Annotated in this window: 41 protein-coding genes (1 of these 41 only partly in view); 6 read left to right on the top strand and 35 right to left on the bottom strand. The window is 42.3% G+C overall.

Features of this window, described 5'->3' with window-relative positions:
- From MUB35_RS09200 to MUB35_RS09180, 5 genes are all read right to left on the bottom strand, one after another.
- Positions 1-635, bottom strand: the 5' portion of a protein-coding gene (locus MUB35_RS09200) for a LicD family protein (RefSeq protein ID WP_033143064.1). 151 nt of this gene lie to the left of the window's left edge; 635 of the gene's 786 nt are visible here — the first part of the coding sequence; its start codon is at positions 633-635; its stop codon lies off the left edge, out of view.
- Complete coding sequence (locus MUB35_RS09195; protein ID WP_033143063.1) at positions 628-1,446, bottom strand: glycosyltransferase; 819 nt, start codon at positions 1,444-1,446, stop codon at positions 628-630. The genes MUB35_RS09200 and MUB35_RS09195 overlap by 8 nt, the downstream gene beginning before the upstream one ends.
- A gap of 23 nt (positions 1,447-1,469) precedes the next feature.
- The gene (locus tag MUB35_RS09190; protein WP_033143062.1) at positions 1,470-2,831 is read right to left on the bottom strand and encodes a sugar transferase; all 1,362 of its coding nucleotides are present in this window, start codon (positions 2,829-2,831) and stop codon (positions 1,470-1,472) included.
- A 141-nt stretch (positions 2,832-2,972) separates the two neighbouring features.
- The gene (locus MUB35_RS09185; protein ID WP_244806098.1) at positions 2,973-3,935 is read right to left on the bottom strand and encodes a glycosyltransferase family 2 protein; all 963 of its coding nucleotides are present in this window, start codon (positions 3,933-3,935) and stop codon (positions 2,973-2,975) included.
- Between the two features lie 55 nt (positions 3,936-3,990).
- Positions 3,991-5,817 carry a glycosyltransferase family 2 protein gene (locus tag MUB35_RS09180; RefSeq protein ID WP_244806097.1) on the bottom strand — a complete coding sequence of 609 codons (1,827 nt, stop codon included), beginning with the start codon at positions 5,815-5,817 and terminating at the stop codon, positions 3,991-3,993.
- A 186-nt stretch (positions 5,818-6,003) separates the two neighbouring features.
- Between MUB35_RS09180 and MUB35_RS09175 the strand changes: the two genes are divergently transcribed.
- The gene (locus tag MUB35_RS09175; protein WP_033143059.1) at positions 6,004-6,960 is read left to right on the top strand and encodes a glycosyltransferase family 2 protein; all 957 of its coding nucleotides are present in this window, start codon (positions 6,004-6,006) and stop codon (positions 6,958-6,960) included.
- Between the two features lie 41 nt (positions 6,961-7,001).
- On the opposite strand, the gene MUB35_RS09170 is transcribed toward MUB35_RS09175, so the two are convergent.
- From MUB35_RS09170 to MUB35_RS09100, 15 genes are all read right to left on the bottom strand, one after another.
- Positions 7,002-8,414 carry an ArnT family glycosyltransferase gene (locus MUB35_RS09170; protein ID WP_054352265.1) on the bottom strand — a complete coding sequence of 471 codons (1,413 nt, stop codon included), beginning with the start codon at positions 8,412-8,414 and terminating at the stop codon, positions 7,002-7,004.
- A gap of 17 nt (positions 8,415-8,431) precedes the next feature.
- The gene (locus MUB35_RS09165; RefSeq protein WP_244806096.1) at positions 8,432-10,885 is read right to left on the bottom strand and encodes a glycosyltransferase family 2 protein; all 2,454 of its coding nucleotides are present in this window, start codon (positions 10,883-10,885) and stop codon (positions 8,432-8,434) included.
- Between the two features lie 15 nt (positions 10,886-10,900).
- The gene (locus MUB35_RS09160) at positions 10,901-16,480 is read right to left on the bottom strand and encodes a glycosyltransferase (protein WP_244806095.1); all 5,580 of its coding nucleotides are present in this window, start codon (positions 16,478-16,480) and stop codon (positions 10,901-10,903) included.
- Between the two features lie 22 nt (positions 16,481-16,502).
- Entirely contained in the window at positions 16,503-17,771 is a 1,269-nt protein-coding gene (locus MUB35_RS09155) for an ABC transporter ATP-binding protein (RefSeq protein ID WP_033143055.1), read from the bottom strand.
- 13 nt (positions 17,772-17,784) lie between these two features.
- Positions 17,785-18,594, bottom strand: coding sequence for an ABC transporter permease (locus tag MUB35_RS09150; RefSeq protein WP_033143054.1), 810 nt, complete (start codon positions 18,592-18,594; stop codon positions 17,785-17,787).
- A gap of 13 nt (positions 18,595-18,607) precedes the next feature.
- A complete protein-coding gene (rfbC, locus tag MUB35_RS09145; protein WP_033143053.1) occupies positions 18,608-19,174 on the bottom strand; it encodes a dTDP-4-dehydrorhamnose 3,5-epimerase in 567 nt (188 codons plus the stop codon).
- Between the two features lie 49 nt (positions 19,175-19,223).
- On the bottom strand, positions 19,224-20,528 hold the full coding sequence (locus MUB35_RS09140) for a D-alanyl-D-alanine carboxypeptidase family protein (RefSeq protein ID WP_227211677.1): 1,305 nt from the start codon (positions 20,526-20,528) through the stop codon (positions 19,224-19,226).
- 122 nt (positions 20,529-20,650) lie between these two features.
- A complete protein-coding gene (gene glf, locus MUB35_RS09135) occupies positions 20,651-21,751 on the bottom strand; it encodes a UDP-galactopyranose mutase (RefSeq protein ID WP_227211676.1) in 1,101 nt (366 codons plus the stop codon).
- 8 nt (positions 21,752-21,759) lie between these two features.
- The gene (locus MUB35_RS09130) at positions 21,760-23,562 is read right to left on the bottom strand and encodes a DUF2142 domain-containing protein (protein ID WP_227211675.1); all 1,803 of its coding nucleotides are present in this window, start codon (positions 23,560-23,562) and stop codon (positions 21,760-21,762) included.
- Positions 23,563-23,725: 163 nt separating this feature from the next.
- The gene (locus MUB35_RS09125) at positions 23,726-24,067 is read right to left on the bottom strand and encodes a DUF2304 domain-containing protein (RefSeq protein WP_244806094.1); all 342 of its coding nucleotides are present in this window, start codon (positions 24,065-24,067) and stop codon (positions 23,726-23,728) included.
- Between the two features lie 32 nt (positions 24,068-24,099).
- Positions 24,100-24,786, bottom strand: coding sequence for a glycosyltransferase family 2 protein (locus MUB35_RS09120; protein WP_033143049.1), 687 nt, complete (start codon positions 24,784-24,786; stop codon positions 24,100-24,102).
- A gap of 16 nt (positions 24,787-24,802) precedes the next feature.
- Complete coding sequence (locus MUB35_RS09115; RefSeq protein WP_244806093.1) at positions 24,803-25,591, bottom strand: glycosyltransferase family 2 protein; 789 nt, start codon at positions 25,589-25,591, stop codon at positions 24,803-24,805.
- A 16-nt stretch (positions 25,592-25,607) separates the two neighbouring features.
- On the bottom strand, positions 25,608-26,834 hold the full coding sequence (locus MUB35_RS09110) for a lipopolysaccharide biosynthesis protein (protein WP_227211673.1): 1,227 nt from the start codon (positions 26,832-26,834) through the stop codon (positions 25,608-25,610).
- An 18-nt stretch (positions 26,835-26,852) separates the two neighbouring features.
- Entirely contained in the window at positions 26,853-27,845 is a 993-nt protein-coding gene (locus MUB35_RS09105; protein ID WP_244806092.1) for a glycosyltransferase family 2 protein, read from the bottom strand.
- 10 nt (positions 27,846-27,855) lie between these two features.
- The gene (locus tag MUB35_RS09100; RefSeq protein WP_033143047.1) at positions 27,856-28,722 is read right to left on the bottom strand and encodes a LicD family protein; all 867 of its coding nucleotides are present in this window, start codon (positions 28,720-28,722) and stop codon (positions 27,856-27,858) included.
- A gap of 299 nt (positions 28,723-29,021) precedes the next feature.
- On the opposite strand from MUB35_RS09100, the gene MUB35_RS09095 reads away from it, so the two are divergent.
- A complete protein-coding gene (locus MUB35_RS09095) occupies positions 29,022-32,630 on the top strand; it encodes a hypothetical protein (RefSeq protein ID WP_244806091.1) in 3,609 nt (1,202 codons plus the stop codon).
- A 49-nt stretch (positions 32,631-32,679) separates the two neighbouring features.
- Here MUB35_RS09095 and MUB35_RS09090 read toward each other — a convergent pair whose 3' ends face one another.
- Complete coding sequence (locus MUB35_RS09090) at positions 32,680-36,219, bottom strand: N-acetylmuramoyl-L-alanine amidase (protein WP_052099656.1); 3,540 nt, start codon at positions 36,217-36,219, stop codon at positions 32,680-32,682.
- Positions 36,220-36,413: 194 nt separating this feature from the next.
- Between MUB35_RS09090 and rffA the strand changes: the two genes are divergently transcribed.
- Positions 36,414-37,550 (top strand): dTDP-4-amino-4,6-dideoxygalactose transaminase, encoded by a 1,137-nt coding sequence (gene rffA, locus MUB35_RS09085; RefSeq protein WP_033143046.1) that lies wholly within the window; start codon positions 36,414-36,416, stop codon positions 37,548-37,550.
- A 61-nt stretch (positions 37,551-37,611) separates the two neighbouring features.
- Here rffA and MUB35_RS09080 read toward each other — a convergent pair whose 3' ends face one another.
- Both MUB35_RS09080 and MUB35_RS09075 read right to left on the bottom strand, forming a co-directional pair.
- Complete coding sequence (locus MUB35_RS09080) at positions 37,612-37,950, bottom strand: EamA family transporter (protein ID WP_033143045.1); 339 nt, start codon at positions 37,948-37,950, stop codon at positions 37,612-37,614.
- Positions 37,943-38,308: a transporter gene (locus MUB35_RS09075; RefSeq protein ID WP_033143044.1), complete on the bottom strand. Its 366-nt coding sequence runs from the start codon at positions 38,306-38,308 to the stop codon at positions 37,943-37,945. The genes MUB35_RS09080 and MUB35_RS09075 overlap by 8 nt, the downstream gene beginning before the upstream one ends.
- 187 nt (positions 38,309-38,495) lie before the next feature.
- Here MUB35_RS09075 and MUB35_RS09070 point away from each other — a divergent pair, with 187 nt between their 5' ends.
- From MUB35_RS09070 to MUB35_RS09060, 3 genes are read left to right on the top strand one after another with little or no spacing between them, the layout of a single operon-like run.
- The gene (locus MUB35_RS09070) at positions 38,496-39,425 is read left to right on the top strand and encodes a glycosyltransferase (protein ID WP_033143043.1); all 930 of its coding nucleotides are present in this window, start codon (positions 38,496-38,498) and stop codon (positions 39,423-39,425) included.
- Between the two features lie 27 nt (positions 39,426-39,452).
- Positions 39,453-40,433 carry a hypothetical protein gene (locus tag MUB35_RS09065; RefSeq protein WP_033143042.1) on the top strand — a complete coding sequence of 327 codons (981 nt, stop codon included), beginning with the start codon at positions 39,453-39,455 and terminating at the stop codon, positions 40,431-40,433.
- Positions 40,430-41,692, top strand: a complete 1,263-nt coding sequence (locus tag MUB35_RS09060; protein WP_244806090.1) for an ATP-grasp domain-containing protein — start codon at positions 40,430-40,432, stop codon at positions 41,690-41,692. Before MUB35_RS09065 ends, MUB35_RS09060 begins: the two co-directional genes overlap by 4 nt.
- Before the next feature lie 71 nt (positions 41,693-41,763).
- On the opposite strand, the gene MUB35_RS09055 is transcribed toward MUB35_RS09060, so the two are convergent.
- The 12 genes from MUB35_RS09055 to uvrA form a co-directional block, all read right to left on the bottom strand.
- Positions 41,764-44,712: a L,D-transpeptidase family protein gene (locus MUB35_RS09055; protein WP_244806089.1), complete on the bottom strand. Its 2,949-nt coding sequence runs from the start codon at positions 44,710-44,712 to the stop codon at positions 41,764-41,766.
- A gap of 175 nt (positions 44,713-44,887) precedes the next feature.
- A complete protein-coding gene (locus MUB35_RS09050; protein ID WP_033143040.1) occupies positions 44,888-45,193 on the bottom strand; it encodes an AzlD domain-containing protein in 306 nt (101 codons plus the stop codon).
- Positions 45,190-45,894: an AzlC family ABC transporter permease gene (locus MUB35_RS09045; protein WP_033143039.1), complete on the bottom strand. Its 705-nt coding sequence runs from the start codon at positions 45,892-45,894 to the stop codon at positions 45,190-45,192. Before MUB35_RS09045 ends, MUB35_RS09050 begins: the two co-directional genes overlap by 4 nt.
- 98 nt (positions 45,895-45,992) lie before the next feature.
- Entirely contained in the window at positions 45,993-46,256 is a 264-nt protein-coding gene (locus MUB35_RS09040; RefSeq protein ID WP_033143038.1) for an HPr family phosphocarrier protein, read from the bottom strand.
- Positions 46,257-46,281: 25 nt separating this feature from the next.
- Positions 46,282-47,601, bottom strand: a complete 1,320-nt coding sequence (locus MUB35_RS09035) for a CdaR family protein (protein ID WP_052099654.1) — start codon at positions 47,599-47,601, stop codon at positions 46,282-46,284.
- Complete coding sequence (gene cdaA / locus MUB35_RS09030; protein ID WP_033143078.1) at positions 47,579-48,454, bottom strand: diadenylate cyclase CdaA; 876 nt, start codon at positions 48,452-48,454, stop codon at positions 47,579-47,581. Before cdaA ends, MUB35_RS09035 begins: the two co-directional genes overlap by 23 nt.
- A gap of 54 nt (positions 48,455-48,508) precedes the next feature.
- Positions 48,509-49,564, bottom strand: coding sequence for a hypothetical protein (locus tag MUB35_RS09025; RefSeq protein ID WP_033143037.1), 1,056 nt, complete (start codon positions 49,562-49,564; stop codon positions 48,509-48,511).
- Positions 49,561-49,992 (bottom strand): hypothetical protein, encoded by a 432-nt coding sequence (locus MUB35_RS09020; RefSeq protein ID WP_033143036.1) that lies wholly within the window; start codon positions 49,990-49,992, stop codon positions 49,561-49,563. Before MUB35_RS09020 ends, MUB35_RS09025 begins: the two co-directional genes overlap by 4 nt.
- Before the next feature lie 315 nt (positions 49,993-50,307).
- Positions 50,308-51,090, bottom strand: coding sequence for a ComF family protein (locus MUB35_RS09015; protein WP_244806088.1), 783 nt, complete (start codon positions 51,088-51,090; stop codon positions 50,308-50,310).
- Positions 51,015-53,249 (bottom strand): SF1B family DNA helicase RecD2, encoded by a 2,235-nt coding sequence (recD2, locus tag MUB35_RS09010; RefSeq protein WP_033143035.1) that lies wholly within the window; start codon positions 53,247-53,249, stop codon positions 51,015-51,017. Before recD2 ends, MUB35_RS09015 begins: the two co-directional genes overlap by 76 nt.
- Positions 53,250-53,266: 17 nt before the next feature.
- The gene (locus tag MUB35_RS09005) at positions 53,267-54,259 is read right to left on the bottom strand and encodes a rod shape-determining protein (RefSeq protein WP_018598499.1); all 993 of its coding nucleotides are present in this window, start codon (positions 54,257-54,259) and stop codon (positions 53,267-53,269) included.
- A gap of 109 nt (positions 54,260-54,368) precedes the next feature.
- Positions 54,369-57,209, bottom strand: coding sequence for an excinuclease ABC subunit UvrA (uvrA, locus tag MUB35_RS09000; RefSeq protein WP_244806087.1), 2,841 nt, complete (start codon positions 57,207-57,209; stop codon positions 54,369-54,371).
- Positions 57,210-57,671 lie beyond the last annotated feature (462 nt).

The raw sequence follows: 57,671 nt of genomic DNA, 5'->3' as shown, positions 1-57,671 counted from the left end.
GGTACAAGCCACTCCTTTGGCATAATTTCTTTTGAATAACCTGCTACCCCAAATAAACTGCATATATTAGAACTTTTTTCAATACTCCATCTGATAATATATTTTTTACAAAGCCTGATTATCACTTTCCATACTTTATCCGGTATTATTTTTAATAAAATTTTGGAAATCTCACGTGCAAACCTCCCCTTATTTTTTACAGGTAAATGATAAATACCCAAATAATAAATAAGGGCTAAATATTTTTGTATCATGCGCTGCACTTGATTATTTGGTACTCCATCAATAGGATGTATATCTATCTTAGGAGCATGAGTATACACCTCTGTGATATTGAAATCATAAAGATGCCCAATAGGCGCTTCTGGTATTATTTTATCTTCTACCGGTGAGTAATCTAACCCCTTTAATTTATTATTATTGCCACTCATGAATGCTTCCATTTTTTCAAAATCATCACGAAACATAGCTACATCGATGTCATCATCCCACGGAATAAATCCCTGATGACGAAAAGCACCTAAAGCGCTTCCACCCACCAAAAAAAATTTAATATTATGTTCATCACAAAAACACTGAAATTCAATTAACATTTCCATGAGATGATCTTGATATTTCTTTAATTTATTATCCATTTCTTTTTCTCAACATTTTTATATATACCAATTTACGTATCATATTAGGAACTAAAGTAATCAAAATTGTAACTCCGCATGCTTTTACATACTCCCCAAATCCCAGCAATCCTATTTCTTTCTGCATCTGTCTTAACCTCAAATATCTCCGACAATATACAATCCCCCCACGTCTATTATACATCTCATCAGATACGCGAGCTTTAACCAGAACCTTTTGTACATTATAAAATTTATAGTCTTTCGCGAGCATTCTACACCATAAATCATAATCTTCCAGAAAAGAAAAATCCCTGTAATTACCAGCCTTCAGCACATCAGCTTTTCTAAACATGACAGTCATATGATTTATGGGATTTCTGTACTTAGCATATTCCCATATTTCCTTTTGCGTCTCTGGCATATTTTTTACCTGTGAGATAATACCTCTATCATCAAACTCCCGCATTAACCCACCACAAACAGAAATATGCGGATTTTTCTCCATAAAATCCTTCTGAATCTTAAAACGTTCTGGTTCAGCAATATCATCTGTATCCATACGCGCCACTAATTCATACTTGCTTAATTCCATGCCTTTCCTCAAAGCCAAACCAAGTCCTTGGTTTTCGTCAAACTTATAAACTCTCATATTTGGCAAAATCTTCAGATACTCTTCTATTACCAAATACAATTCTTTCGTAAGCGGCCCATCTTCTATAAGGATTACCTCATCCGGCGCCAAAGTCTGAAATCTAATACTATTCAAAGACATCTTTAAATATTCTGGCTTTTCTTTTTTATAAACAGATAACAAAACAGAAAACTGCATTTAAATAAACCCCTATCTTCTATCTATACATTTTTATCACATAAATTTTCCTTACTATCGACGCCTTCCGTACTCTCCTTCATCAACATTATTTTAGGAGTTAATATCATCAGCTTAAAATCCAACCAAATAGAATAATTCCTAATATAAGTGAGATCAAGTTTCAATTTGTCATATGAAGTAGTATTATACTTACCATATATCTGGGCATAACCTGTCAGTCCTGCCTTTACTTTCAACCTATAACGGAATTCAGGTAAATCTTTTTCAATTTTTTGTGCAAGTTCCGGCCGTTCTGGTCTTGGACCGACAAAAGACATATCCCCTTTCAAAATATTATAAATCTGAGGTAATTCATCCAATCTGGTTCTTCTTAAAACCTTACCAACTCTTAGAATTCTATCATCTTCTTTTCCTGCAAGACGTGGACCACTTTTCTTTTCTGCATTTTGAATCATTGTTCGAAATTTATAAATCTCAAAAACTTTACCGCAATATGTCAAACGCCGCTGTTTATAAAACACCGGCCCCCAATCGTCCAACTTAATACAAACAGCTATAATCAGAAATAAAGGTAACGTTACAATTACTGCAATACATGATAATATAATATCTACTAATCTTTTTATAATCAACTGTTCAATTAATAATCCATCGTTTTTTGATAAAAGTAATGGTGTATCAAAAAGTGTAAGTTGTTCTGAACTCCGAAGCAGTACATCTGATATTTTAGGAATACTATAAGTTCTTATGTCCTTATCAAAACAATATTTTAATATAAGATTTCTTTCATGTGCTGGCATGTCACCTATAATAATTCCATCATATTTATCAATTTCTGAAACTATGTTTTCTATTCCATTCTTATAGCTAGTAGATTTCTCAATTTTAAATTTGTCCATACGGGAATTCATTTTTTCCATCAAATAATAATCCGAACGTCTTCCTGAAATTAAAAGCATATTTCTTGGAGGAAATATATGTATATATATCCTTTGATAAATAAGACTCCACATTATTATTATCACTACTTGTAAAATTGTCATTCCGATTATAGAAAATGGATTGAAAAATCTCTTTGCAAGTACCGATATTTGAAAATACGTAAATGTATTTGTAAAAATAACCGATAAGAGCTGAGAAAATATTAATTTCCCCTTCTCCTGCAATCCAACAGTAAAACCTCCATACATCTTCATCATAAAAAACAGAATGACAATATACAAAAAAATCATCATCCAATTTCCTCTTCGAAAAAAAGGCAGACGTATTATTTTGTTAAAATAATTAATCCAAGTATAACCATAAATTCCTGAAACCACGGTTATTAGTACTGCTGAAAAAAGCAATCTGACTAAACGTTTAAACTTTTCTTGAACCTTCATAAAATTTATCTCCCGTTAACAGATGCTGCCAAATTACTATTTGGCAAATACTTTTGTAATACGATTATAATATTCTTGTAAAGTATATCACTATTTTGATTATGCGACAAGAAAAACCTCTTTCCAATTTATTTGCTATCTCTATCCCTTTAATCTCCGTATTATATTATACAACAATTCAACTTCCATAAATAGAAATTCTGATATTTCTATAGTATTAAATCTTACTTTCTTATTTCTGTTCTTCCCGGAAATCTCAAACCCATTTTTTATCCCCGCAATATACTCTCTTCCAAACCCCTTAACAGCAAAAAAAACTGCCTTCACTCCAAATCCCACTGCAAACAGCGGCAAATTCAGCACGATCTGCCAAAGCGGCATGTTTTTATATATCATGTACACATTGTTCCTGGAAGAATATCTGACTTTAAAAAGATTATACCTGGAGCCGCTGGTACCGCTTCCCACATGGTATACGCGTGCTGTGGGACAAAACCAGTTTTCATATCCATGAAGCCTGGCCCTGTACCCAATGTCCAGGTCTTCCAGATAGGCAAAATGCTCCTCATCAAAGTATCCGATTTCGTTTAAAATACTTTTTCTATAGATAGCAGCTCCCGCACAGGAGGCAAATATCTTCTTTCGCTTATTATAATTTTCCTCCGGCTTACCTTTACCGTCGGCAAAAGCCCATCCAAGGGCACAATAATAATTTCCGGCATCATCTATCCTGCTATGATCATGCATCTGCAGCATTTTTGCCTGACACGAAAAAATATCAGGACTTTTTTTAATGTCCTGAACTAAAGCCTGAATAAATCCCTCCTGGACGATAGTATCATTATTCAAAAGCAGTATATATTTTGCCTGTGAACTGTGTATTCCCACATTGACCGCCCCACAGAAACCTGTATTCTCTTTTAGAGCGATCTGTCTGACCTGCGGATAATTCTGGCTGAGATATGGAATACTGCCGTCTTCTGACCCATTATCCACCACTACGATTTCAAATGAAGGAAAATCCTGCATGAGCAATGCGTCCAAACAGTCTTTTAAATATTTTTTTCCATTAAAATTAGGAATAATTACAGATACTTCATACATGTTTTTCGGAAACCTTTCCGACACAGTCTTAGAATAAGACTGTGTCCTGAGATTTTTATTCTTTTGGCCGCAGGGAATAGTTCCATTTTGTAAGAGAAAGATTTTTATTATAGTAAGGATCCCCTTCTTTTAAAAGTGTTTCCCACCGGCAGCGCATGAACTCAATCTCACTCTGAAATCTGCGCACCTTCTCTTTGCTGTCCTCTGTCCCACGGCTCTTTGATTCATAATGATACAGCTCTGCATAAGGATCATAAACAACCAGATATCCCTTCCGGCGTACACGAAGGCAAAAATCCACGTCATTAAATGCAACTGTCAGTTTTTCCTCAAATCCATTGACTTCAAAAAATACTTCGCGTTTTACCATCATACAGGCAGCCGTGACCGCACTTAAATCCTGCTGCAGGGAAGCCTTATGCAGATAACCGGTACGCTCTCCCGGCATGTTGACAAACATATGTCCGGCGATTCCACCGATACCGATGATTGTACCTGCATGCTGGATGGTTCCATCCGGATAATACAATTTTGCTCCCACAATCCCTGTATCCGGCCTCTGGCAGTGTCCGAGCATCTCTTCCATCCAATTAAGAGAAATCACTTCCATATCATTATTTAAAAACAGAAGATATTCTCCTTTTGCTTTTGATGCCGCATAATTATTGATCGCAGAGTAATTAAATGGCTTCTTCCATTTTAGAAGACGTATTCTGTCCTGTCTGCTCAGCTCGCGATAATACGAAAAAATCTCCTCTGTCTCACTATTATTTTCCACAATAAGGATTTCAAAATTTTCATATGTTGATTTCTCAAAAATGGAGTCTATACACTTTTTCAAAGCTTCCTTCTCGTCTTTATTAGGGATGATAATGGAAACCAGAGGAGACTCCTTCACCTGATACTCCACTCGATAAAAACCATAGTCTTTTGTATGGCTGACCTTTCCGTTAAGACCACTGCGCTTTAAATTGCCTTCGATTGCCCGCTTTCCCGCTTCATAGGCATACATTTTGCTGGCCGGATTATCCGCTGTGGAAGCCTGATGAGTCCGCCAATGATACAAAATTTCCGGTATATGATGTATTTTTTCAGCGCTCTCAACACATCGGAATATAAAATCATAATCCTGGGCACCATCAAATTCACTGCGGAAACCGCCTGTCCGTTCCATGATTCCGCGTCTTACCACAAACAGGTGACAAATATAATTATTCGCCCGAAGCAGATCCGGATTAAAATCCGGCTTCAGATGAGGCTGAAAATGTTCCGACAGATCTGCCCTCACCTTATCTTCATCCGTGTAGATCACATCAATGTCCCGATCTTTTTCCAAAGCTGACGCGATTTCATACAGAGCATTAGGGGCAAGCAGATCATCATGGTCCAGAAGTCCAATGTAATCACCTGTGGCCATGGCGAAGGCCGTATTAGTATTCTCTGCGATTCCAAGATTCTTGTCCAATTTCTTCCACACAATTCTGCTGTCAAAAGAGGAATATTCTTTCAGTGTAAATTCCATGGAGGCATCTTCCGGACTGGCATTGGCTATACACAGTTCCCAGTTGCTGTAGGTCTGCTCTCTCAGAGAATCCATCATTTCCCGCAGAAATTTTTCAGGTGTTTTGTATGCCGGTACCACAATGCTGATCTTAGGAGAATATTTCCATACCCGTTTCCGCTGTTTATCTAAATCTGCTTCTGTGGGACGGTAAGCTTCATACCAGGGACCATACGGAACCTCTTCCGGTTCAAATCTTTCGTGCAGACGAATCCAAAATTCCTTCGGTCCATAATGTTTTAAATAGCGGTACCCCTTCTGTATGGTATACGGAGAAAGCTTTTTCAAAATTCTTCCCCACTCCAGTTTTCCTTTAGACATAACTTTTACCTCTGCAAATTCCATTCTTTTGGGCAGATTTACCCGTCCTTTTACTTATATACCCGTACATTCTACCACATTTTCTGTTTAAAGGGAACCTCGAATGTGCTATACTAAAGAAGATTGAGTTTAAACGGTTACTGTTCACGGAGTGAACCGTAACTAGAAATACAAGGAGGTCATATTTTGAAACTGGATAAAAAACTCTCTTTTGTTATTCCCTGCTATTATTCGGAAAAAACAATTTCTCTTGTTGTAGATGATATTTTCAAAGCATTTCCAAAAGAGGATTATCAATTTGAGATCATATTGGTAAATGACGGCTCCAAGGACAATACCTTCTCCGTGATCAAAGGTCTGGCAGATAAATTCCCGCAGGTCATTGCCGTGAATCTGGCCAAGAATTTCGGTCAGGATGCTGCTCTGATGGCCGGATACACTTATGCCACAGGAGACTATATCATTTCCCTGGATGATGACTGCCAGAATCCTCCGATAGAGGCTCATAAACTGATCGCGAAAATAGAAGAAGGATATGATGCTGTGTTTGGAAAATATCATGTAAAGCAGCACAGTGCCTTTAAAAACTGGGGAAGCCGCCTGAATGATAAGATGGCTACCATGCTTCTGAAAAAGCCAAAGGACCTTACCTTATGCAGTTATTTTATCATGAATTCCTTTGTAAAAGATGAGATGCTGCGTTATGACAGTGCCTTCCCTTATATATGGGGACTTATCCTGCGCACAACAGATCACATTACCAATGTTTTTATTGATCATAAAAAACGTGAAGTTGGTACAACTACTTTCACCCTCGGAAAACTGATCATGCTGTGGCTGAATGGTTTTACCTCTTTTTCTGTAAAACCCTTGAGGATCGCAAGCTTTTTCGGAGGGTTCTTTGCATTCCTTGGTTTTTTGCTCACTATCATTATGGTAATCCGCCAGTTTATCTGTCCGGAACCGATCATCGGCTGGACTTCTCTCATGTGTGCCCTGCTCATTGTCAGCGGTCTGAATATGCTCATGCTGGGGTTGATGGGAGAATATATCGGAAGGATTTTTATCAGTCAGAATAAATCGCCTCAGTTTGTTGTACGTCAGCTGTACCGTCAGGAAAAGCCTGAAAAGGATGAGGATTAAGAAGAAGCCGTACGCGGAATGATATGCGTACGGCTTCTTTTTTAACTGTAATTAGGTTTAAATACAAAATAATATACAGCGACAGCGGAAATGATATATAAAACACTCAGTATAATATAAGTCCATTTTCTGTATATTTCTTTTTTCACAAACCTGTCCATTATGTTTTCATATCCCAGCGTGATAAAATACATAAAAGGTATCAACATTGGCATAAGATAACGCCCCTGGGCCTGGAATTCACTGGAATATGCATATTTTACCAAAAGAATAAAGGGAATCACCATGGCGATGAGCATACAAATGTGAAATAGATTCTTTGTATCCCATCTGCGCTCTTTTCTGATGGTTATAAACAGAGTGGTTCCTGATTTATCCCTTCTGCGTCTTACTTCTTTTTCCTTACCGCTTACAAAAAACTGCTGTCTGATACAGAGCAACATTCCCAAAATTCCAACCGCATATACCAGGCAATAGACTGCTGACCAGATTCTGGGCATAAATATATCCATAAAACCAAATGTTCCGACAAAACTGACCGCAACTGTTGTCAGCCAATTGCATTTCCATTCTCCGGGAATCCAAAAAAACATATCTGTAATACCCATTCCCATCTTTTGCGGCGTCATGCGGTTAGAGGGCTTCAAATCCTCCCTGGCATACAGCTCTGCATATTCCGAAGATGTATTCATCCCCAAAATATCTCCGTGATAGAGAATGCCGTTTCGAATAAACCACCAGCCTGCCAGAAGTATAATGACCACTGTGATCAGTATCCCGAGAGACAGCATTTTCTTATAGTTCCAACGCTTCCCTTCACATAACAGAATGCTGCCGCAGAAAAAGAACACGCTGCACAGAATAAAGCCATAGGCATTATAATAAGACAATGCACAGACTGACAATGCTGCTCCTAATTCTATACAGACTTTCACATTCCAGCCTTTATCCATGGCCTTTATCCAGCACCAAACGATCCATGCCGCAGAAAATACCGCAATGGAATCTGTATTGATATAAGAGTGAATAAACACAGCCCCCGGTAAAAAGCAGACAAGAACGGTAAAAAATACTGCAGCTTCTTTTTTAAACATCCGCTTTCCTATTTTAAGTGTCAAAAATGCAGTAGCAGTACCGAAAAACACATTTACGAGCCTTGCCGCAATTACAGGTGCCATCTCTGCTGCTGATAACAAAGATGCTGCTTTCCCCAGTATTGCTCCCATTATATATGGAAGTATAGGATTAAAAGCATAGGAAATGCCCCAAAATTCATTCCTGATCTCAGGGTCTCCACCGTGAGGCAGGCTGCCATGTTTCATAATATATTCCACAATCTGATAGCGCATTCCTTCATCTGGGGATGCATTCAGAGGCTGTATCACTGCCCAGCAGAGCAAAAATATAAATACTGCCCCCAAAAACAGAATCTCAGGTAACTTCTTTCTTATCATGGGTCTCCTTAACATTTTCATCCATTACGCCTCAGTGAAAAATCCTGGCTGTCCAAAGTCAGGTTCGGATTGTAATACGGATCTCCATCTTTCAGTATCTCCGGCCATCTTTTTTCAAATGTCTCAATTTCTCTGGCAAACCTGGCCACCTTTTCAGGTGTATCATCCAATCCTCTTGACTTTGACTCATAATGATACAACTCCGCATAAGGATTATACACAACCAGAAATCCTGCCTTCTGAAGCTTCAGACAGAAATCAATATCATTGAAAGCCACTTCCAGTTCCTCGCTCAGTCCGCCTGCCATATCATACGCTTTTCTTTTCACCATCATACACGCTGCGGTAACAGCACTGTAATCCTGTGCGCAGATGATCCTGTGGCAATAACCGGATTCTCCTCTCTTCTGCTGTACGAAACAATGGCCTGCTATCCCTCCAAATCCGATAACTACACCTGCATGCTGAATTGTCTCGTCCTCATAGTATAATCTGGCGCCAACTGCACCAACATCACTGCGCATACAATACCCCAGCAGTTCTTCCAGACAGTCTGCATTGATGATTTCTGTATCATTATTGAGAAGGAGCAGATATTCTCCTTTAGCATGGGAAATACCAAAATTGTTAATTGCAGAATAATTAAACTTTCCTTCCCAGTAAACTACATGGGCTTTTGGATTTTCCTGTTCCAGTTTCCGATAATAGGCAAATGTGGTCTTTTCTGTGCTGTTGTTCTCTACTATCACATATTCATAATTTCTGTAACTGCTTTTTTCCTCAATGGCCCTGATGCAGCGTTCCAAATCATCCGTATGATCTTTGTTCGGTATGATAATAGAAATCAGCGGATCATAGTCCCTGATATAATGTGTCCTGTAAAGCCCCAGGTATTCCCCGTTCTCCACGCTGGCCTTCACACCGATTCTGTCATAATGTGCCAGTATAGCTTTCTTTCCTGCTTCAAAGGCGTATTTCTTACTCTCCGGGTTTTCTGCTGTTGAATCTTCATGGCAGCGCCAGTGATACAATACTCTGGGAATATGATAAATGTGCTTTCTGCCTGCGTATTCCACACAACGGAATATGAAATCATAATCCTGCGCTCCGTCATATTCTTTTCTCAGCATCCCCACCTGTTCTATGATCTCTCTTCTGACGACAAACAGATGGCAGATATAATTCACGGTGCACAGCAGATCGATATTAAAATCAGGCTTAAAATGAGGCTGGAAGAATTTATTGCCATCCATGGTCATCTTATCTTCATCTGAATATAAAACGGAAATCTCCTGCTGTTCATTCAGTGCTTTTACACATTCAAAAAGCGCATCCGGCGTAAGCACATCGTCATGATCCGCAAAAGCTATCAGTTCACCTTCTGCCAATCCAATTGCAGCATTTGTATTCTCTGAAATCTGCATAGGCTTATCATGAAAACACACCTTAATGCGGTGATCTTCCCTTTGATATGATTCAAGCAGCGTCTTTATTGGAGATTCACCGCCGCTGCCATCTGACAGACACAATTCCCAATTTTCGTAAGTCTGACTCTGCAGGGAACCAATCATCTGCTTCAGGTATCTCTCAGGAGTCTTGTACAATGGTACCACAACACTGATCAGAGGTGAATATGGAAACTGCGTTCTTCTCTGGTTTTCCAGCTGTCCCGGCGTAGGTACATGCTTGGGAAGCCATTTCTCATATGGAATCGGTCCTGGTTCCTGATTGGTCGCCTTTCTGACTACTTTCTGCAGCAGCGCGCCCGCACCATGCATTTTTAAATATCGTGTCCCTTTGTGATAGTACCGTATGAGTTTTTCTTCCATAAGCTTTGAGGATTTTAAATGTATTTTTCTTATGGTTTTCGCATTTTTCCCGTCAAATACAAGATAAATATATGGATTATTTCCGCAAGGAAATTCCACATAAAAACCGGTATCCTCCTGTAGCCTGGCTTCCCTGTGCTGAGCCTGAACATCAGGCCTTTTTGTTCTCTGCACCTGAACAGCCAGTCGTTTTTTATTCTCATCCTCTAAATAAATACTGAGTGGCTTTTTATAGACAGCCCACCCTCTCAGCCTGCAGGTACCAGCTTTTCTGTCCACTGCAGTTTCTTCCAGATAATACTGTGGCTTTCCCTGCTTTCTCTGAAGCTGTACGACAGAGACAGAAAACCATTTCTGCCTGCTTTGGCCGTCCACTGCATAGATAATCAGTTTTTTGTATTGCTCCAGATGAGAAGGCAGCGTGACCTGTATTTGAATACGCATGCCGCTTGTCAGCTGCATGTCCTGAAACCGGTCCATTGCGCTGACATATTCCTGCGGCTTTGCCTCAACCGATATTTTTTTTCCATCCAGAACAGCTTCCACCTCATAACCTTTTGGCCAGGTACCCTCCAGAAGATACAAATTTCTGTCAGTGAGATGAAACCGCTCTCTTTTCACTTCATATATTTCTCTGGACATGCTAAATCCTTTCTGTTATTTCATCAGGAACTTCACAGCCTCCTGCCCTGTCTTCTGTGTTACATACTGATCAAGTACTTTTTTATTCGCTGCTTTTCCTATTTTATGTCGCAGTTCACTGTCTGTGATCAGTGCTTCCAAAGCTTCTGCCCACTCTTCTTTGGTGCTGCAGAGATATCCCTCCACACCGTTTTGGATCAGCGGCTCCAACTCATCATTTCGGCTCATAACACTTGGCACCTTCACAAGTGCTGCTTCCATCCATTTGTTTTCTGATTTACAGCTGTGGAACACTGTATTTTCAAGAGGCATCAAATTGATATCAACTCCAGCAAGAGCCTCCGGAAGCTTCTGCCACTCCATAAATCCCATCTTTTCAATGCGGTCCTGGAAACGTTTCATCTTATCCTCTGAGAGAACTCCCACCAGTTTTAACATAACCTGTGGATATTTTTCCATCATTTCTATCAGAGCATCCTCGATAACAGCGAAATCCCTGTCATGAGTCTTGGAACCACTGAAATATCCAATATAGATTTTTTCCTTTTCAGGTACTTTCGTCTTTATTGCATCGTGAGAAAGGATCTGCATCTCCATGCTTGCAGTATTTCTGTTGATCACCACAGGTTTATGCGGAAACTCAGCTGAAATCTGCCTTGCCAAGGTTACTGTGGAAGTGATATAGCCACTGCACTGCTCCATACAGGCGTGGATCTTACGAGTTGTACTCCTGAAATCTTTGTATTCCTCACCTTCCAGAAAATGCAGAGAAGCGATTCTATCATAATCAAATATCAGATCATCAATATCGTAATAAGCCGGAATTCCCAGTTCTTCTGCCTTACGGACTATCTTCCGGACTCCCTCCTCATTACTGCAGCGGTAAAATACCACTGCTTTGTAATCCTTAAGCCTGCACTCTTTTGCCTCATCCATCTGGATAAACCTGGAAGCATATCCCTGACATAAGAGCTGTTCCCTCAGATGCTCTACACGATATCTGGATGCAAAAGAAATCTCCTCTCCCAAAAACAGTATCTTTTCTTCCCGCACCGGCATTTCATCAATATGGCAGACTTCCTCCGCGAATTTTGAAATCTCCGCCAAAACGGATGGTGCATCTGTCTTGTCAAGTACAATTCCTCTGTCATAACGCGCCACTCTCTCCACCGGTGCACCAATGTTGAAGACTGCTATAGGCATCTTCATAGACATGATTTCTGAGGTTGTATATGAAAAGGTTTCCGGCCAGATTGACGGTATAAAAAAGATATCTATATCTTCTTCCAAGGTAAGTTTCGGAAGCATTTCCCTTGTATATCTTCCTGTATACGAAAATACCGGACTGTCAATCTCTTCATCACTGACTCCAATCAGATGGATACGTATGTTGAGATTTTTCCTTTCTATCTCACGTACCATTTCCTTCACTACATCCAAGCCCTTTTTATAACACAGAACACCGAGCAGGCCAATATTCAATGTGGGGGTTGTCTTATATTTCTTACTGATCGGCGGAAGATAATGGGGTTCGTGAGGAATGACCCTGATTTTATATATTTCCGGGTAAGCTCTGTTTAAAAGGTCTGCGGAATCATCAGAAAATGCAAATATCTCATCACAGTGCCTTAAAAACTCTTTCCACTTACAACGCCAGACACTCCCGCTTTCATATTCCAGGCAGGCATTGCTTCTGTTATCCGGTATACATTGGTTACAAATCTCATCTGATGCAGCTTTACAGTACGCCCCATTTTTATCCATCAGGTTGACCGCAGGACAGATACAGAAAAAATCGTGAAGCAGCATACGCAGAACAGCGCAGTGCTCTTCTTTCCAGCCAACTATTCTTTCCATAAAATCATAGAGTTTCGGATATGTTACCAGTTCGTTGATCCAGATCTCATCAACACGCCTTACCATATCCAGCAAAAGCTGCAGGTTCTCTGAGAAGAACTTAATCCTATAGTCTTTGTACTGGTATAAGAACAGGTATTTATTCGTATATATATCATACCGTATAACAATAAAACGACGGCCTTTCAGCAGCTCCTCTTTCACTTTTTTATTGAGATATTCCGTTGCACCTCCGCCCAGATTATGATCAAAGGCCACAATTGTTTTTACCTCTGTCTTCTGGTTCAGAAGCTGCATGATGGCATAAAGCCTTACCATTCTTGCCGGATCAATTCTGCAGTATTCTGCCACATCTTTATTATAATCCGGATGCTTTTCCAGTAATTTTTTAGAATGCTTCTCCAGAAGCATCATTTTTTCTTCTGACAGGAAGCTGCCCCCGTGCTTATGATATACATAAAGATTATCCACATGCACGTTCCGATAACCAGCCTGCAAAGCCCGCTGACACCAGTCATTTTCTTCCCCGTACCCCTTGCCAAAGTTTTCTTCATCCAGATACCCAACTTCAGAAAGTGCTTCACGGTTCAAGCCCATACAAAAACCGATTCCAGTAGGCATAGATGGATACTGAGGTTTCATACTTCTGAATACATCATCAATCTGCCATAGCTTCATACCCTCAAAAATGGCATTGTCCTTGCAGAACTCAGGAAAACTACAGAGCGTACCGCAAGTGGTAAACGGTGTGGTTGTAGCCACTTTTGTTCCGCATATAATGGGATACATAAGACGTTCCAGCCAGTTTTCAGGCACCTCCACATCTGTATTCAGGAGCACCGCGTGATTTTGTATCAGTTTAAGTCCTCTGTTCACTGTTTTTAAGAATCCCAGATTCTGTTCATTTCTAAGCAGAATCACTTCCGGTCGGTCTTTTGCATATGTCTCCAGGTATTCCTTTACTTTTTCATCCGGACTGCAGTCATCTATGATGATCAGTCTGTACTTCATCCTGGTTTTCTCTACACCTGCAAAGAGCGCATCAAAATACGAAAGACCGTTATAGACCGGAACAACAATATCTATCTCATGTGTAAGATAATCCTCCGGAAACTGAAGCGGCTTATCCACATAACACTTCTTAAAATACCGGATATCACCGATACTTGTCTCATCTTCTGCCGAAAACACTTGAATATCAGCATCTGCAGGCAGTGTCCTGTCTCCCGGAATCGTTCCCAGTAACCTGCCTCCAGTTCCGTCAATGGTATCAAATTCAAAGTAAACATCCAGGTCAAACGGGGAATAGACACTTGCAGTTACTGAAAATCCGCTGCTTTCCGCCTCCTGATTTCCCATATTTTCCGCAACATCTTTTCTATAGATCACCTGATAACCGGTTTCACTGACCTTGTTCTTACCATGATAAAAAGCAATCCTCGGCTTTCCCATTTCATGGGCCGGATCAAATACCCACCCTATGACAGTGAGCAGCTTATTTTCATATGAAATCTGATCCACGCTGCCCGGACAGATCAATATACGCGGCTTATCCGGATCACCTTCTCTTCTAAGCTTACGCACAACCGGACGGAGCACTTTTTTTGCTCTGCTTTTCATTGTGACTGCCGGCGGCTCCACATTTGTTTCGGTCTGTACAGGAGCCGGCTGTGAAGGCTGTAATTTTTCACACGCCATCTCTCTCAGGAGTTCTGTCTTGTACTGATCGTCCATGTACCAGAATTTTCCCTCGATCACCAGATATTCCACTTTGTCCGGCTCCAGGGTACTGATAATGTAATTAGGGTCCTCTGTTATAAATACGGTACTGTCTTTATCCTGCAGATGCAGTCCGTTTGGCACTAAAACCGCACGACAGTTACAATCCACCTTATCTATCCTGCACTTACAAAAATACCCATTTTCAGGATCCCAGCGCAGACCTTTTATACCGGAAATCCCCCGCAGATCATAGACTGCTTTAAAGCAATTGCGCTCTAAACGAACCTTTGCAGCCACCACCTGATTTTCATTTAAACCGCTTCCCAGGTCATAATAGATTTTACTGTCCAGATACTTTTTAAGTTTTTCCTGCTCTGCAATCTGTTCCAGAGAAATGGGAACAGGAGGCTTTTCATATTTTGACAGCTGATCACATCCTACATAAGTATAAGCAAAATGCAGTGCCCACTGCAGATACACCTCCTGGTCAGACAGGGTTATCCCCAATTTCTTTATTATCTTGTGCCGCGGGCAGACCGCATCTAAGGAGGGCATTTTTGTATATATTTCATTCAGAAGACGCCACATAATGAAATCAACCGGCACAGGGAAGTCAGCAATCCACTCATAATCAATAATGGTTTTCTCTTCCCCTTCAAGGAAAATATTCTGACAGATCAAATCAATATTTGCAGGAGAAATACACCGAAGCGGAACTCTTCCTTTTGTTTCACCAAACATAGCGACGAATTCTTCCGTGTGATAATCTTCAACCATCAGACTGTCTGTAAAATATGTTTCATATAGGTTCTGAAAGAGCTTTTCAATACTTTTACTGTCTCCTTCTTTTAAGTAATCTTTTATTACATTGTAATAAGTTTTACCTGTAAGAAATTCATATGACACGGCACCATCTTTGTATACAGACTTCAGATTTTTAAAGCTGCCCGGCAGTTCTGCCTGTCCATAACGCTCCATCTGATGCAAAAATTCTTTTGCCCTTGCATTCATGGCCTGCTTTTTAACGAAGATCTCCTGTTCCCTTTTCAGGATCAATGTCATTACCCGGAACTCTTCTTTTCTCTCACTGTTGATTTTTGCATATAGTATCTCTGTATCTCTAATGACATCCTCTCTGGAGGCTTCCACCAAGAAGGAGTTAACAAAATTGTCCATCACTTCTTCTCTAAGGAGGCTATGTGCCACATCCGTCTCATTAAACAAACTGAATCTGTTTTCTGTAAATACAGGATATTGTTTCCCGTAACCGATTACTTTTAAAGTCTCATCTGTAAATATTTCTGTTGGGAATTTGTAATCCGGATAAGGATAATAATATTTCATATGACAAAGGCCGCTCTTCTCAAACAGCCTGGTAAGCTCTGACTTGGAAAATGTACGTACAGAATTATTTCCTGCATAGCGGTTAAGCCCAAGAAAGTACATATCTGTATGGTCTTCAGGCGCCCCGGCAAAATATTTCAGTCCCAGACGGTTCTCGATAGCTACCAGCAGTTTTCCGTCATGTTTCAAAAATGATGCCATTTTATTGAGAAAAGATTCATATGGCGTTTCACCATCCGTAAAACTGGCTGCGTACTCCAAAACCCCGTTAAGGACAATATAGTCAAAGTCCTTTTCCAGCACCATATCATTTAAATTTCCAACCATAATCGTCAGGTTATCATAATCTTTGTGACGCTCATAATTAATGGCTGCACGTCTCCCTGACAACTCAACCGCAGTCACTTTTCCTGCTTTTTCACACAGCATTCCCGTCAGAGCACCGCATCCTGCCCCTATCTCCAGAACAGAATCCTGCTTTGTAAAAGGATACCAGTTTAAAATATTTTCCCTGATACCCGCAAAATGATAAACCATGGGAAATTCAACCTGCTCTTTTGGCAGTTCCTCATAGGTGATCCCCTGTCTGGCCATTTCGAGCATACGCTCCTCTATATCACCATCTGAATACTGTCCATTCTGCGTGTCATAATCGTAATTCAACTCTGCCATACAAAACTCCTTCGCAAACTGCTTATTTCAGCGTAACTTTAGAAAACATATCAAAGTAGCCGACAGCTTTCTTATCTGTAATGACCGTCAGGTTGCAGACATCATAAAGCCTGTGGAAAACAGTAAAATCACCGTTTCTGTATCCCGTACATCCCAGACACAGCATATACTCACCGGCCTCCAGGCTCATCATCTGGGTAAATGTTATCTCCTGGATATCTCCGGCTTTTTTTGGTGTGACCGGAGAATTTTCATACATGGTATTTGTACCTGTGATTTCTGTCCCTTTCAGGTCTTTAATGGTAAATGCAAAAATAGGTTCACTGATATCATCATTAAACTTAACTTTCATTTTAACCGAAAACTGCTGCCCTTTGTCTATGGCATTCGTGATCAGTCCCGTATGGTCATAGATACCAAAATCCACGATTTCTGCCAGCTTACTCCCATACTCCAGGACTTCAGGATTCAGATTCAGTTTTTCCTTTTGAAGGCTATCCTCCTCCGGTGCACTTTCCATATTTTCTCCCGGATTTTCCGCCTCATCATCATCCAGTTGATTGACCAGCACTTTGCGATATAGATTCACCATATCTTTTGCGCCGCCTTCAGCCAGCTTATGTCCCTGATTCAACAGCACTACTCTGTCACAGTATTTTCCGATACTGCTTAAGTCATGGCTGACAAATAAAATAGTCTTCCCCATTTCTTTAAATTCTTCAAATTTCCTGTAGCACTTGGCCTGGAAAAACACATCACCTACAGAAAGTGCCTCATCCACAATCAGAATCTCCGGTTCAATGTTAATGGCAACAGCGAACGCCAGACGCACAAACATACCGCTTGAATAAGTCTTTACAGGCTGATGGACGAACTCTCCAATGTCTGCAAAACTTAAAATATCATCCATCTTCGCATCTATTTCTTCCCTGGAAAAACCGATCATGGTTCCGTTCAGATAAACATTCTCTATACCGGAATACTCACCGTTAAATCCAGCTCCCAACTCCAGCAGTGCTGAGATTCGTCCGTTTACACGCACTTCGCCTGCCGTGGGATTCAGTACACCGGTGATAATTTTCAGAATTGTGGACTTTCCTGAGCCGTTTGTTCCAATGATACCCACAGTTTCTCCCTGATGTACCTGAAATGATACATCATCAAGGGCAAAATGCTCTTTATATTTTTTCTGCCTTGATAAGCCCAGAGACTCTTTAAGGCGGTCCATCGGCTTATCATATAATTTATACATTTTACTAACATGATCTACTGCAATTGCAATTTCTGACATATTTTATCCTCTCTTATAACACATCTGCAAAATGCGGCTTTAAGCGCTTAAATATTACAGTTCCCAGAACGAACAGTACAATTGTCACACACCAGAAATATAATCCCCATTTCAGATGATCGGTCAGCCATACCCGTCCCAGAATGGAATCGCGGTACCCGGAAACGATGTAATACATTGGATTCAGCTTAAACGCTTTTACAAACAGCGGATGATCAGCCATACGGCCTAAATCCCACATAATTGGTGTCAGCCAGATACCCACCTGCAGAAATATACTGATAATCTGAGTCAGGTCCCTGAAAAAGATCACAACCGCACTGGTTATATACACAAGCGCCAGTGAAAATACAAAAGTACATCCTGTATAGTAAATAATCTGGATTGTATGTATGGTTGGCGGATAACCATTTGCCGCACATACAACCAAAGCAAACGCAACAAAAAACACATGCACAAACAAAGCTGAAATCACTTTTACCATAGGAAGTATGCTGATTTTGAATACCACTTTTTTGACCAAATAGTTATACTCAATCAGACCGTTTGTTCCTGCATTCAGGGCATCCTGAAAAAAGAACCATGGAACAATACCGGATATCAGATAAAGTACAAAGGGATATTCAGCCATATCTCCTGCCTTCAGCCCGACTGTAAACACAAACCAGTACACCATAATCGTAACGATCGGCTGGATAAATGCCCAGACAATACCCAGATAAGAACCTGCGTATTTTGTTTTGAAATCATTCTTAGCCAGGGTCAAAATCAAACCTCTGTTATGATATAGTTCCAATGGCAATCCAAATATTTTTTCTTTCATATTCTGCTCCTGTTTACCTGTTTTTTGTGTACTCTTTAATGCCGCCCCACTTATGGTCTTTCTCAGAGATAATCAGGTCCTCCTCTGTCATTCCTTCCGGCAGCGGCCATGCAACACCTATCTCCGGATCATTCCATTTGAGTCCGCCCTCATCATTCGGATGATAAAAATCAGTGCATTTATAAGCAAATTCAGCCGAATCTGATAATACTACAAATCCATGCGCAAAGTTCTTTGGTATAAAAAACTGTTTTTTATTTTCAGCTGATAGAAGAACACCATGCCATTTTCCAAATGTTTTTGAACCTGGCCGCAGGTCTACGGCCACATCAAATACTTCTCCGCTCACTACTCTTACCAGCTTATCCTGTGGAAAATTGATTTGAAAATGCAGGCCTCTTAAAACACCTTTTCTTGAACTTGACTGATTGTCCTGTACAAATTCCATATCAATGCCTGCAGCCTTATAATCATTATAATTATATGTTTCCATAAAATAGCCTCTCTCATCCCCGAATACGGCCGGAGTGATGATTTTCAAACCTTCAATCTCACATGTTTCTACAGTAATTTTACCCATTGTTTTGTCCTCTTTTCATTTAAATTATATTTTATACATTTGTGGTACACTATTTTTTCTTCCTACGCCTTTTCTTCTTTCTCTTTCTGTCATGCCGCACAAGAACCCCAAGAAGTACGATCAAAACAATAATTAAAGCGGCCATTATAATAAGAAGAATGCTTGTCAGCGAAATATTCTCTGTGCCGTCTTTTGAGTTCGTGTCTTCTTTGTCTTTTGCAGCAGCCGTATTATCAGATGTCTTATCTTCCTGCTTCTCTTCTGATTTAATTTTTTCCTCTTTTGGAGGTTCTTTTATTTCACTGCCCAAATACTGCCCCGAATAGCTGTATTTGACCAGGGTATTACCATTTTCCTGTTTTTCCTCCGTTGTTTCCAGCTGCTCCATGGTAATCCCCTTTGGAAGCAGAAGAGAACCACCGTTTAATTCCTTTTTCTCAAAGTTTTGAAATCCATAATTAAAAAGATTTGTGGTATCTGCACAATTCGGTGCCATATCAGCACCTTTCATGACAACAGCCAGATATGTCACTCCATTTTGTTCAGCTCCTGTTACCAGAGTCTTGCCTGCGGCTTCTGTACTGCCTGATTTTCCACCGATACACCCTTCATAATGCTCTGCACTCTCCTCTGCCAAAAGCGGATGATGCGTATGGAGTCTGCGCTCTGTGGCTGTCAGATTTGTTGCAGGTATATAATAGGTCTGCGTACCAATTATCTCTTTGAAGGTATCATTTTTCAAAGCTTCGCGAAAAATAAGCGCCATATCATACGCTGTTGTATAATGATTTTCATCCGGAAGCCCGCTGGCATTGACAAAATGTGTATTCTTACAGCCAATCTCTGCTGCTTTCTGATTCATTAATTCTGCAAAAGCGGCTTCAGAGCCCGACACGGTCTCAGCCAGCTGGATCGCCACCTCATTGGCTGACTGGATCATCAGCCCAAACAGGCAGTCTCTGATCGTTATCACTTCTCCCACCTGCATATTGATTGTACTGCTGCCTGCGACCTGTTCTGCCGCAACCGCAGTCTCTGAAAATGTCACCTGGGTATCCAGAGAACAATTCTCAATGGCAAGAAGCGCTGTCATGATCTTTGTAATGCTTGCCGGATAACGAAGTTCATCCATTCCCTTATTATAAAGGATGATTCCACTGTCTGCCTCCATTAAGACCGCCGTCTCACATGCCACTTCAGGTCCTTGGGGCCAGCCGGCCATTTCATTGCTCGTTATGGGATATACCGTCCCGTTATTAACTGCTGCTGCAGCCGGTTCTGCTATCAGACAGGTACACAACATCATTGCCGCGGCAAATGTTTTCAGGTATCTCCATTTCCGTTTTTTCTCCATATCTTAAACATTTCTCCTTATACGCAAACCAGCAGTACCCACTGGATACTGCCGTCTGCCTCCTGATTTTCCGTGCTTGAATCTTATATACTATAGCATTTTCCTGTCAGAATTTCAATCTTTTATGCCAATTCCCTGTCAGCCAGGTCAAACGCAGCCTCTATTACCTTGTCCATATCATAATACTTATATTCCGCAAGGCGCCCTCCGAACAAGACGTTGTGCTCCTGCGCAGCAAGTATCCGGTATTTTTCAAACAATGTCTGATTTGTGTGATCGTTAACCGGATAATACGGCTCTCTTCCCTCCTCCCAGGACTGAGGATATTCTTTTGTGATGACCGTTTTCTCCTGCGTTCCATATTCAAAGTGTTTATGTTCTATGATTCTTGTATAAGGAGTTTCCCTGTCAGTAAAATTCATGACAGCAACTCCCTGATAGTTTTCAATATCCAATGTTTCACTCTCAAACCGAAGACTTCTGTATTCCAGTTTGCCATATTGATAACCATAATAGGAATCCAGTGTTCCGGTATATAAAACTTTTTTCCCCAGTTTTTCATACTTGTCTCTATACTGGTTAAAATCCGTTTCCAGTTCAACATCACATCCTGCAAACAAGCGGTCTATCAGAGGATTATATCCTCCTTTTGGGATTCCCTGATATGCATCATTAAAATAATTGTTATCATAGGTGTACCTCACCGGAATCCTCTTGATAATGAACGTGGGAAGTTCCCGGCAGTCCCTTCCCCACTGCTTCTCTGTATACCCTTTGATCAATTTTTGATAGATATCTGTTCCCACAAGCCGAACAGCCTGTTCCTCCAGATTTGCAGGTTCCCCTTTCATGGCAGCTCTCTGTGATTCTATGATACGCTCTGCTTCTTTTGGTGTCTGCACACCCCAAAGTTTATTAAATGTATTCATATTAAAGGGCAGATTGTATATTTCACCTTTGTAATTTGCAATGGGAGAATTGGTATACCGGTTAAACTCCGTCAGTGAATTTACAAACTCCCATACTTTCTTATTGCTGGTATGGAATATATGCGCGCCATATTTATGGACATGTATCCCTTCTATGTCCTGGCAGTACAGATTTCCTCCCATTGTGTCTCTTTTCTCCACCACAAGACATTTTTTTCCCTTCTGCCCTGCCAGATAGGCAAACGTCCCTGCAAAAAGACCGCTGCCTGCTATCACATAATCATACATTTCCATCTATACTCCTATTTAATAATATATCTCCAGACGTCAAGTGCAGCCATAAATTCCAGGGCAAACACTGCAGCCGCCAGACCATAATCCATTTTTTTTCTGATATAAATTGTTTTATTTTTAACCGCAAGAACCAGCAGAGGTAAAAACGGAAGGAAATAACGTCCCTGCACCCCTGCGATATAAGTACAGAAATCAGGTGTAAAATTCAGCCACATCCCCATTACCGTACCACCTATCATGATGAGGCTTAGCATTATCACCACAATTCTTTCTTTTGCAGTCATACATTCGCTTTCCTGCGCACTGGAGAAAGTGGTCATAAACAAAAGAAGCAGCAGGCCGGCAATCACAACCCAGGATATATTAACCTGAAACCACCCAAGGGATTGTCCCACAATAGTACCCAGATAATATTCTCCCTGCTCAAAATAAGTATTAAATACCATCTTGAGACTGTTGATGGGCTGGCTTATGATATCATGGAGAGAAAATCCTACAGCCCCCTCTACAGCACCTGCGGATTCACCGGTTGCAACGAGGCTGTTATATAGAAAACTCATTCTTTCAATAATGAGAAACACCACTCCGGACGCCATGATCATTCCGCATCCGATAAAATACTGTTTTTTTCTGAATTTTTTCTTGGGTATCAGGAAACAAATACCACATACAAATATATAAGCTATTTTGCATGGTGCCATGATACCCGCAATTGCCGCAAGAAAAAGTATATCTTTCCATGTTACTATTTCTTTTTTATAAATCAGATGCATGGTATAACCAATAAACAGGAAACACAGCGCGTTAACAAGGCAGTCGTAAGAGAAAGACCCGGCTAATTCCAGAGACATTGGAAACAGCGCGATCAACATCAAACTCATTTTTCCCCATGGTATAAATCTGATAGCCCAATAAACACAGAAAATATAGAACAAAAGTCCCATAAATTTCCCCAGATACAGAGTCTGCACTGCCCCCTGCCCTGTCAGCCATCCCAAAACAACGCCGATTGTCTGTGGAAGATGTGCAACTATAGGGGTTCCCAGCCTTCCCCTGATATAGGACACAGCCTGATCATTCACAGGCTCCTGCCATTTTTCGTAAACCATGTTAAATGTCTTTCTGGAGACATCCGTCATCACAGGTATATTTAAATCAGACGCTCTGACAGATACTTTTCCCTGCTCGTCTTCTGCTTCTCTGCCCATGATTCTGTCAGCATTTGAATAGGCAGTTGCTATATGGGCATTTTCATCCGGAGCTGTGTTTGGCGGAAAGAATATCACGAAAAACATTCCCCATGTAAGACCCAAAACCAAAAATAAATTCTCTGTTCTGCACTTTCTGCGAATGACTAAAAATGCAAGCACAGCACCTCCAAGAATCACCCATGCGGCAAACCCCATAAATAATTTGCGCATAAATCCACTTGTCGCATTTAAAAGAAAGAATAAATCTCCATCCAGTTTTTCACCCCCCGCTGTTAAACTGCCATTTCCGTAAAAATCTTTTTCTGTATATGGCAGACTGACCGTCGGTTCCGATGTCTCCTCTGTCTGTATCTTTATCTCATACTCTTTCCCCATAGCATTATCAACAGGAGTTTCAAAAGCAAAATGCTGATAATGTGATTCCTCAGCCTCCGGCACTTCCAATTTCCAACTGCCCAAAAGCTGCCCTGATTTTTTTTCATGGAAATCAACACTCACATTCGCACTTTTGCCAGCACCAAACATAATATCAAAGCTTGTGATTTCGTTTCTGCTTCCTTTTATAGTCTGTACCCATGTCTGACCCTTTTGAAGCTTCATCTCCTTTGCAGACGCCTCCTGAGGATAGTTCGGCTGATAGGAAACTTCCTCAAAACTTGCTGGCCTGACCATAAAAAAATAAAAACATAAGAGAGACAGGCACATTATCATTAACAACAGACCGTATATAATAAAAGATTTTTTTTCATTCTTTGCAGTTATCTTAATCATGCTTCTCTGTTTTCTCCTTGCTCTCCAGCTTTTCTTCCAAAATACCTATTTTTTGTGTTAATGTTTTTGTTTTTTGAGACAAATCAGATACCAAAACGCTCAGAGTAAACGTAAGTGCCAGCAGGAAACAAAAACCCAGAAAAAATATAAAATTTATAGGAACTCCAACTCCGCTGATTTTTGCCATCTCTTCAATAATCCCCGGAAAGAAATCCAGAATTAAAATCACACATCCCATAAAACCCCAGGGTAATGCATATTTTATTTCTATCTTATTCTTCCTGACCATTGCTCCCAGATAAAAGAACGCTAATATTACAATCACTGCTACCACAATCTGTGTCTTAATGTTCATGATCCTCCCCCTTATCTCAGACATTCGATAATAATTGCCAAACTCACTTTTATCATATAATAAATAGATTTTTTAGGGGATATAGAGGATACGCCTCCCTGCCTTTCATGCATTTCAACCGGCAGTTCCTCCACCCGTTTACCTTTTCTTATTACAGATACCACCGTTTCCGGTTCAGGGTAGTCCTTGGGATAGTTCTGTGCAAACATTTTAATGATCTCACTATCCGCCATCCGAAGCCCGGATGTAGGGTCTGTGATTTTTTTTCCGGTGAGGCATCGAATCAATCCCGTAAAAAAACGAATGCCCAGTCTGCGGATCCCGGATGACTGAAATCCTTTTTTTTCGATAAATCTGGATCCAATCACCATGTTCACTTTATTTTCCAGCAAATAATCTGCCATAGTATTAAGGAATCTGGCATCGTGCTGTCCGTCACCATCCACCTGAACGGCAAGATCATAATCATTTTCCATTGCATATTGATATCCGGTCTGGACAGCACCGCCTATCCCCAAATTAACCGGAAGATTGATCACATGGAATTTTTCTGTCTTACATAACTCCCTTGTATTATCTTTTGAGCAGTCATTTACAATTACATAATCAAAGCTGGGCGCATACGTCTGTATATTTTTAATGGTGTTTTTCAGATTTTCCCCTTCGTTATATGCCGGTATAATAATAAGCTTCTTCATAAGTTTATTCCCTCAGTTATAATTCGTTTGATTTTTCGCTGCTGCTATATAATTTTACCAGCATTTTGGCAATCGGTGCCGGCCAGAATTTTCTGAACATGGTATAGTCTTCTTTTTTCCTGGCATTGTCTTTCAAAATGATGCTTGTTTCCGATGCCTCATGAATTCTATGATACATAATAACATCATGTACATAGACAAAACTGCCTTTTCTTCTGGACAGCCGTTCCCAGGCCTCCCAGTCCTCTGCACTCCTGAATCCTGGACGGAACACCGGCTGAGGCAGATTCTTTTTGTCAAATGTAACAGAAGGGCAGCATATTGCACATCCAAATGACAAAATACGCCTTCTTATAAATTTTGAGGACCAAAATTTCCGAATACGCAGCGGAAGCAGCATGGTTCTTTTTACTTTTAACAGTTTGTTATCTGTGACAACGGTTTTATTTCTAAGTTCTCCGTAATCACCGAAGGCAATCAATGGTTTTTTTGCCCTTTTTATATGATTATAAACCTTTTCCCAATAATCCGGCAGATACACATCATCCTGATGCGCTATAGTGACATAACGGCTGTCAGCACACTGGTATGCAAAATTCCAGTCCTGTGTGATACCCTTTTCACCATGATTTACATACATAGGAATTTGATATTTACTGCACAGATTCTCTATGTATGTGTTCGGTGTGGATGTAGCCAGAATAATTTTGCTTTTTCTGGTCTGCCTCTTTAATGATTGAATACACGCTTCTAAATATGCACTCTCTTTATAAGCACATATAGCAAAAATATGTTCTTCTTTCATATCTTCTCCCATCTGTTTATTTCTCTCTCCAGCTTCTGCACAAACATCCGAATAAAATACAGCAGGAAATACCCAGCGCTATGATCAGCGCTATTGTAGCCCCCTGCATCTCCATCTTAGGGATCAAAACAAAACTGCAGACAGCACTGAATAATACCGCAGCCACATTTCCTACGATCAGTCCCTTAAACTCCCTGACCGCTGTCAGTATACCACAAAACAGCCATAGTATCGCTGTTAAAATGGTCGCAGCTATCAAAGGAAGAAGCAGCGCTTCATGTACTGCCACTTCTTTCCCGTAAAGCAGCATTAATCCCCAGTGTCCAAGCAGCTTTCCTCCAATCATAGCACAGACAGAGAGAACCGCAATGGCTAAAAAGCAGTTTCTGAAAGCTATCCAGAAGCCTCTTTTATCTTTATGGTGATATCTTTCTGCAAACAGTGTAATAAACGGCGAATAGATATACGATGCCCCCATTTGAACGATCATAGTTGGCGCAGCCACCGAGCCATATATGCCAAGCGCATAGCTGCCACAGATTTTTTCAAGTATGAGCCTGGGTATCGTAGCGATTGCTGTTGTCAGCATAGAATAAACCAGAAGAGGAATGCATTTATACAGAAGAGACGCGATTGCTTTCCCCTTCCACAAAATACTGATTTCAGCTATCTCTCTGTTTTTCGGTATATCATATATCAGAATAACAACAAAAGATACAATTGTCATAGCCAATATGGCGAATACTATATTTTTTGTAAGATAAAGCACCCCACAGAATGCCACAAAGGTGCAGATTCCCTTTATCACCCAGGATTTACCAATATAATCCATTCTCCATACTTTCTGGCTGATACCGGCATAGACATCATAAAGAGCCTCGGATGCCTTAAAGACGCAATATATACCAATACACCATCTCTGCTCCGCTGTATAGGACATACAAAGTACATAAACAGTCCCTATTATCACAGAGACAAAACAGGTAATCAATCTGCTTGCTATATAAACGCCATTTCTGTACTCTTCTGCAATATCAGACACTTGAAAATTTCTCATACCAAACAGCGCAATGCTGTACATGAGATTTCCCACAGACATGGCAAGCGCTAAATTTCCGGCCGCATCGACTCCGGCCAGTCTGACAACCAATATAGTAATCAGCCATTGTGTTGCCAGATAGATAAGGCTTCCTACTGAATTCCACAATATACTTTTTTGAACAGATAGTTTTTTATTTTCCATGATTCACCATTCTCTCGTCTATTTGCTGATCCCTGCGTATAAGCATGCAAATGGCTCCAAACATTTTCTTCTCATAAGATGGATACATAGCCAGGTTCCTGCTCTTTGAGAGAAAGGTATATGGGGCACGGCCGTCAGCTTGATGTATTGATTTTTATAATAATCCGGAAAATAACATTCAAACATTTTTCTAAGCCGCCTGCACATATAAATGATCACATCACGTTCCCCGCCTTTTGCCACTTCAAATATTAAGCTGGTAACGATTCTGCAGATATAAAATTCCAATTGAGGTTTTGTAAAATTCTTCCCATTTTCTAGGCAGAATTGTATACATTGATCTAAGGCATCAAATGGTATTTTTTCTTTCCTGATACCTCTTTTTTTAAATCCTGACGTTGCGGATTCCGGATTCATCCGATAGTAGTATCCTGCGTAGGGAAGTATCTTTACATTCCGGGCCACAGCTTCCAACTGCAATATAACCGGTATATCTTCACATGTAATCCCCTCACAGTAGCGGATATTAAAATTTTCAAATAAACTTCTGCGTATAATTCGATTACACGAAAGAAACGTCAAGATGCGGATTTTTTCCTTACCCAGATCAAGCTTATAATCCCTTGTCACTTTTCCATCATCCGTTACTCTCACAAAATCACAGATTACCATATCAGAACACTGACGGACAGCAGTACGATACAATGTTTCAGCGTAACGTTCATCCACATAATCATCACTGTCTATAAAAATAACAAATTCACCTTTTGCATGCTGCAGTCCCAAATTTCTTGCAGAGGAACTTCCTCCATTTTCTTTTGTTATTCCTGTTACAAAGGTATATTTTTCACTATATTCATCAATTATATTCTGTGATTTATCTGTACTCCCATCATTTATCAGCAGAATCTCTATATTTTGAAAGGATTGGTGTACCAGGGATTCCAAACATTCTCTGAGATATTTTTCCGTATTATAAACAGGTACGATTATCGTTATAGCAGGCTGCATCCCTTACTCCTCACTTTTTAAGTATAATGGTTTCTTCCCCCGGAAACTGAACCTCAACCGGTACATGGTTCACCCTCTCCTCTTGGGGCGGAAGTTCCATATAATTATTATAATTTCTCTTTAAAACAGCGTCATAGTCTTTCGGCACCGCGACCTGGATATCCTCAAACTGCCGTTTTTCCAGTTGCTCCATTTCTTTTTTGTATATTACCCATTTTTCCGGCTCACTCACCAGAAGAGTTGACCTGTTCGTATCACAGTTCTCATACATAGTGAAATATTTATTACACTTTTTCCATATTCGTTTATCCGCAGACGGTATTAATTTTAAAAGATAATATAAAACATACCAGATAATCCTGACAAAGATATCAATACCGCCGCGGCTCCCAATCTGTGGCTCCTTTATTCTGCTCACACTAAAAAGCCGAATCCACAAGGCACATTTTTTCATATGGGCTTTCGCCTGCTTTTCATCATCCGGAATATTGTCATATGGAAAAATATCTATGTAAAAACCTTCCTGAGCATCTGCTTCTACCAGGCGCTCTTCCAAAAATTTTGTGTTTTTCATTCTCAATTTTGCAAAAGTCAGGTGATATTTACTGTCAGTCTCCGGAATCTGTAGGGAAAATCTACTGTTCTCCTCCCTCTGCATGATTTCCAGAAAGCGGTTATAATCCTTTCTCGGCATCGCAACATCTATATCATCATCCCAGGGTATGAAACCACCATGACGTATTGTCCCGAGCAAAGTTCCAAACGCTGCAAAATATTTCAGATTATATTTTTCACATATATCCTGGAAATAAATCAGGATATCCTTTTCAGTATTTTTTATTCGTGTCAATATTTTTTCGTCGTATTCTCTGTACAATGCTGAATTTCTTCCTTTCTCCCTAATTTTTTTATTATATCCTGTTATAATTTATTTGTCCATCCTATATTCACAACTTATTTTTCTTCTTAATATTGAAAACTTGTATTTCAGATTATATTTGTTATAATGGTATTAAATAAAAAACGACAGGGGGTTATAATAGTTTCATGCATAGGAAAAAGAAAAAACTTATATGTTACCTGATTGTTTGTGTAATGATTTTCTGCGTAAATCTATCCTTTCCGCAAAGGGCAGAAACGGTTCAGGCAGCAGCAAACGGGTGCAAAATCCACTTTTTGACACTGCAGGATAACACTGATGCCATATTGCTTGAGTGCAATGGTAAGTTTGGCATGGTAGATTCCGGTGAGGACAGTGATTATCCAAACGGCAGGGATTCCAGGTATCCGTTTCGTGAGGGAACTGTGAAAAGAAAGGGCTTTGAGGGAGAGGTTCTTTCTTATATGCATTCCGTAGGTGTCACAAAAAACAATTTTGAATTTTACATAGGCACACACCCTCACAGTGACCATATCGGCTCTGCCGATGAGGTGATCTATGAATTTCATCCTAAAAGAGTATATATTGAGAAATACTCTGACAGTGACATTACAGACAGTTCCCGTCTATGGGATAACCTTTATGTGTATGACCATATGGTTAAGGCTGCAAAAGATACAGGGGCTACTTTAATTCAGGCATTTAGAAAAGATGCGCCTCTTTATCCGGAAACAGTCACTCTGCGCGGCACAATCCTTTTCCCTCAGATTACGGAAACAGAACCTGAAGAAAACACTGATGCAGATAGTACAACAGAAGAGGCCCCCGATCAGGACACCGATCCTTCTGTCCAGGATGAAGATACATCCCATCACTCCCAGGAAACACCTGGTGAACCATCAGAAAATGAACCGCCGGCAGATGATCCGGAAACACAGGACAATACTTTTAATGAAGCAGAAAATGATGAAACACTGGAAGCTTCTCCTCAGGAAAATTCTGACCAGGCCCAGCCGGAAACTGCAGATTTGAACCAGGATACCTCCAATCAGAGTGGAGAAGATTTACCTGATTCTGATACCTCAACTGATACAAAACAGGATACGCTTCCGGACGCTGAACAGCCAGATGTATCTATGCCTGCAGACAATGCCATCGATTCATCAACAGGTAAAAGTGAGACCAACATGGCTGTGCAGGTAAAAGGACCAGATTCTTTCTCTATAACTGTCAGCTATACTTCCAAAGATAAAGATACTGATGTGCCAAAACCGGTAACAATATCATCGGATTCCAGCTCATCAGCTGGTTCCATAACAAAAATCAACGATAATCTTTGGACATATGAGTTCAAAAACCTGCAGAAATATGATAATACAAAAAAAGAATTAAAACTTTCTGTTGTAATCACTGCAGATGGTTATAGCTTTTCCCCGATAGAAGGAGCTACCCCATATGATTTTATAGGTGAAGCTAACTCTGTAAATGCGCTGTCAGCTCCTATTGCAGAAGGTGACAGCAAAACAGCAGAAGACCTTGCGGATGATCCTGAAATCGAAGCCATCCAGGAAAACAGCGGTACGGACGATGAATCACTTGAGGAACCTGAGAATATTGAATCGGATAATATGACGACATATGATATTCCTGCCACAGACCAAGTAGATCCCAATCATCCTGATGACCCTATGAACAGCAAAGCCTACGCAGGAGCTGCACCTGCTCAAAGCGGAATCTACGAAGATGAGATTGGTGCAGAATCCACACCGGTATTTTATCTGGGCGGAAAAAACGGAATGAAACTGGAAATCATGAATTACGGTGTTTCCCGTCCCAAACAGGATGCCAACTATTTTAGCCTTGGTGTAAAAGTAACGGCTGTTTCTACTGGAAAAACTGCTTTCCTGGCTGCTGATATCAACAATTTTAATGGAACAGAAACACGCTTAGCTAAAACACTCGGCCATGTGGACCTTTTAAAACTCGGACACCACGGTTCATACGGTTCCAATACCTATACGTATCTAAAAACTTTGTCACCGAAAATTGCTGTTATGACCGGAAAGTTTGATTATGTCACTAATAATACAATCGGAAGTGAAATAGGAACACTGGATACTCTGCTTGAAATGTCCAAATCAGGCATGGAATTATATCCAACGGCATGTTATTCTTCTTTTACCAGAGCATTTGTAATCAATCTGGATAAAAAGCTCAGCAATAATATACCTAAAAACAAATCCGTTGTTGCAGTGACGGACTTTCCATCACCGAATGTCAGAATCCATTACCGCAATGGTTTTCCATCTGTATATACCGGCTGGGCTCAGTCTGCTGACAAAGACTGGTATTACTTTGAAAATTCACGCAATGCATCTTCCGGAAAATGGATAAAAAATTCTGCAGGGCAATATTATTATCTGAAGCCCAGCGGTGTAATGGCCATAGGCTGGGTAGTGGTAGGTAATCATTATTACTATATGGATTCTACCGGTGTGATGACTACCGGCTGGCAAAAAGACAAGGGAAAATGGTATTATATGAATTCTTCCGGCCAGATGATCACCGGCCGCCAGAGAATTGGTCAGGACTACTATTACTTCTCTTCTTCAGGTGCTATGGCTGCTGACCAGTATGTAAACGGACAATACTATGATGCTTCCGGCAAATGGCGCCCTGACTTTGCAGATTCCAATTGGATGCAGAATTCTTCCGGATACTGGTATCGTTTTGCGGATGGAAGTTATCCCCAAAATGCGTGGCTGAGTATTCATGGAAGCTGGTATTACTTTAACTCTTCCGGCTATATGGCAACCGGATGGCTGAAGGACGGCGGAAAATGGTATTATCTCGGTACCGATGGTGCAATGAAAACAGGATGGTGGGAAATAAACGGTACCTGGTACTATTTAAACAGTTCCGGCGCTATGCTCACAGGACTTCAGACTATCGGCGGTCAAAAGTATTATTTTAATTCTTCCGGTGCCATGCTCACCGGGTGGTACAAGCTGAAAAACAAATGGTATTATTTTAAAGGAAACGGTGCTGCCGCTACCGGATGGTATCAGGTTGGAACAACGTGGTATTACTCAAACGGTTCCGGCCAGATGATCACTGGATGGATCAATTCAGGAGGGACATATTATTACCTAACCGGTTCCGGTGCTATGGCAACTGGCTGGCTGCATCTTGGGAACACATGGTATTACTTAAATGGTTCCGGTGCTATGCTCACCGGTTGGATTGAACTGGGTGGTACCTGGTATTATCTGGACAGAAATGGCTTTATGCTCACTGGTCTGAGAACTATAAATGGCCAAACGTATTATCTCAGTGCCTCCGGTGCTATGCTTACCGGCTGGGTTTCATTAAATGGCAAATGGTATTATTTCCATGGCAATGGTGCAGCTGCTGTTGGTTGGAATTATATTAATGGCAGCTGGTATTATCTCAACAATGACCGCGTCATGGTTACCGGCCTTCAAAATATAAATGGAGGCAAATATTATCTAGACGGTTCAGGAGCTATGCGAACCGGATGGCTGCAGTTAAACAACAAATGGTACTATTTCAATATAAACGGCGCTGCTGTCAGCGGTTGGAATTATATCAATGGAGCCTGGTATTATCTCAACAATGCCGGTGTTATGGTCACTGGCCTGCAGTCTATAAATGGACAGAGATACTATCTGGATGGATCAGGCGCCATGCACACCGGATGGCTGCAGTTAAACGGAAAGTGGTATTATTTCAACAGCAGCGGAGCTGCCGTATCCGGCTGGAATTACATCAATGGTGCTTGGTATTACCTGAATCCCAAAAACAATATGATGTATGCTAACACCTGGACGCCTGACGGCTATTTTGTAAATGCCAGCGGTGCATGGACAGGACAAAGAAGATAAACAAAAAACAGATGCATGATAGAATTCATCCTATCATGCATCTGTTTTTTTAAAGCTTTTTAAGATTTTTAATCATTTTTACTAAATCTTTCCCATAGTTTTCGGACGCTGCCCAACCGCCTCCATTCGGATTATCTGGTATTCCCAACCATTCCACATAAGGCGCTGAATTTCGTTCTACATATTCAAAACGGACATCTACACATTTATTTTTCAATTTTGCAGTAGACGCATACGCTTTTAAATGCTGAACCTGTGCACGAATCCCTGTGCGTACATCTTTAAAGGAGTTTCCTTTCACACCTCCGCCCGTTGCACCAAGGCCGGCAAAGTTAAACTGTTTGATAGAAACATCTCCGCCAAACTGTAACCAGCCGGTTTCTTTCATGGCCTGGCAAAAAACCACCTCAGCTTTTATGCCTTCTGCATTTGCCTCCTCCAATACAATTTTGGCAAAAGTTTTTATATCTTTGGCGCCTCCTTTGGAAAGATCTTTTGATGGATATGTACATTTAGACTGCTTGAAATACTTTACCATCTGATCCACAGTCACACTGCTGTCGCCTGCTATTTTATATAAATTTTTTGTATTTGTACTTGAATTGCCAGAGTTACTGCTGGATGAATTATCGTTTTTTTTTGCGTCTGGAATCCAGGCACCGGAGCCATTCAGATAATATTCTTTACCACCCACTGTTATCCAGCCGGTTTTCATCACTCCGTTCTTATCACAGTAGTACCAGGTTCCTCCCAGGTTCAGCCAACCAGTCTGCACTGCACCGCTGCCATTGCTGTAATACCATTTATTGTTTACCTTATACCAGCCGGTCAGCATCGCTCCATTCCCTGGTGCTAAGTAATATTTAGCCCCTCCGACTGTAGTAAAACCTTCTGCCATAGCTCCGCTGCCAGTCAGATAATACCATGTTCCTCCCAGATTCAGCCAGCCTGACTGCATCACTCCACTTCCATTGCAGTAATACCATCTTCCGTTTGCCTTAAACCAGCCTACTCTCATAGCTCCATTACCCGGATTCAGATAATACCAGCCATTTCCAATATAATTCCAGCCCTCCGCCATAGCTCCGTTGCCCAGAAGGTAATACCAGGTTCCTCCCAGATTCAGCCAGCCGGTACGCATAGCCCCGCTTCCATCACAATAGTACCACTTCTTATTAACCTTAAACCATCCGGTACACATGCTGCCATTTGACGGATTCATATAATACCAATGACTTCCGACTACTATCCAGCCTTCTGCCATAGCCCCGTTCCCGGATAAAAAGTACCAGGTTCCTCCAAGATTCAGCCAACCGGTCTGCATCGCTCCGCTTCCGTTGCTGTAATACCATTTCTTTCCTACTTTATACCAGCCGGTCCGCATTTTCCCATCCGAAGGATTCAGGTAATACCAGGCACCGCCTATGGCATTCCATCCTTCTGCTCTGGCTCCATTTCCCAGAAGATAATACCAGGTTCCTCCAAGATTCAGCCAACCGGTCTGCATCGCTCCGCTTCCGTTGCTGTAGTACCATTTCTTTCCTACTTTATACCAGCCGGTGCACATTTTACCGCTGCCCGGTTTCATGTAATACCAGGAACCACCTACAGAAATCCATCCCTCTGCTGCGGCTCCATTTCCTGACATATAATACCATGCACTGCCAATCTTATGCCAGCCGCCTTCCAGCATGGCACCATTGCTCTGTAAATAATACCGTTTTCCATCAATTTTCTGCCAGCCGGTCTGCATAGATCCGGAGGCATTCAGATAATAGTAACTGCCATTGATCTTTTGCCAGCCGGTCAACATATGTCCGCTGCTGTTCAGATAATACCAGGTTCCTCCCAGATTCAGCCACCCGGTCTGCATCACTCCGCTTCTATTTAAATAATACCAGACATTGTCTATCTTCTGCCAGCCGGTCTGTTTCTTACCGCCTACATAGTAATAATATTTGCCTCCTACCTTTCGCCATTCACCTTTTGACTCTGGTACCGGCTCGTATGTCTCACCGCCTGTTTCAATACCGAAATACTGGGCGATTCCGTATGCATCCGCCTTTGCCAGGTTTTTCAATGAAGCTTCATTGTTAAGATACTTTTTATCCGCTTGTCCTGTCAAAAAAGCATGTTCAACTATAATTGCCGGTATTCCTGCTTTCTGACCGCCTCTTATTATGGCAAAGTAGTCTGCTTTACTGCCGTCAGGATAAACACTATCATTAGAATCCTGCTCTTTTAATCCTCTATCGTAGAGTCCCAGAGAAACCAGACGTTTCAAAATATTGTTTGCCACTTTATGGGCATTTTCTGCAACTTCTGTATTATACCGTCCAGTGCGTGGTACCAAAACCTCTGCGCCATGAGCTGTCTCATAATCAAAAGCATTCAGATGAAGACTTACTAAGAGATCTGCATGTTTATTTGCAGCAAAGTCCACTCTCTCATTTAATGTCATATTAATGGCCTTTGATGCTCCTACCGTATCATGTGTCATATATACTGTGATATTAGAGTACTTTCCCAGCTCTTTTTTCACGTAATTGGCGATTTTCATAGTCAAGTCTGCTTCGACAAATTTCGTACCGTCACTGAATTTATGATCAGCTCCTGGATCATAACCATTTTTGTCAACAGTACCATGACCGGGATCCAGCACGACAATGTAGTGATCCTTCTTTTTAGGTTCTACAGAAACCGCAGCCGGTATATCTGTATCATCGCCCAAAGAAAATGCCGCTATTTCATTGGAAGCTGCCTGTCCCAACTGATTATTCTCAGTTATTGCATCTTTGATATCATCTGAAGAAATACCGCTTTCATCTGCTGAGATAACACCCTTCTCTACCTGCTCTGCTGTCTGAGCATCAAGACCAGCCTCTTCATTTTGACTCTCCGTTATAGTCTGGGTAACTTCTTCCGCTCCCATCTCTATCTGAGCCATCTCTTCTTCTTCCTGGCTCAGAGAAATATTATATTCCTGTCCCCCGGCAACAGCCTTCATGGACACAAACTTTCTTTCCTGCCCCTGCTGCGGCAGCTCCAGTAAGAACGCTGCAATATTTTCTGCCAATTCCTCTGCATCTGCTGTATGTAATTCCCCATTACCATCCTGATAGGTAATCTGAGCACTTTCCAATATGGTAGAGGATTGATCTCCCACTTCTACGATAACAGACTGGTGAGCGTCATCTTCCTGCGTAAAGATATAATTACAAACCAAAGAAGGTGTTTCTGTCTCTGCTTTCTCCCCTTCTGTTATTACATCTACTTCTGAATCCGTCTGCACATCATCTGCATTTGGAGAATTCTCATCGTCCTGGACTTCATTTTTTTCGTCCTGACTCTCGGCTTCATCATTTACATTCTGCGGATCTTCTCCCTCTGAAGCCGGTTCTTTCCCTTCATCTTCTATTCCTTCCTCTGCGGCTGGCTCCTTCTGGCCTGTCTGCTGTTCCTCCTCAACTGCCTGTGTACCTGCTCCTGCTGAAACTGATGCATCCGCGCCATATACTGGTGTATACAAACTCATCAGCATGGCCAGAACCAACAGATATGACAGGAGCCTTTTCCCTGCTCTTTTCATTCTTTACCCCTTTTCTGTTTGTGTTTCTTGCAAACTTATTAATTTTATTAAGTAATTATTAAATATTATACAATAATACTCTAAAGAAATCAATGGAATACCAGTTTAATGTTTCCTTTTTTTTTACTTTGTGCTACAATGATTATGTTTTTTAAGAAATTGGCGTTTGTATTGATAAGTTAAAGGAGTTTTTCATGATTGATTTTAATGTTCCGCCTTATGTTGGAAAAGAAATGGATTATATAAAAGAAGCTGTCATGAACCGTAAAATATGCGGTGACGGTGACTTTACAAAGCGTTGCAGCAACTGGATGAAAGACAAGTTCAGCGTAAATCAGGTCTTTCTCACAACTTCATGCACACATGCCTTAGAAATGGCTGCCGTATTATCAGAAGTCACCGCGGGAGATGAGGTCATTCTTCCTTCCTACACCTTCGTATCCACTGCTGATGCCTTTGTACAAAGAGGCGCATCCCTTGTATTTGTAGATATCCGTCCGGATACCATGAATATTGATGAAACATTGATAGAGGACGCTGTCACCTCCAGAACGAAAGTCATCGTTCCTGTCCATTATGCAGGTGTCTCCTGCGAGATGGATACCATTATGGACATTGCTCAAAGGCACAAACTGAAGGTTGTTGAAGACGCTGCTCAAGGTTTTTCTTCCTATTATAAAGGAAAAAGTCTTGGTACCATTGGGGATTTTGGATGTCTCAGTTTTCACGAGACAAAAAATCTAAGCATGGGCGAGGGCGGCGCACTCTTATTCCAGGATACTGCCTATCAGGAAAAAGCGGAAATCTTAAGAGAAAAAGGTACTGACCGCAGCAAATTCTTCCGCGGTCAGATAGATAAGTATACCTGGCAGGATTATGGGTCATCCTATCTTCCCAGCGATATGAATGCGGCTTATCTGTGGGCTCAGTTGGAGATAGCAGATGAAATTCAAAAAGACCGCATGGATAGCTATGAATTTTACGACAATGCATTGAGACCTTTGGCTGATATGGGTTATCTGGAACTGCCTTATGTACCTGCTGAATGTGAACATAATGCCCATATGTATTACATAAAGCTTTCCGATTTGGAAGAAAGGACTAAATTCATCACCTATCTGAAAGAAAACGGGATTCTAAGTGTTTTCCATTATGTTCCTCTTCACACTGCTCCGGCAGGTATCAAATATGGCCGCTTCGCCGGAGAGGACAAATACACTACTAAAGAAAGTGAGCGACTGGTCAGACTCCCCATGTACTACCATCTTACATTAGAAGATAAAGAATATATTGTGGATACTATTTTCAAATATTTTCATCAATCACGATAAATTAAAATCCTGTCTTGAAAAAAGATGCGGCTCGGTCTCTACATGAAACCGGCCGCATCTTTTATCCTAAAGTATAGATAAAAATACCTGTTATAATGATCAGATTTCCAATCAATTTCCCTTTGCTGAACTTTTCTTTCAATATAAAATAGGATAGAAGCATAACAAATACATAACTGAATGTATCAATCACAGAGCCATATTTCATATCAACTCCAGTAAACGCATATGTATTCAGAAGAAGGACACCCCCAAAGATTCCATATGCAGTAATGACTCTCCAATTCAGGTATTCATAGATTGGATGGCTATATTTTCTATTTGCACTCTGTTTTAATAAAAGTTGTGAAAATGCAGTAAAAAAAGTACCTCCAAAAAGTATCAACATATATTTATTCATATTTTTGCACCACCAATACTCCAATTAATACTACTAACAGTCCAATCACATTTTTAATTGACAGTACTTCACCAAAAATTAAAACTGCCCATATTTGTGACCAAATCAGATAGACACTTTTGTTCGCATATGCAACACTTAATTCAAATTTTTGAATATTTTTCTGCCATGCCAACGCATAAATGAAACAATCCAAAAGCATAAGGAAAAAGAAAAAATACAATTTTATTCCCCAGATGCCATTTTTATTAAACTCTATAGATGCCATTTTTGTAAACACAGGAGTAAAGGAGAATATCATAATACTGATATGCAGAAAAATATAATCTTTTATCCTGCTGTTTTTAGAAACAGCCATTTACACCCCTTCTTTCTTAACATACTTTCTGTACACATCTCTAATATTGCACAGCTTTTTTTATTATAACACCCTTCTTCTTCCGGAACAAGTCTATTGAAACCCCTGTCGTAAAATGTTATAATAGGCCAGGTGGCTGCTGTCATTTTATAAAATAGAAGAAAAGCAGTCCTGGAGGTAAATAATTATGAGTTTATATTCAATCGTTGTTCCTGTATATAATTCAGAAAAGACATTAGAAGAATTATATACTCGAATCCGTGATGTGTTTGACCATACAATGAAAGAAAACTTCGAATTGATACTAGTAGATGACAGTTCCCGGGACAACTCGTATGAAGTAATGGAAAAACTTCATAAAGCGGATTCCCGGGTTAAAATTATTCAAATGGCAAAAAATTTTGGTCAGCATCCTGCTCTTCTCTGCGGATTTTCTTTTGCAAAGGGCGATTTTATCATCACTATGGATGATGATCTTCAGCATCGCCCGGAAGAAATCCCCAAAATGGCTGCTGCTATAAACGAACGTGACGATGTGGATGTAATAATCGCTAAATACGAAAACAGAAAGCACAATTTCATCCGGAAGTTGGGTACTAAAATTTCGATCTATGCAACATCCAAGATGCTCAATAAAGATCCCAACCTTGAAATCACAAGTTTCCGGCTTATGCGGAGATTTATTGTAGAAGCCATCCTGAATACGAATACCCATCTGCCGCAGATTGGTAATCTTTTGGTACAAAGCAGCAACCGCATTATCAATATCCCTGTTCAGCACGATTCGCGTAAAGTGGGACGCAGTAATTATACGTTCCGTCATCTGGCAAGGGACTTGATATATGATATTACATCAAATTCTGCATTTCCTTTAATTTTAGTGAGAGATTTGGGGATTTTCAGTTTTATCATAAGTATATTGCTGGGTTTGTTTTATCTGGTCCGCTATTTTATCTATGGTGTATCTGTAGAGGGCTGGACAACTCTTGTCCTGCTCATACTGGCCTATAACGGCATTATACTATTAGCCATAGGTATTATCGGTCAATATTTAATGAACATATTAAATGAAGCTAAGAAAATGCCTAATTATGTAATACGCAAAAAAGATTTGTAATATTGTTAGATTCGAGGAAAATAGATTATGAAAGAAATTGGCGGTTATCTGGAATTAGAAGAAATGTCTGGAGAAGAATATTATCCTGACCTTATCAAACTTAATCTCGGCCGAAATGCACTTGTTTTCGCTCTGGAGCAGTTACACATTAGGAAACTGTGGCTGCCTCTTCTTCTCTGCGATTCCGTAACCTCTGTATGTAAAAATTCTAAAATAGAATTGGCTTGGTATCATATTCAAAAGGATTTTTCACCTGCACTGCCTCTAAAAAAAATGGACACCGGTGAATATTTGTATCTTGTAAACTATTATGGACAATTTTCTCAAGAACGCTTGTTGGAACTTCAGAATATTTATGGCAATATATTATTAGATAATACCCATGCTTTTTTTCAAGAACCACTGGGTACGATTCCTGTCTTATATTCCTGCAGAAAATTTTTCGGGTTGCCGGACGGTGCCTATTTGTCCCTTGGGCAACAGAAACATTCTACTATAGATATACTTCCTGAAGACAGCTCTGCCGAACGTATGCAGCATATTCTCGGCCGGTATGAACACTCAGCCTCTGAGTATTATTCATCAATGCTGAATACTGCACATAATTTATGCAGTGAGCCCGTCAAAAGGATGTCACGATTAACACAAAATCTATTAAAAGGTATTGACTACCAGCGGGTATGTAATATTCGTAATGCAAATTATGCGACTCTCAGTGAGGTTCTGGATTCTGAAAACCAACTGACTCTTATTCCGCAAACAGGCCCCTTTGTTTACCCTCTTTACTGTCGGGACGGTATCCGTATGCGAAAAAGACTGGCTGAAGAAAAAATTTTTGTTCCGACTTACTGGTCGAATGTCATACAGGAAATGCCAGAAAAAAGTTTGGACTACGACTATGCAGCAAATATACTTCCTCTTCCCTGTGACCAGCGTTATGGTACGGAAGAAATGGAGCGGATCCTAATTGTTTTAAAACGATTGATGAAAGGTCAGAAGGACATATGATGAAGCAGAGACTGTTAATTTTGGGTTCATTAAGAGAATTTGTCCAACTCATTCAATTGGCAAAATCCCGTGGAATTTATACAATAGTATGCGATGGTTATCCAGACAGTGAGGGCAAAAAATATGCCGATAAAGCCTATGACATCGATGTGGGCGATACGGACCGGATTGTTTCTATCTGTCAGCTGGAGCGAGTTGACGGAATTATCACATCCTTCTCAGACTATTTATTTGAATGCATGGTGAAAATTGCAAACAAGGCCGGACTGAAATGCTATTTTTCTCCAGAAAAACTGGATTATTATCGAAACAAAGATATCATGAAACAGATGTTCTGCCAGCTTTCAATCCCAACTGCTAAATATGTCCGGCTATCCAGTGATTTTTCAGATTCTTTACTAGATGATATGGAATTTCCTGTAGTAGTAAAGCCCATAGATAAATATGGATCCCGGGGTATCCTGGTCCTTTATTCTGTGGAAGAAATCAGGAAGTATTATGATTTCATCTGTGCAACTTCAGAGATTAAAGAGATCTTGGTAGAAGAATATAATGAGGGTTATGAATTCAACATGATGAGCTGGGTTCTGGACGGAGAGATACATGTGATCAGTATTGCAGATCGGGAAAAAACACCGGTTTGTACAAATGACATACCAATCAGCACCCGTAATGTTTATCCATCCCGTCTGATTCATAATGTATATGACGAAGCAAAAGATATTTTGCAAAAAGTTGCAAATTATACCGGGCAAACCAGCGGTGTACTATCTATGCAGTTTTTTTGGTCACCCGGTGAACCCGTATCCGTTTGCGAAGTTGCTGGAAGATTTTTCGGCTATGAGCATGAGCTTGTAGATTACTGCTGTGGACTCAAGGTGGAAAATTTGCTGTTGGATTATTTATATGACGATACTTCACTGAGGAACACATTAAAAAAACATACACCTTTTTTTGAAAAAAACAGTGCTGTTCTATATTTTCACGGAAAAAATGGTCTGATGGTTGACAATCAGGAGGCTGCATCCCAGCTATCAAATATGAAGGGCGTAAAAGACGCCTGGCTTTTTTACAAACCAGGTGAACGGATAATCCCACATGGTGTAAATCCTTATGCAGTCCGTTACTATATATCCGACGGAACCAGAAAAGAAATAGATCGAATGACAAGGTATATATACAAACACATTTCTATCACCACAAAAGATGGTGAAGAGATCCTTTATGAGAATCAAATTCCCAAATATCCCGAATTATAATCTTCCATTATAAAAAAGTGCCGTCAGGTTAATACACTCTATGTGTATCACCTGACGGCACTTTTAATTTTTTACCAAATATCTGTTGGATCTTTCAAATTTACTCCCGCAGGAAGTTTTTGTGTTGCCGGTTTATCAAATGGCTCGTAATATCCATCTCCGATAATTACCGCAGTTCCTCTGCCGCAGTTATCATAAATCCATTTTGCATCCCTTACGCAAACACGAATACAGCCATGAGATGCCGGCTGTCCCAGCAAATTATAATCCCATGAAGAGAGATTATACTGGCTGGTGGAAGTACCTGCAACAGAATGGATAAAGATACCGTTTACTACATGTGAGGTCCACTGTCCCCATGACGGTCCCATAAGTATATGCCATCTGTCCTGATCTCCGATGTAAAATGTTCCTGCCGGTGTAAGAGTAATCGGATTACCCACAGAACAGGTTATTGATTTGACCGGAATAATCCACCCATTGCCTCCATCTTTTGCAAAAACAGTAATCTGGCAGCTCGTACGGTTTACTCTGATCTGGTAAGGGCCGCCTACCATATTACTGACATCCTGATGAAGCTGTCCGCCTGTACCAAAATATAATTTATATCCCTTTATATACTGCCATCCTGTAACCATGATACCACTGCCGTTCAGATAATACCAGTTACCATCCCAGGCAATGTATTCACCTTTCGCATATGCTCCATTACTTTTTCGGAAATAATAAGCTCCGCCCTTCTGCTCCCACTGGCCAGCAGTATTGACATTTACCGTACCATAACCCGGCACCCATCGTCCATCTTTACCTACATAATACCCGCCAATCGTAGTGTTCGTCAGCATGGCTCCGCTTCCGCCCACATAATAATATGTGTCAATCCAGGTATTCATAGCCATAATGCCATTGCCGTAAGAATAATACCATTTGCCATTATCCTGATACCAACCGGTCCGCATATCACCGTGACCCGGTGTGAAATAATACCAGGAACCGCCTATCACTGCCCAGCCCTGAATCATAGCTCCGCTTCCATTCAGATAATACCAGGTTCCTCCCTGATTCAGCCAGCCTGTTACCATAGCTCCGCTTCCGTTCAGATAATACCAGGTTCCTCCCAGGTTCAGCCAGCCCTTTGCCATTGCTCCGCTACCCGGAGTAAGGTAATACCAGGTTCCTCCTACATTAGCCCAGCCCTGAGCCATCGCTCCGCTTCCGGTGAGATAATACCAGGTTCCACCTAAGTTCAACCAACCAGTCTGCATAGCTCCGCTTGCATTACTGAAATACCAGGTATTTCCAATCTTGTACCAACCGGTCTTCATCGCACCGTTTCCAGGTGTGAAATAGTACCATGCACCGCCTACCACAGCCCAGCCAGTCTGCATAGCCCCGCTGCCATTTAAATAGTACCAGGTTCCTCCCTGATTCAGCCAGCCTGTCATCATGGCTCCGCTGCCATTACTGAAATATGTGTTATTGCCTACCTTATACCAACCTGTCTTCATAACACCAGAATCTGGTGTAAGATAATACCAGGTTCCCCCCAGGTTAATCCATCCGGTTACCATTGCACCATTTCCTGATAGATAATACCACTTATTTCCTAATTTCAACCATCCGGTCTGCATATATCCGCTGCCGTCAAAATAATATTTTTTACCATCTATTTGATACCAGCAGTTTGTTGGCCAGGTACCATCTTCTTTCTGATACCACCAGCCTTTTCCATTTGATTTCCAACCCACAGTATGTACTTTGTAGGATTTGGTACATTTACCGTCTTTGCCAAAGAAATACCGCACACCTTTTACAATTACAGAAGTATTTTTCTTAACTGTGCCGTTTTTGTTCACGTAGTATTTCTTGCCATTGATTGTCTGTAATCCGGTTTTAGATGTCTGCTTTCCATTTGCTCCAAAATAGTAATATTTACCGCCGCTGATTATCCATTTGGATTTGGCATAACTTCCATCCTTATTCACCCAGTAATTACTGCCGTCTATTTTCTGAAGACCTGTTTTATCCTGTGTCTGCACACCATTCACATCAAAATAATAATACTTGCCATCCAGCTTTTTCCATACAGCAGTCTCAGGCTTACCGTCTTCTCCGATCCAATAGTTAGAACCTTCAATAGTCTGAAGTCCTGTGGGCATGCCCTCTGTCAGCATCTTTCCGTCTTCGCCGAAATAACAGAATGTTTTGTTTTCGTCCTCTCCCACTACTATCTTCCATGCATTTGTCAGCGGTCTGCCTTCTGCATCCAGCCAAAAGGTATATTCACCATCTTCATCTTTGATCGTGTTCAGACCTTCCAGGAAACTTCCAGGTACCTGAAGTCCTTCCGCCATTTTAGCATCCGGATCTCCCTCTGCATCTGCTTCTGTTGTATAATATGTGAAACAACCGTTCTCATTCTGATACCAATATCCGCCATAGCCTTTTAGACCCTCCTCTGTTGATGTAAAAGCGTAAACCAATGTTACTGCACCCAGATCCTCGTCTAAGTATCCTACGGTCTCATAAAGGCCAACGTGTGTTCCATTTACATCAAATTCGTCATATGGTTTAGGCGTAGCAGCCGCTTCCGTCCCGTCTTCCTGAACTTCAAAATACGTCCAGATACCGCTCTGCTTATCCAATTCCCATTTCTTCTGATATCCTGCAAACCCATCTACTGACTCATAATACCGGAATATCATCTTATTCTCAGCTTGTTCCAGAGTCCAATGGTCATCCTGGGCTGTTTCTGCATCGTGATTCGGTTCAGCCGGCAGGTCACCAGGCTGCTCATCTCCGGTCTGGTCAATGCCATTCTGGACATCGCCGGAAACATCTGTATTTCCCTGGCCATTGTCTGTTACTCCGCCCCCTTCATCCAGCGGATCTGTAAGCTCCGTAACCTGCTGCGGTGCCTCGCTTCCGTTGGTAGCAGTTGCTCCTACAGGAAGAACAGAAGTGAATGTAACCGCTGCTGTAAGCATCAGTGCCAACAGCTTCATCCTGCGCTTCTTCATATTATTCCCTCTACTTTCCAGCTTTACGCTCTTATTTATCTCCCGGATACAATATGTATCAAACAGGTATACTCTCCCTCTAGAGATATCACCATTTTACCATTTTTTACAGGTTATTACAACCAAACCGGAGAAATGTAATATTAAATTTCTTTTACAGTCTCATGAACTCTGCTCATATTAACTCTAAAATACGTTCTGTGATAAAAACACCGATACAGGAAAAACATGCCACCATCACCAGACTTTTCTCCTTCATGGCAAAAAATATGGCTGCTGCCAGGCCCGCAAAAGCGGATATCGGCGATGCCGTCGCGTATAAGATAGCCGGAAATGTCATGGCTGTCAGACAGGCATATGGCACGTAATATAGAAATGAGCGTATGTATACATTTGAAATTTTCTTCTGAATCAGTGTCAAAGGCAGCATACGGATCAAATAAGTCACGCCTGCCATAACAAAAATATACGCATAAATCATGCTTCCTCACCCTCCTTAATAGGAAATAGAACAGCTCCGATCCCCGCTGCCAGCAGTGTACAGATAATGATCATAAATCCGCCGGAAACCTGTTTGAGCACCGGGAGATAATAAAACATACTGCTCAGGGCCAGCGCAATAAATACCACAGTCCGCACTGTGGATTCTTTTTTTGCCGGTGGGACTACAATTGCTATAAACATTCCATACAGCGCCACACCCAAAGCGCTGCGTACAAAGGCGGGCATAACCGTGCTCGCTATGGCTCCGGTCAGCGTTCCCCCTACCCAGCCGAGAACCGGCAGGAGAATCAGGCCGTACATGTAATACTGACCCACACTTCCCCTTTTTGAACTTGCCACCGCGAATATCTCATCTGTATTTCCATACGCGATCAAAAGCCTGTGGCGCGTCTTTACGCAGCTGTCGAACTTCTGGGACAGGGAAAGCGACATGAGCGCATATCTCATGTTGATAACAAGCTGTGTCAATGCCATTTCCAACAGGGAGGCACCCGATAAAATGACATTCAGACCTGCAAACTGACCTGCTGATGTGAGATTAAAGAGGGAAATCAGCACCGCGTGAAGAGGTGCCATACCGCTGTTCACTGCCAGCATTCCAAATGTAAAGCTGACAGAAAAATAACCCAGTGCTATGGGAATACCGTCTTTCAGACCTTCTTTGATGTTATTATGCATGATTGCTTTCTCCTTAAAGTAAAATATATGTAACGATTCGGTCAGGCAAAAATCGAGGGATGAGACAGCCTTAACTGTCCCATCCCCGGGATAAATGCTTATTCCTGCAAACCTTCCTCCAGAATATATACCAGATGTTTTAATGCCTCTTCTTCGTCTTCCCCTTCGCATACCAATTCAATCTCATCTCCGCCTTTCACACAGGCGCCAAGAACGCTGAGGACACTTTTCGCATTTGCTGTAACATTGCTGTAACTGAAGGTGATCAGTGATTTGAACTGCATAGCCTCACTGCAGAGGCGGCCTGCTGGTCTCAGGTGCAGCCCTATTAAATTATTGACTTTGACTTTCTGGCTTACCATTATTCATCACTCCCCTATTTCTGTTTTACGATGCCGGCTTTTGTGCTACAGCATCTGTATTGGTATTTGTCAAGGTTGCTTTGACTTTGACTTCATCGACCACCTGATAACCGTCAGGCACTTCAATCTTAACCGGTACTTCGTATTCGCCTGCTTCTGTATAACCTTTGAGATCGATGCTCAGGTGTATTTGGCTTTTCTCCAGTTTATCCAGTTCTTCCGTAAGTCCTTCAACACGGACCAGAACCTCCACTTTGTCGAGAACAACATTCATATTTCCAGGATTATTTTCAATCTTAATATCTGTTGTGGAGATGTTGTATTCCTTGCTGTTAAGAGGAAGGATACTTACCTTTATGAGTGCCGTATCATTTACACCGGATGCCAGTTTAATATCTTTTGGAAGAAGCTCGGCTAAATCAACGGAAAATTCACAGTCGGCTGATTTACCTGTAATATCTCTGTCCTCCGATGCGGGAATGGTCAGTTTGTTGCCATTTACCGTAAACTTCTGGAGTGCTTCATCTGAACCGATAATATTGATTTTCTCCGGAGTAGACGTAATTTTTCCAACCTGATATCCATTCAGCGGCTCTCCTACATAAGAATTTAATGCATCAATTGTGACTCCCTGGAGCGTTCTCCACAATTCAACATTAACCTTTACCGTTGTACTTGGTATATCAAATTTCAGGGAAGCCATCTGCTTATCCGTAAGCTCATCGTGATTCTTATCATAAATCACCAGCTCCGCATTCCTTTCACCGCTCTCGGTCATTCCATCTACATTAACTTTTGCAGTAACATTGTCAATATTCTTAACAACGGATTTCGGACCTGTGATAGTAATTTTCTCCGGCTCAGCCGTAGTCTTTCCCACTTCATAATTCTTATCCGGTTTTGATTCTCCTACAAGCTCTGTATTGATGATACAGTCTATGCTCTCTCTCTCTTCTATAGTTATAGGAATATTTCTTGGTGTTACCTCTACGTTTTTATCTTTTATGCCTGGACATGTTACGGTAACAGGTACCATGATCGGCTGTGTCGTCATATCAATAATCTGAGTCAAATCTGCAACTGCAGTGATGTTATCTTTGCTCATATTTCTGATAATACTGTTTTCGCCCCTTACACGGACATTTACCGTATCCTTTCCCTCCACCATAAGGGCTAGTTTACCGCTTTTCTCAATGTATGACTCATTAACAAAAGTCACCGGAATATCTGTAAAAATTTCTGTTGTTATAGGATCCTGAACATTAACCACCAGCAGCCATATCAACATGGCAATCAGCAGGGAAAGGATTTTTAAGGTAAATTTATTCATCAGACTTTTCTTCATTCTTCACCCATCCCTTCCATATCTTACGCTTTTGTTTTTCTGCGTTGGCGTTCTGCTCCTTTATCAATATTTCTTTCAGTTCATCCCTGGTTACTCCAACCCTCAGGGCACCATTCTGGGCTACAGAAACCCTGCCGGTCTCCTCGGAAACAATAATTGTCAGAGAATCACTTACTTCACTGATTCCCACTCCTGCCCGGTGTCTTGTTCCAAGATTTTTATTCAGCTCCATATTATCCGACAGCGGCAGATAGCAGGTTGCTGCAACAACACGGTCCCCTCGGATGATCACAGCCCCATCATGAAGGGGTGTGTTATGCTCAAAAATATTAATCAGCAGCTGACTTGTCACTAATGAGTCAAGATAGATACCTGTTCTTGCATATTCGTTTAGTATCGTCTCTTCCTCGATGACAATCAATGCCCCTGTCTTAACTTCTCCCATTTCATAGCTGGCACGGACAATTTCATTTAATGTACGGTCACTGAATCTGCCGCTCTCATCTTTTTTACCACTGTCAAAGGGAAGAATTGTACTTACTATTTTCTTATGTCCCAGTTCTTCCAGAGCTTTTCTAAGCTCCGGCTGAAAAATAACCAGCACTGCCGTGATCGCATATCCGCCGGCATTATACACCAACCACAAAATCGTATTCATCTTCAAGAGATAAGCGATGAAGATAAATGCCAGGACAATTAAAATTCCTTTCAACAGGGAATAAGCCCGTGTATTTCTCACCCACAACATAAACTGATAAACCAATACTGCTATCAGAAGAATTTCAATAATGTCAATCCATGACATATGCGGAAGAGTTAAACCGGTCAGATATTCTTTTATGCTGGCTACCATATTCCCCATATCTCCACCCCCTTAATTATGTATAATTCCCTTATGGGATCATCTTTATAAGTCTTTCAGCGATTCTTCCAGCTGTTTCTCAAAGTCAAAATCCTCCTCTGAAACATGCTCTACAGGCGCTGCATCCTGTTCCGGTGTTTCTTCATCTAAATCGTCCAGATCACTGTCATCTGACTTCTTATTAGATGAAAATTTCTTCACACTCTTCTTGGTCTGTGACACAAGAGATTTCGGTACTGCTTTTACATAATAGACATATTCGTCATCCTCAAACTGGGTCACTTCACTTCTTGAGTAATCCACTCCCAGTACAAAAAATTCAATGACAAGGCCGATCAATGCGGAAACCACACCGGCAATGATAACGCTGCCCATCTCCATGCTGATGCTCATGAACATGCTTCCGAACAACATCAGAACAATGTACACTACCGCACCGGTAACCACTGCGATCCTCCAGGAATAGTCAAAGGAGGAACGGCGGATCAGGTACACCAGCAGGGTGACTGTTGCAAACGCTATGATCGCCAGCCACATTTCCTGATTCTTCACCAGTCCGTCCAGTAAGATCTGAAGCTTCTGGACAGCCTCTGTCTCTTTTCCCTGCAGTACCCCTGCCTTGTCTTTTACAAGACGCATAAAGTAATACAGAATAACGCCGCAGCCTGCGGGCACCGCACTTGCAGGTCCGCGTAGAAGACCGCAGCCGATGGGTACGGCTGCCGGAATATGAAAGGCAAAGGACACCGGAGTCAGCACAAGAGCCACGTTATCTTTGGATGTAAACCGCAGGAATAATATCATCAGCAGGATCATAAGAAGCAGAGCAAAACCTGCGACCTCGATTCCCACTGCATAGCAGTGGCCGATGATCAGGACACAGCCCAGGATCGTCATGGTATTGACGGGCATAACGGAACATAAAAGGGCCAGAATCAGGACAACAAAAATATTATCCAGTTTGCCCATGAATCCCAGTGTGGTGTTGATCCCCTTGAAAAGACCGAATGCCAATATAAACTTCAGGATCGGAAGAATCCAGGTGTCATGCTCCCCGTAAAATTCCTTGATTTTCTGTTTCAATATCAGTAACGCTGTCATGCGCCTTTCCTCCTTCCGGTCAGTCTCCCGGCTCTCTTTTCTTCTCTGTCATATATTTTTTTCAGCTGTCCCAGCTCTCTGTAATACTCCTCCACGCCTTTCTGAGCGCTTCTGTATTTGACGGAGCAGTAGATATAAGTCAGAATGGTGTAGGCCACAAGCAGTGCGATATAGATGATGATAATTTTGATTCCCAGAGAAAACAGGTCGATCTTATGCAGATTATCCATCATATATTCGCTCTTATACCCAAAGTAGACAGCCAGCAGCAGCACATAGGCGATGGTCGTGATAAAAAAGTTCTTGATCATTGCAAGGCCTATATAATCGCTTCTGTAGTAATTGCTGATTGACAGATCTTCTCTGCCCTTACCGGATTCGTAAGCAGCTAATTTCCTCATTTTCTTGATTTTCTGTTCATTTAACATAAGCTTCCTCTACTTCCTGTGAAAACAATGCTTTTATATGTACTCACAGTTTACTATAATTATGCCCCAAAAGGCTGTCTGCAATTTATGGCACAACAAATGTGCCACTTACTGCATTTCCTAAATGGCATCCCACAAATACGGCACTCTATGGACACCGCACAGTCTGTTTTGATTCTTTCACAAAACCACGGACTGTATGGACGTACCGTCTTATGACACATGAAACAGCGCAATACCGGGATGTACCGGACATGCCATTCTATGTATACAACTTGCATTATAGCATAAATAAAGTAGGCGAATCAAGCCTTATCAGCAGAAACCTGTCCCTATGGCTGCGGTTAAAAAATATACCTGTTCCGCACCGGCTGCTTTCAGGGCAAGGCTTACACCGTCCACAGTACTCCCTGTGGTGTAGATATCATCTACGATCAATATTTTTTTCCAGGGAAGTCTGGTTTTCGTCACGGCAAAGGCGCTGCGAAGATTACTTCTCCGCTCCTTGTCGTTCAGCTCTTTCTGGGGTTTTGTATTGATTTTTCTGATCACAGTTTTTGTATCTACCGGAATCTGCAGTGCTTTTCCTATCTCCGCGGCTATGATCTCTGCCTGGTTGTACCCTCTTTTCTCCATTCTTTTCGGATGAAGCGGGACAGGGATCAGCACTTCCACTCCCCAGAGGCGGATCTGTTCCCCTGCAATTGCCGCGGCATATCTGCCGTAAAAACGGCCGTACTCCTGCCTTTGATGGTATTTTAACTGATACAGGGATTTTGAAAGGACTGAACCGTAGGAAAAGATACTGATTCCCCGGTCATAAGAATGTTTTTTCGATGCGCAGTCATAACAGAACTCTGACTCACTGTCCGCCAGGGGCTTGGAGCACTTAAAACAGCGCGGCCCATGGATGGGCACCAGTTTATCCACGCATTCCCGGCATATGGTCCTTCCCCTTGGAACTGCAATGTCATGGCAGACAGGGCAGCGCCTGGGATAGACCATATCAAGGGCAAAGGATGCTAACAGCTTTCCTTTATCCGCAGATCCAGAGTAGTATAACGGCTTTGTTCCATCTGGTTTTTTTCCATTTCCCAAAAAGTATTTTCATCTCCTACCAATGTCACACACTTTCTCGCCCTTGTCACGGCTGTATAGAGAAGATTTCTGTTCATCAGCATCCTGGGGCCTCCCAAAAGCGGAATCACCACCGCAGGGTATTCACTTCCCTGTGATTTGTGGATGGTAATGGCATAGGCAAGCTCCAGCTCATCCAACTGCTTGAACGCATACTCCACAAAGCGTCCCTCATCAAATTCCACGGTGAGGGTCTCCGCAAAGGTGTTGATCTCCCGCAGGATTCCTGTATCCCCGTTAAAAACACCCACGCCTTTTTCCACCGGAATGCCGTATTTGCCGCGGACCTCCCATTCGGTCTGGTAGTTGTTCTTGATCTGCATGACCTTATCACCCTCGCGGAACAAGCCGCTGCCGTGCTCCCTCTCCTTCTTATCAGGAGAAGGGGGATTCAGATACTGCTGTAGAATGCTGTTCAGACGCTCTACACCCAGAAGCCCTTTCCGCATAGGAGTCAGAACCTGGATATCATAAGGCGTTGCATCTACAAACTTTGGCAGTTTCTTCTGGATCAGGGTGATGACAACACTGATGATCACATTGGCGTCATACCGCTTCAGGAAGAAAAAGTCCATGCTTTTATTATCCAGAACAACAGGGACACCCCGGTTGATCTTATGGGCATTCACCACGATATCACTCTGGGAAGCCTGCCGGAAAATCTTGACCAGTTCCACAACCGGGAATTTTTCAGAACGGATGATATCTTTGAGTACACTTCCGGGCCCTACACTTGGAAGCTGGTTCACATCCCCGACCAGAATCAGCCGGGTGCCCGGCGTTATGGCCGAGAGCAGTGCGTGCATAAGAAAAATGTCCACCATGGACATCTCGTCAATAATAACAACATCCGCCTCCAGCGGATTCTGGGCATTGCGCTCAAAGTGGATGCTGGCAGAGGAGTCATCCGGCATTCCGCTGAGTTCTAAAAGCCGGTGGATAGTTCTGGCCTCATAGCCTGTGGTCTCTGTCATACGCTTTGCGGCTCTTCCCGTGGGAGCGGCAAGACAGATGTCCACGCCTTCCAGCTCATAGTAACGGATGATCGCATTGATGGTGGTTGTCTTTCCTGTACCCGGGCCACCGGTGATAACCAGCAGGCCGTTTTTCACAGCCTCTATGACTGCCTGGCGCTGCTTCTCATCCAGCTCTACATTTCCGCTTTTCTCAAGGCGAACAAGCTGTGCTTCCATCCTCTCCTCATCCACTGTATCCTCTAAGGCCAGTTCTTTTAACATCTGTGCCACATGCAGCTCCAGCTGGTAATACTGGCTGGCATAGATGACCGGTTCCGTCTGTGCCCCTTCCCTGAGCGCAACCTCTTTTACTACAATCTTTCTGTCTATAGCCAGATCCATAATATGTTTTTCCATATAAGCGGCTGCAACGCCCAAAAGGGCAGATGCCCGTTCCAGCAGAATGCGCTGTGGAAGGAACACATGCCCCTCTGCAGTTGCCTGCAGTAATATGTATAGAAGACCGCTTCGGATACGGTAATCGGAGTCTGTATGGATGCCGATCCTGGCAGCGATCTCATCTGCCATCTTAAATCCCACTCCGTCAATATCCTCAGCCATCTTATAGGGATTCTCCCTTAGTATGCCGTACATTTCGTGTCCATACTGATTGAATATCTTAGCTCCCAGTGAAAGGGAAATGCCGTATTGCTGAAGAAACATCATGGCTTTCCGCATATCCGCCTTCTCAGACACCTGAGCAGCGATCTCCCGGGCCTTCTTCTCACTGATGCCCTTGATCTCTGCCAGCCGCTCCGGCTCCTCCTCCACGATACGCAGAGTGTCATCCTTGAAACGCCTGACGATCCTGGCGGCAAGAGCCGCTCCGATCCCTTTGATGGCGCCGGAACCCAGGTATCGTTCCATGGCCATGGAATCCTGGGGCACAACGGTCTCATAGGAGGTGACGGAGAACTGCCTGCCGTAGGACGGGTGTTCTGTGTAATGTCCATAGGCTTTGATGGTTTCTCCTTCACTTAAATACTGAAAACTGCCCACACAGGTCAGCTCTTCCTCCTCAGCAATCACAACCATAACTGTGTACCCGTTATCCTCATTCCGGAAGATAATATGGTCCACATATCCTTCTATGGTTTCTTCCATAACTTACCTCATTTGTTTTATTTCCCGTTTATCTTGCTCATAAGCTCCATGTACTGGCCTGTGCCGATGGCTACAGCCATAGCAGGCTCCTCTGCCACCACGGTGTTGATGCCTGTCTCTTCCTCGATCAGCGTCTCCAGCCCACCCAAAAGCGCACCGCCGCCGGTGAGGACAATACCCCTGTCAGCCACATCTGCTGCCAGTTCCGGAGGAGTTTTTTCCAGAATTCCATGTATGGTCTCCATAATTTGTACCGTTGCGTCTTTTAAAGCCTCTCTGATCTCCTCGGAGGTGAGGGTTATGCTTTTGGGAAGCCCCGTGATCGTATCACGTCCCTTCACATCCATAGTCTTCGGCTGCGGATGGGGATAAACGGTTCCTATCTGGATCTTCGCATCCTCTGCGGAGCGCTCGCCGATCATCAGATTGTGCTTCTTCCTTACATAACGCATGATAGCCTCATCGAAATTATCGCCTGCCACTTTAATGGAAGTGGATACTACTGTCCCGCCAAGGGAGATCACCGCCACATCTGTGGTACCGCCGCCGATATCCACGATCATGTTGCCAAAGGGCCTTGTGATATCAATACCTGCCCCGATAGCCGCAGCAATCGGCTCCTCGATGATGTTCACTTCTCTGGCGCCTGCCTGGTACGTGGCTTCCTCCACAGCTTTCTTCTCCACCTCTGTCACACCGCTGGGTACGCAGATGCTGATGCGGGGTTTTCGGAAAGCTTTCTTGCCCATGGCTTTGGAGATGAAGTATTTGAGCATTTTCTCTGTCACCTCATAGTCAGAGATAACACCCTGGCGCAGGGGGCGCACCGCCACAATGTTGCCGGGTGTTCTGCCGATCATCTGCCTTGCCTCTTCTCCTACTGCTCTTATTTTATTATTATCTTTATCGTATGCAACTACGGATGGTTCTTTCAGTACAATGCCTTTTCCTTTTGCGTAAACCAGTATACTGGCCGTTCCCAGGTCGATTCCAATATCTGTCGCTGCCATAGAATACCCCTTTCTATATTTGGATATCAGTGTTCTGCCCGGGATGTCTGTCCCGGGCCCACCGATATTCTTCATTATACCCAACTTGTCCCGAAATGAAAAGGGGCAATCAATTCAAATATTTTGACACGTAACGACCTGTGTAGGAGACAGGATTCGCCGCCACCTCCTCCGGTGTACCGGAAGCTATCACGGTTCCCCCTTTATCGCCGCCTTCCGGGCCGATATCTATGATATAATCCGCAGTTTTTATCACATCCAGGTTGTGCTCGATGACAACCACTGTATTCCCGCCCTCTGCCAGACGCCGGAGGATCTCAATAAGCTTGTGCACATCCGCAAAATGCAGACCTGTGGTAGGCTCATCCAGAATATAGATGGTCTTTCCTGTACTTCTCTTGCTCAGTTCTGTTGCCAGCTTGATCCTCTGCGCCTCACCTCCGGACAGTTCCGTGGAAGGCTGGCCCAGGCGGATATAGGAAAGCCCCACATCGTAAAGCGTCTGGATCTTCCTCTTGATAGACGGAAGGTGTTCAAAGAATGTGAGCGCCTCCTCCACCGTCATGTTCAGCACATCGTAAATGCTCTTCCCTTTATATTTCACTTCCAGAGTCTCTCTGTTGTAACGTTTTCCTTGGCAGACTTCACAGGGAACATACACATCGGGAAGGAAATGCATCTCAATTTTCAGAATACCGTCACCGCTGCAGGCCTCACACCTGCCGCCTTTTACATTAAAGCTGAATCTTCCCTTTTTATAACCTCTGGCTTTTGCGTCCGCAGTGGTTGCAAAAAGGTCGCGGATCTGGTCAAATACACCGGTGTAGGTTGCGGGATTGGAACGCGGCGTTCTTCCGATGGGTGACTGGTCAATATCAATAACTTTGTCAAGCTGCTCCACCCCTTCAATGCATTTATGTTTTCCCGGAATGACTCTGGCCCGGTTCAGTTTCCTTGCCAGGCTCTTATATAGGATTTCGTTGATCAGAGAACTTTTGCCGGAACCGGAAACACCGGTCACGCAGGTCATGACGCCTAAAGGAATTTTTACGTCTATATTTTTCAGGTTGTTTTCAGAAGCGCCCCGTATGGTCAGAAAGCCGTTGGGTTTTCTTCTCTCCTCAGGTACCGGAATCTTCATAGCCCCGCTTAAATACTGGCCCGTAATGGAGTTTTTATTTTTCATCAGATCTTCCGCTGTACCGATTGCCACGAGCTGGCCTCCGTGCTCTCCTGCGCCGGGACCGATATCCACAATGCAGTCTGCCTCCCGCATGGTATCTTCATCATGCTCTACCACGATCAGAGTGTTTCCCAGATCCCTCAGGTGCTTCAAAGTGGCAAGGAGTTTATCGTTATCCCTCTGATGCAGACCGATACTTGGCTCATCCAGAATATAGGCAACCCCCACAAGGCCGGAACCGATCTGAGTTGCCAGACGTATCCTCTGTGCTTCACCACCCGACAAAGTGCCTGTTGCACGGGACAGAGTCAGATATTCCAGCCCTACATTCATCAAAAATCCCACTCTGGCACGAATCTCTTTTAAAACCTGCTCACCGATCATCTGCTGGGTGGAGGTGAGCTGCAGTTCGTTCAAAAATACCTGCAGCGCGCGGATGGACATGGATGTAACCTCATGTATATTTTTATCCCCGATTGTCACTGCCAGAGCTTCTTTTTTCAGACGCTGGCCTTTACAGGTCGGGCAGGGGGTAATACGCATAAAGGATTCGTACTCCTGCTTGCTGGACTCCGAACCGGTCTCCCTGTAGCGGCGCTCCACGTTTTTCACAAGTCCCTCAAAGGCCACATCATAAATACCTTCTCCCCGCTGCCCTTTATAGTGGACCTTTATCTCTTTTCCGTGGGTCCCGTTTATGATCACGTCCTTTATCTTATCCGGATATTCCTCAAAAGGCGTATTCAGGTCAAAGTGATATTCCTCCGCAAGGGCATCCAGAATCGCCCTTGTAAAGCTGCCTTTATCTGTGCAGGACTGCCAGCCCAGCACCACAATAGCGCCCTGGGCAATACTCAAGCTCTGATCCGGTATCATCAGATCCACATCGAATTCCATCTTATAACCCAGACCGAAACAGGCAGGGCAGGCGCCAAAAGGATTATTAAAGGAAAAAATCCTCGGCTCGATCTCATCAATACTGATACCGCAGTCAGGGCAGGAAAAGCTCTGGCTGAAATTTATCTGGTTTCCATCCATAGTATCCACAATGAGAAGGCCGTCAGCCAGATTCAGCACATTCTCAATAGAATCCGTGAGCCGCTTTTCAATCCCTTCTTTCACCACAAGGCGGTCCACAACGATCTCAATATTGTGCTTAATATTCTTATCCAGCTTGATCTCCTCACTGAGTTCATAGAGATTGCCGTCAATCTGCACGCGCACATAACCGCTCCGCTTTGCCTGCTCCAGAAGCTTGGCGTGAGTCCCCTTCCTTCCTCTCACCACAGGTGCCAGAAGCTGAAGCTTGGTCCGCTCCGGCAGACCCATGATATGGTCAACCATCTGGTCAACCGTCTGCTTTTTGATCTCTTTTCCGCATTTCGGACAGTGCGGGATACCGATTCTGGCATAGAGCAGCCTGAAATAGTCATATATCTCCGTAACGGTGCCAACCGTGGAACGGGGGTTCCTGTTGGTGGATTTCTGGTCAATAGAAATAGCCGGAGAAAGTCCCTCAATACTCTCCACATCCGGTTTTTCCATCTGTCCCAGGAACTGTCTGGCATAGGAAGACAGGGATTCCATATATCTCCTCTGTCCTTCCGCATATATCGTATCAAATGCAAGAGAACTCTTCCCGGAACCACTCAGCCCGGTAAGCACCACCAGCTCATTTCGTGGAATATCCACATCCAGATTCTTCAGATTATTCTCATTTGCTCCGCGTATTTTGATAAATTGGTTGTCATGTTTTCTTACTGCCATTTTTATCTCCTTATTCGTGATCAGCGCAACAGTTTCTATCAGATTCTCATCCCCCAACACAGCGTCATACCCACTGCACGTGAGACCGAAAGCTGCCAATTTCAGGGAATGTATGTTTGTTTTTATGCTACCTGCCATTATATCATATGCATTATACATTTGCAAACATATGTTCAGACAGATTTTATGGTAATGGCAGAACGGACGGGATGTCGTGGAAGTCCGCGGGCCTCCTTTTCTCTGCCGGAAGAAAAAAATACAAAGCCGAGTGTAACGGTCACATCCGGCAGAATAACCCCTGTGGCTTAGAGAACGTCAGAAAGGAAATAGGAGGGGGCCGGGAGAGGGAAATGCCTGTGAGCGATGTCTTAGTGGAGCGCCGCGGAGATCCACCTGCCCCAGTTACTTAATGAAGAGGCCCTTGCCGATGAATTTAGTAAATGGGAGCAGGTTAGCTCCGTG

The organism is Blautia sp. NSJ-175 (assembly GCF_022867815.1).
GTDB classification, from domain to species: domain Bacteria; phylum Bacillota; class Clostridia; order Lachnospirales; family Lachnospiraceae; genus Blautia; species Blautia celeris.
The sequence above is the reverse complement of the archived record's forward strand: the minus strand, read 5'-3'. Positions and strand labels throughout refer to the sequence as shown.

Bases quoted from the DNA above. Each gene is read 5' to 3' on its own strand.
- MUB35_RS09005 (WP_018598499.1), bottom strand. From the start codon at position 54,259: ATGGCAGCGACAGATATTGGAATCGACCTGGGAACGGCCAGTATACTG.
- MUB35_RS09190 (WP_033143062.1), bottom strand. From the start codon at position 2,831: ATGAAGGTTCAAGAAAAGTTTAAACGTTTAGTCAGATTGCTTTTTTCA.
- MUB35_RS09195 (WP_033143063.1), bottom strand. From the start codon at position 1,446: ATGCAGTTTTCTGTTTTGTTATCTGTTTATAAAAAAGAAAAGCCAGAA.
- MUB35_RS09105 (WP_244806092.1), bottom strand. From the start codon at position 27,845: ATGCAGCCTGCTATAACGATAATCGTACCTGTTTATAATACGGAAAAA.
- MUB35_RS09060 (WP_244806090.1), top strand. From the start codon at position 40,430: ATGATGAAGCAGAGACTGTTAATTTTGGGTTCATTAAGAGAATTTGTC.
- MUB35_RS09045 (WP_033143039.1), bottom strand. From the start codon at position 45,894: ATGCATAATAACATCAAAGAAGGTCTGAAAGACGGTATTCCCATAGCA.
- MUB35_RS09130 (WP_227211675.1), bottom strand. From the start codon at position 23,562: ATGAAGCTTCAAAAGGGTCAGACATGGGTACAGACTATAAAAGGAAGC.
- MUB35_RS09185 (WP_244806098.1), bottom strand. From the start codon at position 3,935: ATGTATGAAGTATCTGTAATTATTCCTAATTTTAATGGAAAAAAATAT.
- rfbC (WP_033143053.1), bottom strand. From the start codon at position 19,174: ATGGGTAAAATTACTGTAGAAACATGTGAGATTGAAGGTTTGAAAATC.
- MUB35_RS09075 (WP_033143044.1), bottom strand. From the start codon at position 38,308: ATGGCTGTTTCTAAAAACAGCAGGATAAAAGATTATATTTTTCTGCAT.
- MUB35_RS09170 (WP_054352265.1), bottom strand. From the start codon at position 8,414: ATGATAAGAAAGAAGTTACCTGAGATTCTGTTTTTGGGGGCAGTATTT.
- rffA (WP_033143046.1), top strand. From the start codon at position 36,414: ATGATTGATTTTAATGTTCCGCCTTATGTTGGAAAAGAAATGGATTAT.
- MUB35_RS09025 (WP_033143037.1), bottom strand. From the start codon at position 49,564: ATGACAGCGTTACTGATATTGAAACAGAAAATCAAGGAATTTTACGGG.
- recD2 (WP_033143035.1), bottom strand. From the start codon at position 53,249: ATGGAAGAAACCATAGAAGGATATGTGGACCATATTATCTTCCGGAAT.
- MUB35_RS09140 (WP_227211677.1), bottom strand. From the start codon at position 20,528: ATGGAGAAAAAACGGAAATGGAGATACCTGAAAACATTTGCCGCGGCA.
- MUB35_RS09040 (WP_033143038.1), bottom strand. From the start codon at position 46,256: ATGGTAAGCCAGAAAGTCAAAGTCAATAATTTAATAGGGCTGCACCTG.
- MUB35_RS09070 (WP_033143043.1), top strand. From the start codon at position 38,496: ATGAGTTTATATTCAATCGTTGTTCCTGTATATAATTCAGAAAAGACA.
- MUB35_RS09055 (WP_244806089.1), bottom strand. From the start codon at position 44,712: ATGAAGAAGCGCAGGATGAAGCTGTTGGCACTGATGCTTACAGCAGCG.
- MUB35_RS09165 (WP_244806096.1), bottom strand. From the start codon at position 10,885: ATGTCCAGAGAAATATATGAAGTGAAAAGAGAGCGGTTTCATCTCACT.
- uvrA (WP_244806087.1), bottom strand. From the start codon at position 57,209: ATGGCAGTAAGAAAACATGACAACCAATTTATCAAAATACGCGGAGCA.
- MUB35_RS09080 (WP_033143045.1), bottom strand. From the start codon at position 37,950: ATGAATAAATATATGTTGATACTTTTTGGAGGTACTTTTTTTACTGCA.
- MUB35_RS09180 (WP_244806097.1), bottom strand. From the start codon at position 5,817: ATGTCTAAAGGAAAACTGGAGTGGGGAAGAATTTTGAAAAAGCTTTCT.
- MUB35_RS09035 (WP_052099654.1), bottom strand. From the start codon at position 47,601: ATGAAGAAAAGTCTGATGAATAAATTTACCTTAAAAATCCTTTCCCTG.
- MUB35_RS09090 (WP_052099656.1), bottom strand. From the start codon at position 36,219: ATGAAAAGAGCAGGGAAAAGGCTCCTGTCATATCTGTTGGTTCTGGCC.
- cdaA (WP_033143078.1), bottom strand. From the start codon at position 48,454: ATGGTAGCCAGCATAAAAGAATATCTGACCGGTTTAACTCTTCCGCAT.
- MUB35_RS09160 (WP_244806095.1), bottom strand. From the start codon at position 16,480: ATGGCAGAGTTGAATTACGATTATGACACGCAGAATGGACAGTATTCA.
- MUB35_RS09020 (WP_033143036.1), bottom strand. From the start codon at position 49,992: ATGTTAAATGAACAGAAAATCAAGAAAATGAGGAAATTAGCTGCTTAC.
- MUB35_RS09150 (WP_033143054.1), bottom strand. From the start codon at position 18,594: ATGAAAGAAAAAATATTTGGATTGCCATTGGAACTATATCATAACAGA.
- MUB35_RS09050 (WP_033143040.1), bottom strand. From the start codon at position 45,193: ATGATTTATGCGTATATTTTTGTTATGGCAGGCGTGACTTATTTGATC.
- MUB35_RS09155 (WP_033143055.1), bottom strand. From the start codon at position 17,771: ATGTCAGAAATTGCAATTGCAGTAGATCATGTTAGTAAAATGTATAAA.
- glf (WP_227211676.1), bottom strand. From the start codon at position 21,751: ATGGAAATGTATGATTATGTGATAGCAGGCAGCGGTCTTTTTGCAGGG.
- MUB35_RS09120 (WP_033143049.1), bottom strand. From the start codon at position 24,786: ATGAAGAAGCTTATTATTATACCGGCATATAACGAAGGGGAAAATCTG.
- MUB35_RS09115 (WP_244806093.1), bottom strand. From the start codon at position 25,591: ATGAAAGAAGAACATATTTTTGCTATATGTGCTTATAAAGAGAGTGCA.
- MUB35_RS09065 (WP_033143042.1), top strand. From the start codon at position 39,453: ATGAAAGAAATTGGCGGTTATCTGGAATTAGAAGAAATGTCTGGAGAA.
- MUB35_RS09110 (WP_227211673.1), bottom strand. From the start codon at position 26,834: ATGGAAAATAAAAAACTATCTGTTCAAAAAAGTATATTGTGGAATTCA.